The 57,671-nt window shown below is 49.1% G+C and carries 48 protein-coding genes and 1 pseudogene (2 of these 49 cut by a window edge); 24 read left to right on the top strand and 25 right to left on the bottom strand.

Features of this window, described 5'->3' with window-relative positions; genetic code table 11:
* Positions 1–219 carry the beginning of an FKBP-type peptidyl-prolyl cis-trans isomerase gene (locus tag B051_RS0110635; protein ID WP_018478186.1) on the bottom strand. The gene continues 381 nt to the left of window position 1, outside the view, so the window shows 219 of its 600 coding nt (coding positions 1–219); its start codon is at positions 217–219; its stop codon lies off the left edge, out of view.
* Between the two features lie 741 nt (positions 220–960).
* Here B051_RS0110635 and B051_RS0110625 point away from each other — a divergent pair.
* Together B051_RS0110625 and rnk are read left to right on the top strand one after the other, a co-directional pair.
* Complete coding sequence (locus B051_RS0110625; RefSeq protein WP_033316776.1) at positions 961–2,517, top strand: FMN-binding glutamate synthase family protein; 1,557 nt, start codon at positions 961–963, stop codon at positions 2,515–2,517.
* 1 nt (position 2,518) lies between these two features.
* Complete coding sequence (gene rnk / locus B051_RS0110620; protein ID WP_018478183.1) at positions 2,519–2,929, top strand: nucleoside diphosphate kinase regulator; 411 nt, start codon at positions 2,519–2,521, stop codon at positions 2,927–2,929.
* A 107-nt stretch (positions 2,930–3,036) separates the two neighbouring features.
* Here rnk and B051_RS22440 read toward each other — a convergent pair whose 3' ends face one another.
* Entirely contained in the window at positions 3,037–3,192 is a 156-nt protein-coding gene (locus tag B051_RS22440) for a hypothetical protein (RefSeq protein WP_018478182.1), read from the bottom strand.
* Positions 3,193–3,344: 152 nt separating this feature from the next.
* The gene (locus B051_RS0110610) at positions 3,345–6,731 is read right to left on the bottom strand and encodes a methylmalonyl-CoA mutase family protein (protein WP_018478181.1); all 3,387 of its coding nucleotides are present in this window, start codon (positions 6,729–6,731) and stop codon (positions 3,345–3,347) included.
* A 303-nt stretch (positions 6,732–7,034) separates the two neighbouring features.
* Between B051_RS0110610 and B051_RS0110605 the strand changes: the two genes are divergently transcribed.
* On the top strand, positions 7,035–7,745 hold the full coding sequence (locus tag B051_RS0110605; RefSeq protein WP_018478180.1) for a LuxR C-terminal-related transcriptional regulator: 711 nt from the start codon (positions 7,035–7,037) through the stop codon (positions 7,743–7,745).
* Positions 7,746–7,822: 77 nt separating this feature from the next.
* On the opposite strand, the gene B051_RS0110600 is transcribed toward B051_RS0110605, so the two are convergent.
* Positions 7,823–8,383, bottom strand: coding sequence for a DUF1003 domain-containing protein (locus B051_RS0110600; protein WP_018478179.1), 561 nt, complete (start codon positions 8,381–8,383; stop codon positions 7,823–7,825).
* Between the two features lie 173 nt (positions 8,384–8,556).
* On the opposite strand from B051_RS0110600, the gene lepA reads away from it, so the two are divergent.
* From lepA to B051_RS0110580, 4 genes are all read left to right on the top strand, one after another.
* Positions 8,557–10,341, top strand: a complete 1,785-nt coding sequence (lepA, locus tag B051_RS0110595) for a translation elongation factor 4 (RefSeq protein ID WP_018478178.1) — start codon at positions 8,557–8,559, stop codon at positions 10,339–10,341.
* A 126-nt stretch (positions 10,342–10,467) separates the two neighbouring features.
* On the top strand, positions 10,468–11,349 hold the full coding sequence (locus tag B051_RS0110590) for a bifunctional 5,10-methylenetetrahydrofolate dehydrogenase/5,10-methenyltetrahydrofolate cyclohydrolase (RefSeq protein ID WP_018478177.1): 882 nt from the start codon (positions 10,468–10,470) through the stop codon (positions 11,347–11,349).
* Positions 11,350–12,217: 868 nt separating this feature from the next.
* Positions 12,218–12,871, top strand: coding sequence for a 7-carboxy-7-deazaguanine synthase QueE (locus B051_RS0110585; protein WP_018478176.1), 654 nt, complete (start codon positions 12,218–12,220; stop codon positions 12,869–12,871).
* A 6-nt stretch (positions 12,872–12,877) separates the two neighbouring features.
* Positions 12,878–14,806: an OmpA family protein gene (locus B051_RS0110580; RefSeq protein WP_018478175.1), complete on the top strand. Its 1,929-nt coding sequence runs from the start codon at positions 12,878–12,880 to the stop codon at positions 14,804–14,806.
* 751 nt (positions 14,807–15,557) lie between these two features.
* Here the strand turns inward: B051_RS0110580 and B051_RS0110575 are convergent.
* On the bottom strand, positions 15,558–16,844 hold the full coding sequence (locus tag B051_RS0110575; RefSeq protein WP_018478174.1) for a citrate synthase: 1,287 nt from the start codon (positions 16,842–16,844) through the stop codon (positions 15,558–15,560).
* 216 nt (positions 16,845–17,060) lie between these two features.
* Entirely contained in the window at positions 17,061–17,387 is a 327-nt protein-coding gene (locus tag B051_RS0110570) for a hypothetical protein (protein ID WP_018478173.1), read from the bottom strand.
* A gap of 1,291 nt (positions 17,388–18,678) precedes the next feature.
* Here B051_RS0110570 and B051_RS0110560 point away from each other — a divergent pair.
* The 3 genes from B051_RS0110560 (at position 18,679) to B051_RS0110545 (ending at position 23,973) form a co-directional block, all read left to right on the top strand.
* Positions 18,679–20,607 (top strand): PrkA family serine protein kinase, encoded by a 1,929-nt coding sequence (locus B051_RS0110560; RefSeq protein ID WP_018478171.1) that lies wholly within the window; start codon positions 18,679–18,681, stop codon positions 20,605–20,607.
* A 175-nt stretch (positions 20,608–20,782) separates the two neighbouring features.
* Positions 20,783–22,048: a YeaH/YhbH family protein gene (locus tag B051_RS0110555; protein ID WP_018478170.1), complete on the top strand. Its 1,266-nt coding sequence runs from the start codon at positions 20,783–20,785 to the stop codon at positions 22,046–22,048.
* Positions 22,049–22,458: 410 nt separating this feature from the next.
* Entirely contained in the window at positions 22,459–23,973 is a 1,515-nt protein-coding gene (locus tag B051_RS0110545) for a SpoVR family protein (RefSeq protein WP_018478168.1), read from the top strand.
* Positions 23,974–24,274: 301 nt separating this feature from the next.
* Here B051_RS0110545 and B051_RS0110540 read toward each other — a convergent pair whose 3' ends face one another.
* Both B051_RS0110540 and B051_RS0110535 read right to left on the bottom strand, forming a co-directional pair.
* Positions 24,275–25,516, bottom strand: coding sequence for a cysteine desulfurase-like protein (locus tag B051_RS0110540; RefSeq protein WP_018478167.1), 1,242 nt, complete (start codon positions 25,514–25,516; stop codon positions 24,275–24,277).
* 370 nt (positions 25,517–25,886) lie between these two features.
* On the bottom strand, positions 25,887–26,354 hold the full coding sequence (locus B051_RS0110535) for a MaoC family dehydratase (RefSeq protein ID WP_018478166.1): 468 nt from the start codon (positions 26,352–26,354) through the stop codon (positions 25,887–25,889).
* A 109-nt stretch (positions 26,355–26,463) separates the two neighbouring features.
* Here B051_RS0110535 and B051_RS23000 point away from each other — a divergent pair.
* Positions 26,464–26,601 (top strand): annotated as a pseudogene (locus B051_RS23000) (aldo/keto reductase); the annotation flags it as partial.
* A gap of 28 nt (positions 26,602–26,629) precedes the next feature.
* Entirely contained in the window at positions 26,630–27,358 is a 729-nt protein-coding gene (locus tag B051_RS21825) for an aldo/keto reductase (RefSeq protein ID WP_281163466.1), read from the top strand.
* A 13-nt stretch (positions 27,359–27,371) separates the two neighbouring features.
* Here B051_RS21825 and B051_RS0110525 read toward each other — a convergent pair whose 3' ends face one another.
* The 4 genes from B051_RS0110525 to B051_RS0110510 all read right to left on the bottom strand — a co-directional run bounded on the left by B051_RS0110525 (position 27,372) and on the right by B051_RS0110510 (position 31,636).
* Entirely contained in the window at positions 27,372–28,091 is a 720-nt protein-coding gene (locus tag B051_RS0110525; protein WP_157578740.1) for a hypothetical protein, read from the bottom strand.
* Positions 28,092–28,094: 3 nt separating this feature from the next.
* Positions 28,095–29,933 (bottom strand): YncE family protein, encoded by a 1,839-nt coding sequence (locus B051_RS0110520; RefSeq protein WP_157578738.1) that lies wholly within the window; start codon positions 29,931–29,933, stop codon positions 28,095–28,097.
* Between the two features lie 589 nt (positions 29,934–30,522).
* Positions 30,523–31,245, bottom strand: coding sequence for an outer membrane beta-barrel protein (locus B051_RS0110515; protein ID WP_018478163.1), 723 nt, complete (start codon positions 31,243–31,245; stop codon positions 30,523–30,525).
* A 73-nt stretch (positions 31,246–31,318) separates the two neighbouring features.
* Positions 31,319–31,636, bottom strand: a complete 318-nt coding sequence (locus tag B051_RS0110510) for a hypothetical protein (RefSeq protein ID WP_018478162.1) — start codon at positions 31,634–31,636, stop codon at positions 31,319–31,321.
* A 184-nt stretch (positions 31,637–31,820) separates the two neighbouring features.
* On the opposite strand from B051_RS0110510, the gene ypfJ reads away from it, so the two are divergent.
* Positions 31,821–32,723, top strand: a complete 903-nt coding sequence (gene ypfJ / locus B051_RS0110505; protein WP_018478161.1) for a KPN_02809 family neutral zinc metallopeptidase — start codon at positions 31,821–31,823, stop codon at positions 32,721–32,723.
* A gap of 179 nt (positions 32,724–32,902) precedes the next feature.
* On the opposite strand, the gene B051_RS0110500 is transcribed toward ypfJ, so the two are convergent.
* Positions 32,903–33,799 (bottom strand): phosphorothioated DNA-binding restriction endonuclease, encoded by an 897-nt coding sequence (locus B051_RS0110500; protein ID WP_018478160.1) that lies wholly within the window; start codon positions 33,797–33,799, stop codon positions 32,903–32,905.
* A 797-nt stretch (positions 33,800–34,596) separates the two neighbouring features.
* Between B051_RS0110500 and B051_RS0110490 the strand changes: the two genes are divergently transcribed.
* The 7 genes from B051_RS0110490 to B051_RS0110450 all read left to right on the top strand — a co-directional run bounded on the left by B051_RS0110490 (position 34,597) and on the right by B051_RS0110450 (position 42,843).
* Positions 34,597–35,430, top strand: a complete 834-nt coding sequence (locus tag B051_RS0110490) for a hypothetical protein (protein WP_245539608.1) — start codon at positions 34,597–34,599, stop codon at positions 35,428–35,430.
* Positions 35,431–35,586: 156 nt separating this feature from the next.
* A complete protein-coding gene (locus B051_RS0110485) occupies positions 35,587–36,774 on the top strand; it encodes a serine hydrolase domain-containing protein (protein ID WP_018478157.1) in 1,188 nt (395 codons plus the stop codon).
* Between the two features lie 378 nt (positions 36,775–37,152).
* Positions 37,153–37,590 (top strand): QcrA and Rieske domain-containing protein, encoded by a 438-nt coding sequence (locus tag B051_RS0110480; protein ID WP_018478156.1) that lies wholly within the window; start codon positions 37,153–37,155, stop codon positions 37,588–37,590.
* A complete protein-coding gene (locus B051_RS0110475) occupies positions 37,587–38,480 on the top strand; it encodes a DUF5777 family beta-barrel protein (RefSeq protein WP_018478155.1) in 894 nt (297 codons plus the stop codon). The genes B051_RS0110480 and B051_RS0110475 overlap by 4 nt, the downstream gene beginning before the upstream one ends.
* Position 38,481: 1 nt before the next feature.
* Positions 38,482–39,039 (top strand): YceI family protein, encoded by a 558-nt coding sequence (locus tag B051_RS0110470; RefSeq protein ID WP_018478154.1) that lies wholly within the window; start codon positions 38,482–38,484, stop codon positions 39,037–39,039.
* 1,161 nt (positions 39,040–40,200) lie between these two features.
* The gene (gene dcm, locus B051_RS0110455) at positions 40,201–41,502 is read left to right on the top strand and encodes a DNA (cytosine-5-)-methyltransferase (RefSeq protein WP_018478153.1); all 1,302 of its coding nucleotides are present in this window, start codon (positions 40,201–40,203) and stop codon (positions 41,500–41,502) included.
* A complete protein-coding gene (locus B051_RS0110450) occupies positions 41,503–42,843 on the top strand; it encodes a Sau3AI family type II restriction endonuclease (protein WP_018478152.1) in 1,341 nt (446 codons plus the stop codon). It begins immediately after the preceding gene.
* Here the strand turns inward: B051_RS0110450 and B051_RS0110445 are convergent, their stop codons facing one another.
* From B051_RS0110445 to B051_RS0110430, 4 genes are all read right to left on the bottom strand, one after another.
* The gene (locus tag B051_RS0110445) at positions 42,844–43,440 is read right to left on the bottom strand and encodes a hypothetical protein (RefSeq protein WP_018478151.1); all 597 of its coding nucleotides are present in this window, start codon (positions 43,438–43,440) and stop codon (positions 42,844–42,846) included.
* A gap of 27 nt (positions 43,441–43,467) precedes the next feature.
* Entirely contained in the window at positions 43,468–44,592 is a 1,125-nt protein-coding gene (locus B051_RS0110440; protein WP_018478150.1) for an MBL fold metallo-hydrolase, read from the bottom strand.
* Positions 44,593–44,686: 94 nt separating this feature from the next.
* Positions 44,687–45,634 carry an isoaspartyl peptidase/L-asparaginase family protein gene (locus tag B051_RS0110435; RefSeq protein WP_018478149.1) on the bottom strand — a complete coding sequence of 316 codons (948 nt, stop codon included), beginning with the start codon at positions 45,632–45,634 and terminating at the stop codon, positions 44,687–44,689.
* A 175-nt stretch (positions 45,635–45,809) separates the two neighbouring features.
* Positions 45,810–46,919, bottom strand: a complete 1,110-nt coding sequence (locus B051_RS0110430; protein ID WP_018478148.1) for an acyltransferase family protein — start codon at positions 46,917–46,919, stop codon at positions 45,810–45,812.
* 1,211 nt (positions 46,920–48,130) lie between these two features.
* On the opposite strand from B051_RS0110430, the gene B051_RS0110425 reads away from it, so the two are divergent.
* A complete protein-coding gene (locus B051_RS0110425) occupies positions 48,131–50,017 on the top strand; it encodes an Ig-like domain-containing protein (protein WP_018478147.1) in 1,887 nt (628 codons plus the stop codon).
* A gap of 836 nt (positions 50,018–50,853) precedes the next feature.
* On the opposite strand, the gene B051_RS0110415 is transcribed toward B051_RS0110425, so the two are convergent.
* The 4 genes from B051_RS0110415 to B051_RS0110400 all read right to left on the bottom strand — a co-directional run bounded on the left by B051_RS0110415 (position 50,854) and on the right by B051_RS0110400 (position 52,922).
* On the bottom strand, positions 50,854–51,156 hold the full coding sequence (locus tag B051_RS0110415) for a hypothetical protein (protein WP_018478145.1): 303 nt from the start codon (positions 51,154–51,156) through the stop codon (positions 50,854–50,856).
* A 297-nt stretch (positions 51,157–51,453) separates the two neighbouring features.
* Positions 51,454–51,873 (bottom strand): DUF6884 domain-containing protein, encoded by a 420-nt coding sequence (locus tag B051_RS0110410; protein WP_018478144.1) that lies wholly within the window; start codon positions 51,871–51,873, stop codon positions 51,454–51,456.
* A 7-nt stretch (positions 51,874–51,880) separates the two neighbouring features.
* Positions 51,881–52,468, bottom strand: coding sequence for a GIY-YIG nuclease family protein (locus tag B051_RS0110405; protein WP_033316847.1), 588 nt, complete (start codon positions 52,466–52,468; stop codon positions 51,881–51,883).
* 13 nt (positions 52,469–52,481) lie between these two features.
* Positions 52,482–52,922, bottom strand: a complete 441-nt coding sequence (locus tag B051_RS0110400) for a GIY-YIG nuclease family protein (RefSeq protein ID WP_018478142.1) — start codon at positions 52,920–52,922, stop codon at positions 52,482–52,484.
* Positions 52,923–53,408: 486 nt separating this feature from the next.
* Between B051_RS0110400 and B051_RS0110395 the strand changes: the two genes are divergently transcribed.
* From B051_RS0110395 to B051_RS21985, 3 genes are read left to right on the top strand one after another with little or no spacing between them, the layout of a single operon-like run.
* A complete protein-coding gene (locus tag B051_RS0110395) occupies positions 53,409–53,957 on the top strand; it encodes a hypothetical protein (RefSeq protein ID WP_018478141.1) in 549 nt (182 codons plus the stop codon).
* On the top strand, positions 53,951–54,193 hold the full coding sequence (locus tag B051_RS0110390; RefSeq protein ID WP_018478140.1) for a hypothetical protein: 243 nt from the start codon (positions 53,951–53,953) through the stop codon (positions 54,191–54,193). Before B051_RS0110395 ends, B051_RS0110390 begins: the two co-directional genes overlap by 7 nt.
* Position 54,194: 1 nt before the next feature.
* Positions 54,195–54,650, top strand: a complete 456-nt coding sequence (locus tag B051_RS21985; protein ID WP_018478139.1) for a protein-export chaperone SecB — start codon at positions 54,195–54,197, stop codon at positions 54,648–54,650.
* Between the two features lie 53 nt (positions 54,651–54,703).
* Here the strand turns inward: B051_RS21985 and B051_RS21160 are convergent, their stop codons facing one another.
* The 4 genes from B051_RS21160 to B051_RS0110365 form a co-directional block, all read right to left on the bottom strand.
* Entirely contained in the window at positions 54,704–55,852 is a 1,149-nt protein-coding gene (locus tag B051_RS21160; RefSeq protein ID WP_018478138.1) for a DUF6371 domain-containing protein, read from the bottom strand.
* An 84-nt stretch (positions 55,853–55,936) separates the two neighbouring features.
* Positions 55,937–56,989: an AAA family ATPase gene (locus B051_RS0110375; RefSeq protein WP_018478137.1), complete on the bottom strand. Its 1,053-nt coding sequence runs from the start codon at positions 56,987–56,989 to the stop codon at positions 55,937–55,939.
* A 197-nt stretch (positions 56,990–57,186) separates the two neighbouring features.
* Complete coding sequence (locus B051_RS0110370; RefSeq protein ID WP_018478136.1) at positions 57,187–57,516, bottom strand: helix-turn-helix domain-containing protein; 330 nt, start codon at positions 57,514–57,516, stop codon at positions 57,187–57,189.
* Positions 57,517–57,604: 88 nt separating this feature from the next.
* Positions 57,605–57,671 carry the end of a hypothetical protein gene (locus B051_RS0110365; protein WP_018478135.1) on the bottom strand. Its footprint extends 1,109 nt past the window's final position, so only the last 67 of its 1,176 coding nucleotides appear in the window; its start codon lies beyond the right edge, outside the window; it ends in the stop codon at positions 57,605–57,607.

Genomic DNA, 57,671 nt, shown 5'->3' with positions numbered 1-57,671 from the left:
GTTCTCAGAGCCTTTAGCGCCTTGATTCTGCGTCATCTCCTGCTGAAGCTGCATCATGGCCTGCTGCACTTCCTGCTCCGATAGAGAGGAGGGCTGTCCTGCCAGCACTTCTTTCAAACCTTTCATGAATGGCTCGGCCTGGATTTCAATTCCCTGTTTTTTCAGGTTGGCTGCCATATCGCGGCCAATAATGTAGCTTATCTTTTCCTGTAATGTCATGTAGGTAGTTTAATGATGGATACAAAGTATAAAAGTACGGCTTCAGGCGGGATTAACCTAAACAGCCCCTCCTGTAAAACAGAAAAGCAGACCGGAGGCCTGCTTTTCCGCTATCAAAACAACGTTCACAAGTCTAGAGATATAGATGAATATCTTCTTCGTGGAGGTCAATGTCGAGCGCGCCTGGCGTCAGCCATCCTTTCATGAGGTAACCGAATGTGGTGCCAATAAGCAGCAGCGAGGATATAGTCGTAATGCGCATCATGGTGTTTTTGCCTGAAGAGTTAAACCTACTTCCTAAACGCTATATAGCAATGAAGGTTGTCATCGTTTTTAGGATAAATTTAAGACCTAGGCCCTTTGAAAGACTCTCTGCCAAAATTGGAAGAATGTAGGTATAGAGACCTGTATGGCCCGCATTTTGCGGAAGTAATTATTTCAATGCGGAAGGTGGTGTATTGTCAGTTTCTTTCCTATACCTTTGCAGTGTCAAAAAGATATGAGGCCTTTTAGAAGTATCAGCGCTCTGTTATGGGCAGCCCCCCTTTCTGGATTGGTGGCGGCTTCTCATCACGTGTCCTTACGTGATGAGCTGAACGGCTATTGCCTGCATTTTTTCACCTCCCCCAAAGCCTTCAACTAGTACTCCGGGGTTGCCTGCAGCGTTCATCACTTGACCAAGGCAGACAATTCCGGAAACGCCTGAAGAGTAAAAATCCTTAACATTTTCCTTATTGAATTATGGCAAGTCATGTCAGTGTGAGGCAAACCATGGGGTATGCCTTTCTAGCAGCTTATCTTATCACATTGTTTCTATCGGTGTTTGAGCGGCAGTACCTGTGGCTGCTGGTCGCTATTGTGCCGCTGCACCTGGTATACCTGCGCAATATACGGCAGGGCAAACACACCATTCTGCGCAACTATCCGCTAGTGGGTTACCTGCGCTACTTCTTCGAGAGCATCCGCCCGGAGCTGCGCCAGTATTTCTTTGAGTCTGATTTGGATGGCAAGCCATTCAGCCGCCGCCAGCGTTCTGTGGTTTACCAGCGCGCTAAGAACGTGCGCCAGACGGTGCCATTCGGTATGCAGGCCAATAGCCAGGAGGTGGGCTTTGAATGGATAGCCCATACCATGTTCCCAGCGCATGTGCGGGAGCAGGACCTGCGCGTGACAGTGGGGAGCAGCCGCTGCCGCCAGCCCTACAGCGCCAGCATCTACAACATTTCCGCTATGAGCTACGGCTCGCTGAGCAAAACCGCTGTGACCGCCCTGAGCGCCGGCGCCAAACTGGGCGGCTTCGCGCACAACACCGGCGAGGGTGGCGTGAGTCCTTTCCATATAGAAGGAGGCGGGGATTTGATATGGCAGGTAGGTACCGGCTACTTTGGCTGCCGCGACAAGGACGGCAACTTCTCGGAGCAGCTGTTCCGGGAGCAGGTGGCGCACCCCAACATCAAGATGGTGGAGATAAAGCTATCGCAGGGTGCCAAGCCGGGCCATGGAGGTATATTGCCAGCTGCCAAAAATACACCTGAAATCGCGGCTATCCGTAAAGTGGTACCGTATACTACTGTGGCTTCTCCGCCCGCGCACTCGGCTTTCCAGGACCAGTTCACGATGCTGCTTTATATTGAAAAATTGCGGGTGCTGTCTGAAGGAAAGCCTATCGGTATCAAGCTGTGTATTGGTAACAAGCAGGAGTTTGAACGCCTGTGCCAGGAGATGATGCACAACCAAATCTACCCGGACTTCATCACCATAGATGGAGCTGAGGGTGGCACCGGCGCTGCGCCATTGGAGTTCACAGACAGCCTAGGTATGCCGCTCTACGATGCCCTTGCCTTTGTGCAGAACATGCTGCAGAAGTACGGGTTGCGTGATGAGATAAAACTCATTGCGGCAGGCAAGATAATAACGGGTGTCGATATCATCAAGGCGGTTTCATTGGGAGCCGATATTTGCTACAGCGCCCGGGGGATGATGTTCGCGCTGGGTTGCATCCAGGCGCTGCAGTGCGACTCCGGTCGTTGCCCGGTAGGTATAGCCACGCAGGACAAGCACCTGTACAGCGGACTGGATGTGGCGGAGAAGCGGGTGCGGGTGGCCAATTTCCATGGCAACACCATCAAGTCGACCATTGAGGTGATGGAGGCCTGCGGCTTTGCCGGATTGGAACAGATTACGCCGGATAAAATTTTCAGACGTGTGGAGCAGGGCAGGAGCGTGAGCTTTCAGGAGCTTTACTTCCCGTCGAACGCTTTGCCCAGCCAAATCAGTCGGAACTATGTGCTCAATTAATATGGAAAATGTGATTTATTTAACGGAACTGGACTACAAGCGCCTGGTGGACCTGATACAACTGCAGCGGCAGGGAGCAGGAGCTCCTGCCAACATCGGTAAACTCGGCGAGGAGCTGAAGCGCGCCAAGCGTGTAGCCTCAGAAGAAATTCCGGCCGATGTGGTGACTATGAATTCCCGTGTGCTGCTGCGCGACCTGCAGAGTGGCAAAGAAATGGAGATTACATTGGTATACCCGAAAGAGGCGGATGTGAACGCCCGCAAGATATCTATTTTCGCCCCTGTGGGCACCGCCATACTTGGTTGCCGGGAAGGCGACGAGGTGGAGTGGCCGGTACCATCCGGAACCATTCACTACAAGATTGAGAAGGTAACATTCCAGCCGGAATCCGCAGGCAATTACAACCTATAGCAGTTCCATGTGCTGTGGCCAGGTATCGTCAAAACCTGGCTACCGCATGATGACGTAAAAAGAGCGGCCCGCTATACTATCAGGTGTAGCGGGCCGCTCTTTTTGTGTCAGGCATAGTCACTGACATCCTCATCCCATAGGTCGAAGTCTATGTCTTCCTCTTCGATGCGGGTACTCAGGTATAGGTAGGTGGCCGCTCCCAACAGCAGGAGGGTAGTTCCCAATAAAATGACAGGCAGTGTTGTGAGTTGGTCTTTTTCCATAGTCGTGGGGTTACATGGTTGAGTATACGGCTCGGTATAGTTTAGGTGTTAGAAGCCATTGGTTATCAAGAGGTATAAAGACAAAGGCCGAACTCTCGCCCGGCCTTTGTCACTTCTTAAATGTCTGGTTAATCGTGCTATTGTGGTAGCGGTTACATGTTTCGGCGGTATTGGCCGCCTACTTCAAACAAGGCATTCGTGATTTGCCCCAGTGAACAGAACTTCACCGTCTCCATCATCTCCTCGAAGATGTTGCCGTTGTTGATGGCCACCTGCTGTATCCGCTTCAGCATCTCAGTTGAAATATCTGCATTGCGCTGGTGCAGCGACTGCAGCATGGTTATCTGGTACTGCTTCTCTTCCTCCGTAGCGCGAATCACCTCCTGTGGAATGACAGTAGGGGAGCCGGTGGAGGAGAGGAAGGTGTTTACGCCGATTATCGGATACTCGCCGGTATGCTTCAGCGTCTCATAATATAGGCTTTCCTCCTGTATCTTGCCGCGCTGGTACATGGTTTCCATGGCACCCAGCACACCGCCACGCTCTGTGATGCGGTCAAACTCCAGCAATACGGCCTCTTCCACCAAATCCGTTAGCTCTTCGATGATGAAGGAGCCTTGCAGCGGGTTCTCGTTTTTGGCAAGACCTAACTCCCGGTTGATAATAAGCTGAATCGCCATGGCACGACGAACAGAAGCCTCCGTCGGAGTAGTAATCGCTTCATCGTAGGCGTTGGTATGCAGCGAGTTGCAGTTGTCGTAAATGGCATACAGTGCCTGCAGCGTGGTACGGATGTCGTTGAAATCAATCTCCTGCGCGTGCAGCGAACGGCCGGACGTCTGGATGTGGTATTTCAACATCTGCGAACGGGCATCGGCGCCATACTTGTGCTTCATCGCCTTTGCCCAAATCCTTCTGGCCACACGACCAATCACCGCATATTCGGGGTCGATGCCGTTGGAGAAGAAGAAGCTCAGGTTAGGGGCGAACTTGTTGATGTCCATGCCGCGGCTCACATAATACTCTACAAAGGTGAAGCCATTAGCCAGCGTGAAGGCCAGCTGAGAAATCGGGTTGGCGCCCGCCTCTGCAATGTGGTAACCGGAAATAGATACCGAGTAAAAGTTGCGCACGTTCTTGTCGATAAAGTACGCCTGCACGTCACCCATCAAACGCAGCGAGAACTCCGTGGAGAAGATGCAGGTGTTCTGCGCCTGGTCTTCTTTCAGGATGTCGGCCTGCACCGTACCGCGTACTGCTGCCAGTGTGCGGGTCTTGATAGGCTCGTATACCTCTGCCGGCAGTACCTGTTCGCCGGTCACGCCCAACAGCATCAGGCCCAGACCATCGTTGCCTTTGGGCAGTTCGCCCTGATAGCGTGGACGCTCCACGCCTTTCTTTTGGTAGATGTTCTCAATCTTCTGATTGATTTCCTCTTCCAGGCCGTTTTCTTTGATGTACAGCTCACACTGCTGGTCAATGGCGGCGTTCATGAAGAAGCCGGTCAGGATAGCAGCCGGGCCGTTGATGGTCATGGAAACCGAAGTCATCGGGTCGGCCAGGTTGAAGCCGGAATAAAGTTTTTTGGCATCATCGAGGCAGCAGATGCTCACGCCAGAATTACCGATTTTACCATAGATGTCTGGTCTGTAATCCGGGTCTTCGCCGTACAACGTCACGGAGTCAAAAGCGGTAGACAAGCGCTTGGCTGGCATTCCTAAACTCACGTAGTGGAAGCGACGGTTCGTTCGCTCCGGTCCGCCTTCGCCCGCGAACATACGGGTAGGGTCTTCGCCTTCGCGCTTGAATGGGAACACACCGGCTGTATAAGGGAACTCACCCGGCACGTTCTCCTGCAGGTTCCACTTCAGCAAGTCACCCCAGGCCTCGTAGCGTGGCGTAGATACTTTCGGTATTTGCAGGTGCGACAGCGACTCGGTGTGGGTCTTTATCTTCAGTTCTTTATCGCGTACCTTGAAGATATAGAACTCATTTTTGTAGGCCTGTACTTTCTCTTTCCAGTTCTCCAGGATTTTCTTATTCTGGCCGTCCAGGCTCAGCTCCACTTCGGCATACGCCTGCTCCAGCTGCTTTACCAAACGCTCTTTGTCCTCTAGGACTATACCTTGCACTGCTTCAATAGACTTGCGGATACCGTACAGTTTCTGGGCTACCTCGGCCTGGTCTTTCGTCCATTTATCGTAGTTGCGGATGGTCTCCGAAATCTCGGACAGGTAACGGGTACGGGCAGGAGGGATGATGAACACCTTCTCCGACATTTCCTTGGAAGTCTGTAAGTTGGAGGCAAATGCTATACCTGTCTTCTCCGAGATTTTCGCCATCACAGCACGGTATAGCTGGTTCATGCCCGGGTCGTTGAATTGAGAGGCGATGGTCCCGAATACCGGAATCTCGTCATCGTTTACTTCCCACAACTGGTGGTTGCGCTTGTACTGCTTCTTTACATCACGCAGGGCGTCGAGTGCACCGCGCTTGTCAAACTTGTTCAGGGCGATGACATCAGCAAAGTCCAGCATATCGATTTTCTCGAGTTGGGTGGCGGCCCCATACTCCGGCGTCATCACATACAGGCTCATATCCGAGTGCTCGATAATCTCCGTGTCGGACTGGCCTATACCGGATGTCTCGAGGATAATCAGGTCAAAGTCGGCTGCCTTCACGATGTCCACAGCATCTTGCACATATTTGCTCAGAGCCAGGTTGCTTTGGCGGGTAGCCAGCGAGCGCATGTACACCCGCTCGTTGGAAATGGAGTTCATACGGATTCTGTCACCCAGCAAGGCTCCACCTGTCTTGCGCTTAGAAGGGTCCACGGAGATGATGGCGATTTTCTTTTCCGGGAAGTCCATCAGGAAGCGGCGCACCAGTTCATCCACCAGCGACGACTTGCCGGCGCCGCCAGTACCGGTTATACCTAGCACCGGGGTTTTCACTTCTTTCGCCTGCTCCTTCACCTGGTTCAGGATGCTGCGGGCCTCCTCCGGGAAGTTCTCGGCAGCAGATATCAGGCGGGCAATGGACTTTGGGTCTTTGTCGCGCAGGTGGTTTACTTCTCCATTCAGGTCTTTGCCCGTTGGGAAGTCGCACTTCTGCAGCATGTCGTTAATCATACCTTGCAGGCCCATGGCGCGTCCGTCGTCAGGGGAGTAGATACGGGCGATGCCATACCCATGCAGTTCCTCAATTTCAGAAGGCAGAATCACACCGCCGCCGCCACCGAACAGGCGGATGTGGCCACAGCCGCGCTCGTGGAGCAGGTCGTGCATGTACTTGAAATACTCGATATGGCCACCCTGGTAAGAGGTGATGGCGATAGCCTGCGCATCTTCCTGTATGGCGCAGTCCACAATCTCCTGCACCGAACGGTTGTGACCGAGGTGTATCACCTCCGCGCCGGAGGCCTGAATGATGCGGCGCATGATGTTGATGGCCGCGTCGTGGCCGTCAAACAATGAGGCTGCTGTCACGATACGGATATGGTTGACAGGCTTGTATGGTTCTACTGTAGTAAGTTGCATAGGTTACTAACAAGGATTTTTCAAATTTGATGCGAATATAGTCAATTTTAAGACAGAATTGGAAGGATAGGAGGATGTAGCAGTTAGGTATAGCCTGACTGTTACTATGCGAAAAACTTACCCGCGTGGTTAACACTTTGCCTCTGCCCAAGGTGTCTCAGGTATGGGTTTGTTCATACAAGCAAGAAGAAGTATGGTTTTTTAGATAGCATTTGGTATATTTAGACATTCATACCTCATACGAAGCATTTACTAAGCTTACATGATTTTGCAGCCACGGTTGTGAATCTGTCTATACTTTCTATGCCTGACGAAAAATTATCTGTTACCAGCGGGGAGAGACTGCGCGAACTAGAGCAGCAACTCGCGGATTTAAGCGAGAAATGCGCATTTCTGGAAAGGGTGGTGCACGAAGTGCCAGCCAATATTTACATCTCTAACCTGAAGGAGGGTGTGATTTGGTGTAACAGGACGAACGAGGAATCATTGGGCTATACCTTGGAGGAGATTCGGAAGATGGGCGGTATGGAGTACCTGTATAACATTGTGCACCCTGAGGACCAGGCTATACCTGATGAAAGCATCGACCACTACCAGCAGTTTGACGGGGCAGAATTTGGAGGAGTCTTCCGGGCCAAGCACCGGGAGCAGCAGGAGTACAAATGGTTCATGGGCTGGGCCAAGGCTTTCGGGAAGAGCTCGGAGGGAAAAGTGGAGGAACTGCTATGCGTGGACGTGGACATGAGCCCGCGCATGAACACAGAGGAACAGCTCATACAGGCGCTCCGCGAAAACCTGAAGCTGAAGAACAGGCTCCTGATTAAGGGGCTCCGCAAGCGGGAACTGGAAGTGCTGAGCCTAGTATGCCAGGGTCTGAGCACCAAAGCCATTGCTGACAAACTTTACATCAGCACCAACACCGTAAGCACGCACCGCAAAAATATACAACAAAAGCTAGGCACGGCCAACGTAGCCGATTTGGTGTCATTGGCCAAAGAAGCCGGCTTGGGGTAGAGTAACTTCAGCCCAATCAATCTATAAAAACATTCGTGCCCCTGGCTGAGCCCTATGGCGACCAGGAGCACGATTGCTTAAGAGGGATTTTGGCGTATTATTTTTTCATGGTGCTTTTCCATGGAGTCCATGACCTTCTCCGGTGCCACGTTCTTCTCCAGTTCGTCTATTTCCGGGTCATCTGACTCCGAAATTTCCATTTTCTGGGCAATCGCCCGTACCATTTTAATCAGGTGTGTCACTTCATGCTCCGTCAGCAGGCTTATCTGCAGGTCCAGTTCCGCGCGCTTATCGGCCTGTGCCGACATCCGGTTCTGGCTGATTAGTACGAAGGTTGACAAGAAGATAGCCTCCACAGAGGCCTCCATGGCCAGGATGACCAGAGAAGGGTCAAAAGGCTTCAAGCCCAGAGCTCCGGTGTTCCAGAGAATCCAGACCCCGAAAAAGACAATGTGGATGTACACAAAGGTCATGGACCCCACAAAGCCGGTGATGGCGTCTGCTATCCGGTTCTCGGCGGTTCTTCGCCTGTCTTCCTGCTTTTTCCGCTCCAACAGGGCTTTTATATTGCGTTCCACCACCTGCGTCATGCTTCCTGCATGGTCAGGGGCAGTCTGTATGCTTGGTTTGTCTGCCATAAAATGTAAGCTATTGTGAAGTCTTATACGGGAAAAGGCACGTGGAGCAGCCAGGATGTAGACATTGAACAGGTATGGAAGAGCAGGAATAGGGCCCAATCTGATAAATCTTGAGTGCGGAAAGCAGCAACAAACCCACTTTCTTCTTAACTTTGTTTTTCGTATAGATATTTATGAAGAACATTCGCAATTTCTGCATCATCGCCCACATCGACCATGGTAAAAGTACCTTGGCAGACCGTCTGCTGGAGTTCACCTCCACGGTGGCGGAGCGCGAGATGCAAAACCAGCTGCTCGATAACATGGACCTGGAGCGGGAGCGCGGCATCACCATCAAGAGTCACGCCATCCAGATGAATTACCATTACAAGGGCGAGGATTACGTCCTGAACTTGATTGATACCCCGGGCCACGTCGACTTTTCCTATGAGGTTTCCCGTTCCATTGCCGCCTGCGAAGGCGCGTTGCTCATTGTGGATTCTTCTCAAGGTATAGAGGCGCAGACTATTTCCAACCTATACCTGGCCATCGGCTCCGACTTGGAGATTATACCGGTACTGAACAAGATTGACCTGCCGCACGCCATGCCGGAGGAGGTATCGGACCAGATTATCGACCTGATTGGCTGCGACAAAGAGGACATCATCCATGCTTCCGGTAAGGCGGGCATCGGTATAGAAGCCATTCTGAGCGCCATCTGCGAGCGCATACCTGCGCCCAAAGGCGACCCTGCCGCTCCGCTTCAGGCCCTTATCTTTGACTCAGTTTTCAACTCCTACCGCGGTATTGAGGTATATTTCCGCATTTACAACGGCACCTTGAGGAAAGGGGAGAAGGTGAAGTTTATCAACACCGGCAAAACCTATGAGGCAGACGAGATTGGGGTGCTGAAGCTCAACCAGGAGCCGCGCCAGGAGATGTCTGCCGGTAACGTGGGCTACCTCATATCCGGTATCAAGAATGCCAAAGAAGTAAAGGTAGGGGACACCATCACCCATGTGGACCGACCGGCACAAGGTATACAGGGCTTTGAGGATGTGAAGCCAATGGTGTTCGCCGGAATTTACCCGGTTGAAACCAGCGAGTACGAGGAACTGCGCAGCTCCATGGAGAAGTTGCAGCTCAACGACGCCTCACTGGTATGGGAGCCGGAGACATCTGCTGCCCTCGGTTTCGGTTTCCGTTGCGGCTTCCTGGGTATGCTGCACATGGAAATCGTGCAGGAGCGCCTGGAGCGCGAGTTTGATATGACCGTGATTACCACGGTGCCCTCGGTGCAGTTCCATGTGCACACCACCAAAGGCGCCTTGCTTAAGGTAAGTGCCCCTTCCGAGATGCCGGAGCCAAACTATATCGACCACATTGAGGAACCGTTCATCAAAGCGCAGATTATTTCCAAGTCTGAGTTCGTAGGGCCGATAATCACGTTGTGTATGGACAAGCGTGGTGTGCTCAAGAACCAGACATACCTGACCAGCGACAGGGTAGAGCTTTCGTTCGAGATGCCGCTGGCGGAAATTGTATTCGACTTTTTCGATAAGCTGAAGACCATTTCACGCGGTTACGCCTCCCTTGACTATGAACTGATTGGCTTCCGCCAGTCGAACATGGTGAAGCTGGACGTAATGTTGAACGGGGAACCTGTTGATGCCCTGTCGGCCATCGTGCACCGCGACAAGGCCTACGACTGGGGAAAACGCCTTTGTGAGAAGCTGCGCGAGTTGCTCCCACGCCAGATGTTCGAAATAGCCATTCAGGCGGCCATCGGTCAGAAAATCATCGCCCGCGAGACAGTGAAGGCCCTGCGCAAGAATGTGTTGGCCAAGTGCTACGGCGGTGACATCTCGCGTAAGCGCAAGCTCCTCGAGAAACAGAAGAAAGGCAAGAAACGCATGCGCCAGGTAGGCAACGTGGAGATTCCGCAGGAAGCCTTCTTAGCCGTGCTCAAACTCGACTAACAGTATCAAGCCCCGACGTGCCCCAGCACGCCGGGGCTTGTCGCTTTTACAAGCTGTTTTAGGAAGCTACTTTTCTACTACTTAACACAAGTCATAACTTTCAACTCATAATTCTTAACTATAAAAATGATTCTGCTCGACGGTAAAAGAACATCGGAAGCCATTCAACAAGAGATTGCTGCTGAGGTAGCTGATATAAAAGCCAACGGAGGCAAGGTGCCGCACCTGGCTGCTATTTTGGTGGGTAATGACGGAGGCTCCGTTACGTACGTGAACAACAAGGTGCTTGCCTGTGAGCGCGTTGGCTTCGGTTCTACCCTGGTGCGCTACGATGACGATGTGACCGAAGAAGAATTGCTATACAAGATTCACGAACTGAATGAGAGCGATGAGATAGACGGCTTTATCGTGCAGCTGCCCCTGCCCAGGCACATCAACACGCAGAAGGTGCTGGAAGCGGTAGACCCTAAAAAAGACGTGGATGGTTTCCATCCAGCAAACGTAGGCCGTATGGTTGCGGGTTTATCTTCTTTTTTGCCTGCTACCCCATATGGCATCCTGCAACTGCTGGAGCGGTACAACATCGAGACAAACGGCAAGCACTGTGTAGTGATAGGCCGCAGCAACATTGTGGGTTCACCTATGAGCATCCTCATGGCGAAGGCTGCCTATCCTGGCAACGCCACTGTCACGCTCTGCCACCGCAACACCGCTGACCTGAGCTACCATACCCGCCAAGCTGACATTATCATCGCCGCAGTTGGCTTGCCTGGTTTGGTGACTGCCGATATGGTGAAAGAAGGCGCCGTGGTCATAGACGTGGGCACCACCCGCGTCCCGGATGCCTCCCGAAAATCAGGGTACAGGCTGCGTGGCGATGTGGACTTTGACAACGTGGCACCGAAGTGCAGCTACATTACGCCAGTGCCAGGCGGCGTTGGTCCGCTTACCATCGCGATGCTTTTGAAAAATACCCTGCGAGCCGCCCGCAAAGAAGTCTACGCTTAACATTCACTCAGAAGAATTTTTTACTATGCCCTCTCCTGTGACAAGGTGAGGGCATTTCTTTGGTGTGAAGTGAGCCTCTTAAGCAGAGGATGATTAGCGGCCTTCTCCCGCTGGTGGAAATGGAAAATGGAGTTTCTGCCATTTCCTTTCTTCTTTTGTCATTCCGACGAAAGGAGGAATCTGTTGCTATACCTCCCGCCGGTTCGAGCGCAGCGGGAACCGGCAGTGGAAAATGCGGAACAGTTACAGAAGTACTCATAAAAGCCGCATCTGCGCTAGCGCTGGATTCACGGCAAGAAGGGCGTGAGATTCCTCCTTTCGTCGGAATGACAGACTAGGCATGATTAGTGCGTGAGCAGGTATAGCAGGCGAAGTTTAGGTGTAGTCTTAATACACCTCTGACTCCCCTCAGGGGGAGAGTTTCCTCAGCAGCCACAGAGCAATGGCTTGGGTCAGGTGCATCGAATGAAATTCCACTGTTCGAGCGGTCAGCGAGTGGGGATAGGGGCACCGAGGAAGGAGCGTTTTGTTTCTTTTGCTTGCATTGGGGTAGGGGTCATCGATTCTCATCAAGGAGGAAAGTAAGGCCCGCCCGACCAGGGCTGGCGATGAAACAACTAACCGTGCACGCTGACAAAGCAACGACAAATAACCAAGTCCCACCAAATCCTTTAAAGGCTTGGACGAAACCCACTCATCCTGATAATGCAGTCGCAGTCTCGAAACGGAACGGAACAGCTTGCTTGGCTTGTTGCTTTTTTAACTAACTTTGCAGGTTCGCAGAGGGCTATACCTGCACAGGTATACCTACACGATTTTTTTTGATAGCCCTATACCTCAAAACAGGTATGGGGGAAGGAATACAGATTTGGAAACAGCAAAAGCATACAAGACCGCCTCAATCCATACGGTGCCCAAGGACGGCAGCGAGCTCCCTCTGATGGAGGCTTTTTATACGATACAAGGAGAGGGAGCCAACACTGGTACGGCTGCCTATTTCATTCGGCTGGGAGGCTGCGATGTGGGCTGCCACTGGTGCGATGTCAAAGAATCCTGGGACGCTGAGCTGCATCCGCTCACTTCTGTAGAGGAAATTGTCCATATGGCGGAGGCCTTTCCAGGCAAGGCGGTGGTCGTGACGGGAGGGGAGCCCCTGCTCTACAACCTCGGCCCGCTGACATCACAGCTACAGGAGCGCGGAATCCGTACCTATATTGAAACATCGGGTGCCTATCCCATCAGTGGGCACTGGGATTGGGTATGCCTTTCACCCAAAAAATTCAAAGCGCCGGATGCATCGGTCTATCCTTTTGCAGATGAGCTAAAAGTTATTATATTTAACAAATCGGATTTTGCGTGGGCTGAGGAACATGCTGCCAGGGTAGGAGCCAACACCAAGCTATACCTGCAGCCGGAGTGGAGCAAGGCCGGGCAGTTGATGCCACTGATAGTTGAGTACGTTAAAAACAATCCCCAATGGCGTGTGTCGCTGCAGACACATAAGTACATGGATATCCCGTAACAGTTTATGTTCAAACAGCTGCTTTTCACACTTGTCCTCATCTTGAGCACAGTGACTTTCGCCTTGGCTCAGTCCGGAAGGTCAGGCACCAACAACAGGAAAGCAGAGAGTCTGTTCTACAAGGCCGATGAAGCCGCCCGAGCCCGGGACTTCGACAAGGCGCTCAGCATGCTGAGTGAGGCTGTCAAGCGTGACCCGCGTTACGGCGATGCCTACGTCAAGGCGGCGCACCTGCACAAGCTCATGGGCAACAAGCCCGCCGTGTTCGAAAACCTCCAGAAAGGGCTTGAATTGCTGCCCTTTAGCCCAGCTCAATCAAACAATTACTTTGACCTGGCTGAGCTGTACTTCGACCGGGGCGACTACGAACATTCGCGCAAATACTATGAGACCTTCCTGAAGGCGAAGCCCCGAAACGCCAAAATGGTTGATTTTGCCCGTCAGCAGATTCAGTCCGCCGAGTTTGCCGCAGAGGCCATGCAGAAACCAGTGAATTTCAATCCCGTTCGGATGCCGGGCGACATAAATAAATTCGAGCTCCAGTACTTCCCTTCCACCACAGCCGACCAGCGGCAACTCATCTTCACGGCGCGGGCAGGAAGCCGGCCAGACCAGGACGAGAACATTTATGTGAGCCAGCAGCAGAACGGCACGTGGAGCCCGCCTGCCTCCATTTCGGGAGCCATCAACTCTCCTGCGAATGAAGGAGCTGCGACGATTTCCGGCGACGGCAAAACCTTGGTCTTCACCTCCTGCAACCGTCCCGATAGCCAAGGCGATTGCGACCTATACATTTCCTTCCGCAAAGGAGATGAATGGAGCAAACCCAAGAACATGGGCAATGTGGTAAACTCTAGAGCTTGGGACTCGCAGCCAAGCCTCTCCGCCGACGGACGCTCGCTCTACTTTACCTCAACCCGCGGCGGCGGTATCGGGAAAGAAGACATTTGGGTAACCTACCTGAACGAGGACGGCTCGTGGCTGAAACCGGAAAATATGGGCGAACCTGTGAACTCAAAAGGCCGCGATATGGCACCGTTTGTCCATGTGAGTGGCAGCACCTTGTACTTTGTGAGCGACGGCCACCTAGGTATGGGCGGACTGGATGTATTTATGACCAGCCAAGGCCCTGGCAGCAAATGGTCGCTGCCAGAGAACATGGGTTATCCGCTGAATACCCATGCTGACGAAGGCTCCCTCTTCATTACGGCAGACAACCAGAAAGGCTACTACTCCCGCCAGGAAATGACAGAGGCCGGTGCTTTCACCATACAGCTTTATGAGTTGGACGTACCGATGGGCTGGCGTAGCAAAGTGAGCAGTACCTACGCACAGGGCCGGGTATACCATGCCGATACAAAAAAACCTTTGGGTGCCGTCGTGCAGCTGTATGATGTGGCCAACGATTCACTGGTGCAGCAGGTAAATTCAGATGAGGTGTCAGGGGAGTATACCGTGGTGCTTTCCGAAGGCAGGCAGTATGCTCTCTATGTTTCGGCATCTGGTTTCCTGATGAACAGCCTGAGCTTTGACTATACCTCGCCCAAATCTTTGAGCCCGCTGGCGCTGGATGTATACCTGAAGCCCATCAAGTCGGGGGCTGCCATTGTCCTTAACAACCTCTTCTTCGACACGAACCAATACAAACTAGAGCGCAACTCCAAAACAGAGTTAGACAAGCTGATTACGTTCATGCGCCAGAATCCATCTGTTAGAATCGAGATATCCGGACATACCGATGATGTAGGCTCAGACCAGGCAAACAAGATGCTATCCGAACGAAGGGCAAAGTCGGTGGTGGATTACCTGAGCAGCAACAGTGTGCGCAAAGACCGCATCACCCACATCGGACACGGAGAAAGCAAACCCGTGAAACCCAATACTTCTGAAGAAAACCGCAGCCAAAACCGCCGCATTGAAATGCGGGTGTTGTAGGCCATGGCTCTGTTCTAGTAGTATGCTTTGAACTGAAGGGGCAACATCTATCTAAATATATTTTATTACTTCAGGCTTCATACCATGACCTTGTTGTATAACTTACCATGGCCGGGCCTTACTTTTTGTCTTGACACAAAGCGAGGACCCCTATCCCCAAAGCAAGCAAAAAGTCAAGATGCTCCCTTTTCGAGGAACCTACCCCACTCGCTGACCGCTCGAATAGTGGAGTGTCATTAGGTGCACCTGGTTGATGTTGCTGCTCTGTGGCTAGGTTGTAAGTATGCCTTGCTATACCTATACCTGAACCTATACAAAGTTTTCGTCTGCTATACCTGCTCACAATCCGCCTATTCTGTCATTCCGACGAAAGGAGGAATCTGTTACGCTGCCCGCCTCTGGTTCGAGCGCAGCGGGAACCGGCGGTGAGCCATGCGAGCCAATCCGCATCTTGCGTTCTCCACATTTTCCTTCCTCGCCGTCCTCAGAAAAGCCGCATCTGGGCTAGCGCTGGATGTACGGCCAAAAGGGTAACAGATTCCTCCTTTCGTCGGAATGACAGAAAGAAAATTCCGCTTATGGGAGGGGCAGGGGTGCGTCAAGTACTATGGTATGGCAACGAGTCTCCTGCCACTCTCATGTAACATAGTATAACTAATGTATTGGATAGCAGCTGCCGGATGGTATGCCTAAAAAGAACGGGCCAGCTTCTATAAAGAAGCTGGCCCGTCTGGTAAGATACCGGTGCAGACTAACGCTGCTCCATTGGAACGTAATTACGCTCTGTCGCGCCAGTATAGATTTGGCGTGGACGGCCAATAGGCTCTTTCTGCTCACGCATCTCTTTCCACTGGGCAATCCAACCTGGAAGGCGACCTAACGCGAACATCACCGTGAACATGTCGGTAGGTATACCCAATGCACGGTAGATGATACCGGAGTAGAAGTCAACGTTCGGGTATAGCTTGCGCTCCACAAAGTACGAATCGTTCAGAGCAGCTTCCTCCAGTTCCTGCGCAATAGTCAAAATCTGGTCGTTTATACCAAGTGCTGTTAATACTTCGTCAGCTGCCTTCTTTATAATCTTAGCTCGAGGGTCGAAGTTCTTGTAGACGCGGTGACCGAAACCCATCAGACGGAAAGGGTCGTCCTTGTCTTTCGCTTTCGCAATGAATTTTTTAGAGTCGCCACCGTCTGCTTTGATAGCCTCCAGCATCTCAATCACCGCCTGGTTGGCGCCACCGTGCAACGGACCCCACAGGGCACTGATGCCGGCAGACACAGAAGAGTAAAGGCTGGCATTGGCAGAGCCTACCAGACGCACAGTAGATGTAGAGCAGTTCTGCTCATGGTCTGCGTGCAGAATCAGTAGCTTGTTCAGTGCATCCACTACCACCGGATTCATTTCGTAATCTTCCGTCGGGAAGGCGAACATCATGTGCAGGAAGTTAGAGCAATAGTCCAGCTTGTTTTTAGGGTAGTTCACCGGATGACCCACTGAGTTCTTATAAGACCATGCCGCTATGGTAGGGAGTTTAGCCATCAAACGAATGATAGACAAATCTACCTCTTCCTTCGACTGGTTCGGGTTAAGCGACTCCGGGTAGAAGGCCGTGAGTGAGCTGATGAGCGCCGACAGGATGCCCATTGGATGCGCAGTAGACGGGAAGCCATCCAGAATCTTGCGCATGTCCTCGTTTACGAGCGTGTGCATCTTGATTTTACCGCTGAAGTCATCCAACTCCTGCTGGGTTGGCAATGTGCCATAAATCAACAGGTAGGCTACTTCAATGAAGTTGGATTTTTCGGCAAGCTGGTCAATAGGGTAGCCCCTGTAGCTCAGTATACCTTGCTCACCATCCAAAAAAGTGATAGCGCTAGTGGTAGCACCAGTATTTTTATAGCCTGAGTCTAGCGTGATGTAGCCTGACTCAGCCCGCAAAGAAGAAATATCGATTGCTTTTTCATCCTCGGAACCTACAACAACTGGAAGCTTGTAGGATTTTCCTTCTAAAATTATTTCAGCGTGGTCTGACATGCGTATGATTTTTTATGTCCTTGATAGTGTCTCTTGTTGGAGCGAAATTATGTATAAAATGTAATAAAATGAAACGCGGAAGAGCTTATATATGGTAAATAAACAATGTTTTAGCCGCGATGACATCCCAACCTCTGTATAAACGTTGATGTCAAAAAAAGTTTTCGCTTTTGCCCGCCTATTGCACTTCAATCAGCGCCTAGACAAAACGGGCCATCACCAGGTGCTGAAGCCTTCGTCTTCGTCGGGGGAGCTACTGCCAAACCCGGTCCTTGGGCTGAAAGGTTTGCCTCTGCCTTCGAGGTGGTTCTGCATGTCTATGTGAAGCTTGATGCGGTCCAACTCCAGAAACTCCACCCAAAGACCCTGGTCCTGTTCCGTCATACGTTCCACCAGGTCCTGCAACTGCAGCCCGGGTGCCTGTTGAATGAGGTCCTTGATGTAAGGGTCTGAGTCCACCATACCTTGAATACGAATTCTGAAATACGTGTTCAGTTCTACATACCTTTCCTCATCCCACTTCTCCATGTCTGGTTTAGCCATGCGCTTCAGATTGTCTGTTTACTGTAACGAAAGTATACTACCTAAATGTTTTCGGGGAGAGCTTAGGCTTTGGTTTTTTGAGCAATCCTGCTCCTGTCATGAATTGTGTGTCAGGCGGGTAAAGTGCCTACAGCGAAGCGATGTCCTTCCTTAGTTTGATGCCATCGTCCTGACTCAGGAACAGCGCCTGTAACGACCTAAGGCATCACGTACTTATTGATGTGCTCAAAAGCTCATGTTACTCCGAGTTCAGTAGTATCCAATTATGATGTAGATAGCTCCGGTGATTTAATTTAAAGGCTAGCTCGACCTATTCAGAGGTATAGAGAAACGTCGACTGATTGGTAAAGCCACACCTCAGTTGTGGAAGGAAAGCACCAAGCGAAGCAAGCAAAAGCTGCGACTGAGAAATCAAGCCGCTAGCTTTTGCTGTTGTTGCGCGTCTAATCCGTTTCGGACTGTCCCACTACTATGTGCCTTGGAAAAGTAGCCTAATCGTAGCTGTTCTTTTTCTTCTCCTGCTTGGCAGCCTGCTTTTCTTTTGTGGTTTTAGCTGGCTTTTTCTTTGCTTCTTTTTTTGCGTCTTGTGACTTTGCCATGGGTATAGGTTTATGGTTTAGCTAAAGGTACGTTATTTTTAGAATTTTATTTGGACTGTTCGAGTGTAACCAAAGCCTGATTTAAGGTATAACACCGCACTTGCAGTTGCTCTCAACCCCGATTAGTACGTAATTATATTCTTATTAAAAGATGCAGCTGTAAGATTTTAGTATAAAATATTGTTGATTTTGAATTTTAAAATTGAAAGCAATGTTTCCAATGTAGCCGCTTTCCATCCTGTGCCGAAATGCAAAACGATTGTGGCTAAGGTATAGCGGCCAATAAAGTTTTACGTATACATATAGAATAACATAGGGTACAAGCCAGGCAATCTCGAGAAACCGAATTCTGTCTGTGCCCTACTTCAGGCGATAGGAAGGAAGTACTGTTGCAGCAGGTACCACTACTCTTTCCAAAGCCTCTTTCCAAGCCGTTGCGCACCATCCACAACGGTAAATTTTACCATGCCGGCACCCGATATGGAAAATCAATGACAGACAATTTGAAACGCGCATAGACAAGAACGGCACGTTTTTCCGTTTTTTGATGAAATGACAGAACCGATACAAGCCAGTTTTTCGATGACCAGCATAGTTGCTTAGCAGTAGCCCTTACGCGCCCACCAGTTGAGATACTGCTTATGGCTCTATACTTATAAAATGATTCTGACTATGTTATAAAGACACACCCTATGAACATTTTAGAAAAGATAAAGACCAATTACAGTGCTTCAATGAACGAGATGACAGTAGCTGCCTATCTCGAGGAGTGTAAGAAAGACCCGAAGCTGTATGCCAAACCCGCCGAAAGGATTCTGGATGCCATCGGGGAGCCGGAGATAGTGGATACCCGCCAGGATCCGGTGCTGAGCAGAATCTTCTCCAACAAGAAAATCAAGATTTACCCTGCCTTCAAGGATTTCTATGGTATGGAGAGCACCATCGAGCAGATTGTGTCCTACTTCCGGCATTCGGCGCAGGGACTGGAGGAGAAAAAGCAGATCCTATACCTGATGGGACCGGTTGGCGGTGGAAAAAGCTCGCTGGCCGAAAAGCTGAAGCACCTCATGCAGCAGTTCCCCATCTATGTGCTCAAGGCCGATGACCAGATAAGCCCTGTGTTCGAGAGCCCACTCGGTTTGTTCGCTGACTATACCGATGAACTGGAGCAGGAGTACAACATACCAGCCCGCTACGTGCCGGGTTGCATGAGTCCATGGGCCTCCAAACGCCTGCGCGAGTACGATGGCGACATCAACCGCTTCAAGGTCATCCGGCTATACCCCTCCATACAGGAGCAGATTGCCATATCCAAGACGGAGCCGGGCGACGAGAACAACCAGGATATCTCGACGTTGGTAGGCAAGGTGGACATCCGCAAACTGGCCGAGTACCAGCAGAGCGACCCGGACGCTTATTCCTATACCGGCGGATTGTGCCTCGCTAACCAAGGCTTGCTGGAGTTCGTGGAGATGTTCAAAGCGCCCATCAAGGTGCTCAACCCACTGCTCACTGCTACCCAGGAGAAGAACTACAAAGGCACCGAACCTATCGGCGCTATACCTTTCGACGGCATTATTCTCGCTCACTCTAACGAGTCGGAGTGGTCACGCTTCCTCAACGACAAGAAGAATGAGGCCTTCCTGGACCGTATCTACAAGGTGCAGGTGCCGTACTGTCTGCGCGTAAGCGAAGAAATCAAAATCTACGAAAAGCTTATCCGCGACAGCTCGCTGCGCGACGCGCCTTGCGCGCCCAAAACGATTGAGCTGTTGGCCGAATTCTCTGTCATGTCACGCCTGAAGGAGCCGGAGAACTCCAGCATCTACTCTAAGATGCGGGTGTACAACGGCGAGACGCTGCGCGAGACAGACCCGAACGCCAAGTCCATTCAGGAGTACCGCGACGATGCCGGCATCAACGAAGGTATGCAAGGGATTTCTACCCGTTTCGCTTTCAAGATTCTATCCAAGGTGTTCAACTTCGACAGCGAGGAGATAGCCGCCAACCCCGTGCACCTGCTGTATGTGCTGGAGCAGGAGGTGATTAAGATGATGCTACCACCGGAGACGGAGTCGAAGTATTTGCACCTCATCAAGTCGGTGCTGGCCAGCAAATACGCCGCCTTCATTTCTGACGAGATTCAGAAGGCTTATATTGAATCCTACAGTTCCTATGGGCAGAACATCTTTGAGAAGTATGTCATCTACGCCGACCACTGGATGCAGAACAACGACTATCGCGACCCGGATTCAGGTGAGATTTTCGACAGGAGCATCCTCAACGAAGAGCTGGAGAAAATAGAGAAACCGGCAGGTATAGCCAACCCGAAAGACTTCCGCTCCGAGGTGACCAACTTTACGTTGCGCTACAAGGCGAACCATGGCGGGCAGAGCCCACGATGGGATTCTTACGAGAAAATCAAGAACGTCATCGAGAAGAAAATCTTCACTAACACCGAGGACCTCTTGCCAGTGGTTTCCTTCAATGCCAAATCAAACGAGGAGGATGAGAAGAAGCACAGGGACTTTACCAAAAGGATGAAGGAACGCGGCTATACCGACAAGCAGATTCGAATCCTGGTAGACTGGTTCATGCGTGTCAGAAAGACAATGGCTTAAAAAAGTCTCGAGTTCTGAGTCTCGAGGTATGAGTTGTAACTAGGGTAGATTGATGGTTTATAAGCTATGTGTAATCATTTTATGCAGGCTGATTCCATGGCTTCTCTTACTTCCTACTTGACTCAATACTCAGAACTCTGGACTCAGAACTTCAACTCTTAACTCCAAAACTCAAATGTCCCACATCATCGATAGGAGAAAGAACGACAAGGGGAAGTCTACCGGAAACCGGCAGAAGTTCCTGAAGCGGGTGGAGAGCCAGATTAAGAAGGCCATACCGGATATCATCAGTCAGGAGAGCATCAAGGACAGCAACACGGGCGGCAGTGTGAAGGTACCCGTGCGCCGTCTGGATGAGCCGAGCTTCCGGCACGATGCCAAGACCGGCAAAAAGCAGGTGGTGAAGCCCGGCAACGATCGCTTCAGCGAAGGCGACCGCATCCCCAAACCCAAAGGCGGTGGCGGGGGCAGTGGGAACGGCAAGGGTTCCAACAGTCCGGAGGTAACAGAGGATGAGTTTACGGTGGTCTTGTCGCGGGAAGAGTTCCTGAAGTATTTCTTTGATGACCTGGAACTGCCCAACCTGGTGAAGAAGATGATGGAGAGCACCGAGAGCTTTGAGATGAAACGGGCCGGCTATACCCGCGACAGTGTCCCTTCCCGGCTCAACATCAAGACCAGCTTTCAGCAGTCGCTGGGGCGGCAACTGGCTCTGAAGGGGGCTTTTGAAATAAAACTCAGGAAGCTGTTGGAGCAGTTAGACAACACCAGCGATGAGCTGAAAAGAGCAGCTCTGGAAGTGGAAATTGAGAAGGTAAGGCGGCAGGCCGCTACTATTCCGTTTTTTGAAGACATTGACCTGCGCTATAACAACTTTGAGCGGGTGCCTATACCTGTCACCTCAGCCGTGATGTTCTGCATCATGGATGTGTCGGCCTCTATGGGACAACACGAGAAGGACATTGCCAAGCGCTTCTTCACGCTGCTTTACATCTTCCTGACGCGCCAGTACAAGAATGTGGAGCTGGTGTTTATCAGGCACCATACCGAGGCCAAAGAGGTGAACGAAGAGGAGTTCTTCAACTCCCGCGAGAGCGGCGGCACTGTGGTCGCGCCTTCTCTAAAACTGATGGACAAAATCATGCGCGAGCGCTATGACCAGAGTTGGAACGTGTACTGTTGCCAGGCATCAGACGGCGATGTCTGGTCGAAGCAGGATGCCATGCAATGCAAGAACCTGGTGCAGGAGACAATACTCCCATCCATCCAGTATATGGCCTACATCGAAATCAACAGCAGGGACAGGGAGAGTGACCTGTGGCAGGCGTACAATCGCATCAGCAACGACGATAATTTCGCCATCAGGCACATTTATGAAGTGTATGAGATTTGGCCGGTCTTTCAAGGGCTGTTTCGGAAACGGAGTGAGGTAGAGGCGTGAGCGCAAGCAGGAGGTGTGATTTAGCTATGCTATACCTTAGTTCGTAGCAACTGCTTTTGCTGTCAGCGTCCGGTTGTTGTTCCATCGCTTCGCCTGTGCGGCGGGCACCTACTTTTTTCCTTGATGAAAAAAGTAGGCAAAAAAATCAAGACGCTCCAAACTCGCTGAACGCTCGAACAGTGGAGCGTCCACTAGGTGCACCTGGCAGTTGTCTTTGCTCCGTAGCTGCTGGTGTAAGTATGCCTTGCTATACCTGCCAGTGTTCATGTGCTATAACGCTTCTATGTGACGAACAGTAGCGGCAGAAACTCCCCCTTCGAAGGGGGCAGGGGGACGTCAATCGTGCAATAGGAGGGTAGCTGAACCCAAAGACGCTACACTTTTTCATCGAACATGCATTTTCAAACGCCATGACAGACAAAGAGAAATACAAGGCCATGTTCTGCAACCCCAACTGGGATTACCAGACGCTGGAGGCGGCGGACGAAGTGATTGGCCGCATCGGAAAAGAATACCTCAAGCTGAAGACTTACCCAAACCAGATTGAGATTGTGACCTCGGAGCAGATGCTCGATGCCTACGCCCTGACCGGTCTGCCGACTTCCTACCCGCATTGGAAATTCGGGAAGGACTTCGTGCTCAACCAGAATAACTATACCAAGGGTCGAATGGGGCTCTCATACGAGCTGGTCATTAATTCCAACCCCTGCATCAGCTACAACATGGAGAACAACTCCACCTGCATGATGCTGCTCGTGATTGCCCATGCCTGCCAGGGCCATAATGCCTTCTTCGCCAACAACTACATGTTTCTGGACTGGACGTCCGCCGATTCTATTGTCGATTATATGGTGTTTGCCCGCGATTTTATCCTGAAGTGCGAGGAGGAGTACGGCGAAGAGGAGGTGGAGATGGTTTTGGATGCGGCGCACGCCCTCATGCACCATGGCGTAGACAAGTACAAGAAACCCTCCAAGCTATCGGCCAAAGAGGAAAACGAACGGCTGAAAATGCTGACGTCCGTCAAGCGCGAAAACTACAACGAAATCTGGAAAACGCTCCCCAAAGCGCCCGCTATACCTGTTGCAGGGCTGGGGGAGGAGCACAAGTTTCCGAAGGAGCCGGAGGAGAATATCCTGTACTTTATTGAGAAGTACGCACCGGCGCTGCCGCAATGGAAGCGCGAAATCATCCGGATAGTGCGCAAGGTCTCCCAATACTTCTATCCACAGGGTGCCACCAAGGTGATGAACGAGGGCTTTGCTACTTTCGTCCATTACCACATCATCAACAAAATGTTTGAGGAGGGCTACGTGAACGATGGCTTCATGCTGGAGTTCATCAAGAGCCACAGCGGTGTGATTTACCAGCCCGAGTACAACAGCAAGTACTACTCCGGTCTCAACCCCTATACCTTGGGTTTCAATATTTTTATGGATATCAAGCGCATCTGTCAGCAGCCTACCGCCGAGGACAGGCTATGGTTCCCGGACCTAATTGGGAAGGACTGGCTGGAGCAGGTGCACTATGTGATGGAGAACTTCCGCGACGACAGTTTCATCCTGCAGTACCTTTCCCCGAAGGTCATCCGCGACATGAAGCTTTTTACGCTCATCGACAACGAGAACGACGAAAAGTTTGAGATTGGCGCCATCCATAACGAGCGCGGTTACCGCAAGGTACGGGAGCAACTGAGCCACCAGTACGACCGTTCCTCCTATGTGCCCAACATACAGGTGACCAAAGTAGACCTGCACCAAACCAGTAAGCTATACCTGACCCACTACATCCAAAAGGACCGTCGGCTGGATTCGCAAAGTGCCAAAGCGACGCTGGAGTACATTCGCTATCTCTGGGGCTTCCCAGTAGAGTTGCAATCCAAAAATAAACTGGGCATCAACGAGAGCTCCTTTGAGGTGAAGTAGGAGAGTAGTCATTCCTTGCCGCTTCTGTCATTTGGACGAAAGGAGAAATCTTATACCCTAGCCACTGCGGTACGAGCGCAGCGGGAACCGGCGGTAAATTCTGCCGGACGCCCTGCACCTGGCATTTTAACTCTATTCCCTTCCTTACCGCCTTCAGAAAAGCCGCATCTGCGCTGGCGCTGGATGTGCGGCAGCAAGCGTATGAGATTTCCTCAATCGTCGAAATGACAACAAAGGTGGTAGGAATGCACAGGGGAAGTATGCAATGAAAATGTGGAGCAGAATGAAAGGAGGGACTCTTTTACCCTTTCACCCGCTGTTCCAGGAACTCCCGCAGGCCCTGCTCAAACAACTGAACTTCCTGCATAGTGTTATAAGGAGCTAATCCAATTCGGACCCAGCCGCCCATGGGGTTTACGCCCAGCTTCTCTGCCAGGGTGGAGGCGTAGAAGTGGCCATCAGCGATGCACATGCGGTAGCGCTCAGCAAACCAACCGGTTACCTCACGGGCTTTCACGCCATTCACAGTAAAGGCGAAGGTAGGCGTTTTGTGGAAACCTTGCGGGGCACGGTACAACTTGATATGCGGTAGCTGCGTCAGGAAATTTTCCAGCCGATTGGTCAGTTCCTGCTCGTGCGCCTCTATGCGCTGCATACCTGACTGCAGCCGCTCTCTTCGGGTAGCGCCTTGCCCCAGATTTTCGATGAAGTTAATGGCCCCAATCAGACCGGCGATGGCCTCATGGTTTTGCGTGCCTGTCTCCAGTTTATCCGGAATTTGCTGTGGTGCAGGTGCGAGTTTGTATACGGCCAGCTTCTCAAACAACGAGGCCGCAATGACGGCTATACCTATGTGCGGGCCAAAGAATTTGTAAGCGGAGCAGAGGAGTACATCGCAACCTATCGTCTGGAAATCGATGGAGAGGTGCGGCACCGCGTGCACGGCATCCACCACCACCAGCGCGTTCACCTCCTTCGCCCGGGCGATAATGCGCTCTATATCCGATACCGTACCGGTCACATTAGACGACATCCCCACGGCCACCAGCTTTGTTTTATCCGTGATGATTTCCTCCAGGTTCTCCAGGTTCAAGGTATAGGTTTCCGGATTCACCTCTATGAACTTTACTCTAGAGTTTTTGTCTTTGGCCAGCGTCACCCAGGGGTCCACGTTGGCGCGGTGGTCCAGCTCGGTCACGACAACTTCATCCTCTGAGGTTAAAAATGCTCCCAGACCCCGGGCGATGGAGAAGGCGAGAGACGTCATGTTCTGACCGAAGGCCACTTCTTCAGGAGCGCAGTGCAGCAGGTCGGCCACCGCCTTACGGCCTTCCAGCAGCAGGTTGTCGGTTTCCACGCTGGTTGGGAAGGCGCCGTGCAGGTTGGCCATACCGCCAGTGATATAAGCTGTCATACCTTCCAGCGCCTGCTGGGCCATCTGGGTGCCACCCGGTCCGTCAAAAAAGATGAAAGGCTTTTTGTCTGCTGTTTCGTTCAGTGCCGGAAACTGGGCACGCAGCTGCTCTACTGAAAAATGACTCATATTGCTTCTGATTGAAAGTCTTGAATGAATAACTAGAATAATGCCTGAAGCAAAATATTCGGGTACAAGAGTATTGGGAGTTGTGACCTCTCTCTTCACAAACTGTCATTCCGACGATAGGGAGGATTTCATATTCTTCCGGCCACAAGTTCAGCGAAGCGTTAACGCGGCTTTCTGTAGGCCCCTTCTATATCCGACTCTTCATAGTTTCACCGCCGATTGCCGCTGCACTCGAACCGGCGGTGGCTATGGTAACAGATTCCTCCTTTCGTCGGAATGACATGAGCAGGGCGGAATGACAGAAATTCTAGCCTCTGAATCCACCTCCCTCATATACGCTTCGGAAGGTGTAAAACTGACGTACGAATCTTTAATCGTTGAAATGGTACAGGAACGTGATGATGCCAGTGTAGGCAGGTTTCTTACTGCCCTCGATTTCCAGCGTCACTTCCAGACGGGCTTTGGCGATGCCGCGCAGGTTCTTCACCGATAGGAGCATAGCCCGCAGGCGCACGCGGCTGTTCACGGTCACGGCCTGGTTAAAACGGAGACTCTCAATCTCATAATTGACCTGCATCTTCAGGTTCTCGATGGATGTGATTTGAGACCACAGGTAGGGCAGCAGCGAAACAGTCAGGTAGCCGTGCGCGATGGTGGCTCCGAATGGCGATTCCGTTTTAGCGCGCTCCCCATCCAGGTGTATCCACTGGTAATCCAGGGTGGCCTCCGCGAATTTGGTAATCTGTTCCTGCGTGATGGTATGGTATTCCGATACCCCCATTTCCTTGCCCTCGTACTGTTCCAGCTCCTGCAGGCTCCTGATGGTTAATTGGCTCATTGTTATGTTTGTTGTTTGTGTCGGTGAATCACTATTCCAGAACCATTGGCTGTTTCCAGAGTAGCTTATAGTGTAGATAATTGTTACAAAGCCGAATATAGAGAAAACTATGAAGTATAACCAACTCGGAAAATCAGACCTGCGGGTGAGTGAAATCAGCTTTGGCTGCATGTCGCTGGGCAACAGCGACTCCGACAATGCCAAACTGCTGCGCCAGGCATTGGACAAAGGCATCAATTACTTTGATACGGCTGACCTGTACGACAAAGGGCAGAATGAGGAGACCGTGGGAAAGGCATTCCGAGGTATGCGCGAAGGTCATCATCGCCACCAAAGTGGGCAACCAGTGGCGGCCCGATGGCAGCGGCTGGGACTGGAACCCGAGCAAAGCCTACATTCTGCAGGCGGCGGAGGCAAGCCTGCATCGCCTGCAAACCGACTACATCGACCTCTACCAATTGCACGGCGGCACCATAGACGACCCCATGGACGAAACGATTGAAGCGTTCGAGCTACTGAAGGAGCAAGGCAAAATCAGGTACTACGGCATCTCCTCCATCCGGCCCAACGTCATACGCAAATATATAAAACGCTCCGACATCACCAGTGTCATGCTGCAATACAGCCTGCTGGACCGCAGGCCTGAGGAGACGGTGCTGGACCAGTTGCAGCAGCACCAGATTGGGGTACTGGCACGCGGCAGCTTGGCGCAGGGGCTTCTGGCCGGGAAGCCTGCCAAAGATTACCTGGGCTATACCTCCGAGCAGGTGCGACAGGCAGCCGAGGCTGTGCAGGGTGTGGCGGGCACAAAACGCAAGCTCGCTGAGGTGGCGGTGCGGTACGTGCTGCACCATCCGGTGGTGAGTTCGGCCGTGCTCGGCATCCGGACCAAGGAGCAACTGGAAGATGCGTTGGCAGCGGCATCGTCGGTTGCGTTGAGCCAGCAGGAAATGCAAACCCTACGAGAGTTGCTACCGCCTAACAGGTATACCGAGCACCGGTGAGGCGGCATCACCCTTACCTGCTGATGGGTATAGAAACACTCAAATTCAGCCGCACACCGCTCCAGTTAGGAGTGAGTTTGTCGTTGTTGTGATTCCGCACCAGGTAGTGGTCGGGGTTGCCCGGCACATGGAACGGTCCGTTCATACTGGCCAGGTAGCCCAGGGTGAGCTGCACCGGAAAGTTGCGCACCGGGTACTGCAGACCCAGGTAGGGCTTCAGGCCGAGCCCAAAGGAGTTGAATTTTTCCTCGCTTGAATCGGAGCTTTCGTAAATGCGGGTATAGCCTGCCACTTTCAGCCGGCTCATGAAAAAGTTGGTCTCGGCACCGGCCACCCAATGGAGCGGACCAGCACCAAACGGCTTCTGTATATAATACAGGAGGCCCAGCGCATTATAGCTCACAAAGGAGTCATACCGTATCTCGCCAGAATAGTCTTCGTAGATGACGCGGCCACCCGTAGAACCCCGTTCCAAGAAAAGACCGGCCCGGCTGTGCTCGCTCAGGTAGCCCACCACGTTCAGGCCAAATTGGAAATAAGCCCCAAACTCATCTGTGGCTTCGGCATCCACCAGAATTCCATCCATAAGCGTCTGCTGGAACTCCTGCATGTGCTTCATGCTGAAGGAGCCGTAGCCCAACCGCGGCTCCAGGTATAGGGTGGGTTGTGCCACTGCCTTGCCAACCATTAAGAGTAACAGGACAACCAGGATAGAAAAAGAAAAGTGTCGCATAGCTTAGAGGGGAATGTAGCGTTCGGGTGAGAAAATCCTGTCTTTGTACACAAAGGCCGTCACATCAGGAGCCAGTTTCAGCTTGCGCACCAGCTGACCTGTCTCAATGTTGTAGATGTGCAGGTGCCGCTGGGCTGGGAAGGTTTCCGTGTTCTCATACAAGTATCCGGAGGCGGGGTCTATCTCATGGCGCCCATATGTCGTTTCGGTGGTCAGGGTCTTCATCTTGGCACCTGTCTGGATGGAGTAGAAGCTGACCATGCGTTCTTCTTTCACTGTGTACCAGGGTTTGGTCGGGTGGAACCTGAAATCGCTGGTGTAATTCGAGGTGCGAGTGTGCGGCTGCCAGGTGCCGTCTGGCTGCTCTGCGTAGAGGTAGGGGTACACGCGCATGGCTTTTCCGTCAGGGCTGAGGGCGGCGTAGCGGGCTCCGTTATCAGTTGCTATTTTAGTGAGGAGCTTCCGGGTATTCATGTCCACTACGTATACCGTGTCACGTCCTGAGTCCCAACCTATGGGCGACGCAATGAGCAGGCGGTTGTCGTTGCTCACGCTGATGCCTTTGGTGTAGTAGCTGACGTATGGCAGCAAATCGCGCAGCTTATAGATGCGCGTGGTCCGAAGGGTGGCCGGGTCCAACTGGTGGATGTCGTTGTTCAGAATCAGGTAGGCTTGGCGGCCGTTCACTGAGAAAGCACCCTGTGGAAAATTGGCTTCTCTAGTCGTGGCGCCTACATCCCTTTTGTGCAGGACCTCCATGGTGGTGGCATCTACCAGGTGCAGCGTACCTTGGTTCCAGACGTAGAAGCGGTCTGTTCCCACGCTACGCTGTATCAGGGCATCGTGGTATGGTCCCCAGGCTTTGCCCCGCCCGGGTATGTGGAACCAGGAAGTGGGCCTTTCATGCAGATGGTGGTAATTGATGTTTTTGGGCTTGGTCGCCAGGCTGCTGTAGAAGTCTTTTCCGAAGCCGGGGTCAGGGAAGGTCTTCACCGTATCCTTCACCTCATAACTCTGGAAGGTGAAATGGCCATCCTGGGTGCTCAGGTGGTAGTATTCGAAGTTCTTGTAAAAAGGCGTGGAGCTGAAGGTGAGGGTCGCTTCGTTCGCCGCGTTGTAGGTCGTGCTCAGCAGTGCTGGCAAAGGATGGTGGAAGGAGGTGGCGGGGCCGGCTGTGCCGTCGGTATACTGTTTCTCTTCCAGGTGCACCACTATGTTATAGGATGCCAGGCCGCCAATGTAGGAGTTGTCGAGCCAGGTGGTGTCGTTGGGGTTGCTGAAAGTGGCCAGTGTCCGGTACTCCGAGTCGTTTGTCTGGCGGCGCAGCTCCATGGATTTGAACCAGCGGCCTTTGAAGGGTTTCCAGGAGATGCGTAGCTGCCCATCTTCGGGTTTGATGCTCGTGATGACAGGCACGGCCGGCGAGGCATTGTCCACGAGCACGACCCAGGTGCGGGACACTACCACCATTTCGGCCCTATACCTGTCGGCGAGGCTGCCAGTGCCGGAGTTGGCGTAGGCAGAATATTTGAGCACGTGGTAACCATCCGTGAATTTCTCTGACTCGAAATAATAGCCACCGGAGCCAGTGGACTCCGAGAGCAGCTTGCCGTCCAGCTCCAGCTTGTGGCCGTAGAACTCGCGTCCGGGCAGGAACAGCTTGAAGAAGAGGTTCAGGTTTCCCCGCGCCACCACCGTATCCTCCTGCTCGTGCAGGGTGATATCAGCAATGACTTCCGGGTCGGGGTTGATGTCTTTGAAGTTGCTGCCTGAGGGACCGTAGTCGCAGCCCAGCAGCAGGCATGGCAATGAGAGAAAGAGCAGGCGTAAAAGTCGTTTCATAGGCGGCCAATGGTAGGAGGAACACAGGATGTAAGAACCGCAAATATACAGATAGGCAGATAACTATATAGTGTTTCTTCTGAAAAATCGTCCTATTCCCGGCGCATGCAAAACAGGTATAGCCGGTGTTAAATGGCTATACCTGTTTACAAGGCAGCCGCCGCTATCCCCTTAGGTGTTGGAACCGTTATGGTGGCCGGCAATTCAGGTATACCTGTGCACGATTGATACAACCCTAGCTTCTCTCAAGAGGAAGACTTGGAACGATAGCTTGCTGACTTCAAAGGAGGGACTTTCTCCTCTGTCATTCCGACGAAAGGAGGAATCTGTTACCACAGCCACCGCCCGTGCGAGCGTAGCGGGAACGGGCGGTGAGACATGCGAGCCAATCTGCACCTGGCGTTGTCCTCGGTATCCTTCACTTGTTGCTCACAGAAAAGCCGCACCTACGCTGGCGCTGGATTCGCGACCGGAAGAGTATAAGATTTCTCCTTTCGTCGAAATGACAGAACCTATATGGAAACCGACAGGAATGGAAACGAACAACAGAAATAAACTGCAGGAGACTACCAAAGGATAGGATAACCCGTCACATTTTGTACAGCCGGTAGCCTACGCCTAGACTCAGGGTGAAGGTGCTGAGTTTGGTGCTGCTGAGGTCAACTGACTTAGATTGGGTGCTGTTCTCGGTGATGGTGGCTGTATAGTTATAGCTGCCCAAGTCGGTTTTGCCCACAAACATATACTGCGCCTGGAGGTCGGCATAGAAGCGCTTGTTGGCCGGAAAGCTGAAACCGCCTTCCAGGGCAAATCCCACCTTGGCGCCATTTTCTTCGGCCTGCTCCGCTCCACCATACTCCAGCTTGGAACTAGCCACATGAACGGCCGGACCAACGCCCAGCCTGAAAAGCCGAGAGGGTAGGGGCAGGTAGCCCAAGGCAGCCGCCGTCAGCACTGATGTGTTGAGCAAGAGGGGTTCAAAAAAGATGGCCGTGCCCTCCACCTCGGTATCCCGGTACAGGAGCAGACCTTTGGCGCGGAAGTTCTGCCGGATTGGGAACAGCACACCCAACTGTACCGACCCTTCGCTTCTTACCGGGTTTTCCTCCGGCCCAAAAAAAGCACTGGAAGTCCCTTCTTCTCCGAATCCGCTGTCCTGGAACTGCCGGACGATGGAGCGGCCCGAGCCGCCGTGGTAGATTCCGAAATGCAAGGTCAAATCCGGTCCGCCTGCCGGAGGAGTTTCCTGCTGCGCAAATAGCGGCTGCGCACATACCGCCACAAAGGCGAAGAAGAGTAGAAACTGTTTCATGTAAAGGAATAAGGCTATACCTGATACCCCTTATACGGATAATAGTTTATAAGATAAATGCTATACCTGAAATTCAGGAATAATGCACCTCCAACTCATCGGTCTGTAGCCCGAAGGTAATGCCCCGCAGCAGGATGTCGGCATTGGGGTGGGAGGTGTCGGCCAGGTCCTTCTCAATGTCGCTGATGGTGGTAGCCAGGGTGTCACCCTCGAAAAAGCGGAACCACAGGCGCTTACCGGTTTCTTCTTCCTCCTCGTCATCGGCATCCGACATTACCTGCAGTTCCATATCCCGGAGCCGAGTTATAAGGACGTCCAAATCAATCTGCTTGTCGAGGTACTGGCTGAATATCTCGCGGGCAAAGCCGGTGTATTGCGCTTGTTTTGTCATAGGTGGTATAAGCTGTAAAGCCATGTACTATACGGTGAAAGCATCGGTATAGGCGTTCTGTTCAACTTATGCGTATCTAAGTGAAGCTGCCCACCGTTAAACCGCGAATATCGGTATATACTTTCAACAGCAAGGTAGAAAACAAATAAACCAACCATCATCCACTTCCTTAAAAAAGATTACTATGAAATGGCAAGGCAGACGAAAAAGCACCAATATAGAAGACCGTAGAGGTCAATCAGCAGGCGGTTTTGGAGGGGGCGGCAGGGGCATCAGTCCTATGCTGCTCATCCCTTTGTTCCGGCTCCTCTTCTCGAAAACGGGATTGATAATAGTAGCAGTGCTGGCGCTCATCTTATTTCTGACAGGTACCAATCCCCTAACGCTCCTGCAACAGTTTGTGGGTGGTGAACCGCAGTACGCACAATCAACAGACTACCAACCAAGCCCGGAGGAACAGGCGCTGGCCGAGCAGACGGCTGTAGTACTGGCAGATACCGAAGATGTCTGGAACAAGATTGTGCAAGGCTACAGAGAGCCTACCCTGGTGCTGTTTTCGGACCAGGTAAACTCAGCCTGTGGACTCGCCTCTTCGGCCACAGGACCATTTTACTGCCCAGGCGATGAGAAACTGTACATCGACCTGAGCTTTTTTGGCGAGATGGAACGCAAACTGGGTGCTGAAGGAGACTTTGCGCAGGCCTATGTGGTGGGCCATGAGGTGGGCCACCATGTGCAGAAACTCACGGGTACCATGGACCAGGTAAATGCCATGCGCGGGCAGTTATCCCAAACAGAATTCAACCAACTCATGGTACGGGTAGAACTGCAGGCTGATTTTTATGCTGGTGTGTGGGCACATCATACCCAGAAAGCAAAAGGAGTGCTGGAGCCCGGAGACCTGGAAGAAGCCCTGAATGCAGCCAGTGCCATTGGCGATGACCGCCTGCAAAAGCAGGCCACCGGAAGGGTGGTACCAGACTCCTTCACGCACGGCACCTCCGCTCAGCGGGTGCGCTGGTTTAGAAAAGGCTATGAGACTGGTGATGTAAATCAAGGCGATACCTTCAACGCTACCGAGTTGTAGATTGAGAGCTATAGAGTAGTAGCAATAAAAGCCTCTCCATTTATGGAGAGGCTTTTTGCATCCTAAGCTAGTGTGAGTTTACAGTTCGTACATCTTATTCAAGCAGGTCCATCTGCATGGATGAGTTGGAGCACGAGCTGCAAGCTTGAGCAAGTAACTAGCCGTGGTTATGGCTAGACTTATACCTCCCTATAGCTGCCTTTGAACACTTCGTTCACATGCCAGATGGTGAATTCCGGGTCGGGGTAAAATGATTTCTTTTGGGGAGGGTTGATGGATTTGCCGTGGTGCTGAAGGAGCCATTCATTTGCCCCAAAGCCGTTCACTTCATCGGAAACAAGCATCCGCAAGTCAGCATTGATGGTGAAAGCTCCTAAATCAAAAAGCTTATGGTGTGTGGCACAAAGTGCCAGGCCATTGACTTCTTCATCTGGTCCCCCTGCCTGATGCCACATGATATGGGCCGCTTCAAGTGCCAATATTTTGTGCTTCAACCGCACTCCAAACCCACAAACGGCGCACTGGTATTCGTAGGCTTTCAGTATGCTTTCCCTGAAATGTGGGTCCCGCTTCCTTGCTGTCTTCAAACTCTGATTGGTTGCAGCAACCGCAGCAATATTCAGCCCGACTGCATCTAATACGTCTTGATGAAGCGTGTCCGGAAAATTCTGCTCCAATATCAGTTCGGCTATACTTCTGAGTAGCTCAGGGTCTTGTTTCAGTTGCAACGTTACCTCATCCGGGAATTTTCCCTGCAGGTCATGTTCGCGTAAGAATTTAGAAGTGTAGTCCTGCTTCGTGTCCAGTAATTCGGGTTTGTTAAACTGCCAGAGGTTGTCATTGGCAAGTTTGGTAAAGGGGAAATTAGGGTATAGTGTCTTCCGTTGAGGTCCAAAATCGAGCAGCAGGTCTTTTAGTTTCGGTTCAATAGTGGTATAAGGTATAAAACCCATGTTTCCTCTCTGGATTTCACCTAATGCCAGCAACATCAGCAGCGGCTTGTGCGGGGCACGTGTACCCTTGCTTTTCCAGGTGTTGATGTTTTGGAATTGGGAGATGAGGTCTGAGTTTTTCATCAGCAGATAAATCTTTCACTATTATGATATTCTAGAAATTCTCTTGCAGGCAGAAACTTCGATGGAATTATTCTTTCTTTATGCTATCAATGCTGGTAGCATCTTCCACTAGAGTTCGTAGTCATACGCTTACATCGAGCGCCAGCCTTCGTAGTGCCTGAACATTGTACACTACTTGAAGAATTAGTGCTTGCTGAGGATTGGTACGTTGGACTTGTTTCACTTCTGTACTCTAAAGTATTAGAAGACGAAGTGGAAGTACCTGTTGACGGTCTACAAACACTACAGGCAGTAAGTCCTTCAGCCCGTGCCTCTGCAACAGTTGTCTTAAAAGAGCTTTTCAGGTATCTGCAGGTCTGTACATGATATTTGGCACCGGTTCTGGTCTTGTATACCGTTTGAGCTTGACAGACTATAGCAAAAAGCAGGAACAGGGCGAAAAGTACGTGTCTTTTCATAAGCTTCCAAAGCTATCAGATGATATTAAATATAGTAAATACAATATAAACTTTTATTCTTTAATTTTTTCGGAAACGATTCAGAATAAAAAAGTGAGTTAGTTGATATGTTGAAGCTATAGTATGTTTCTGAAAATCGCCAATACTTATATTTCGGTAAACATTTAAGGCTGTCTCTGCGGACAGCCTCTGCTACAAATCGGAACACCTCCCGTCCACTACTGGACACCAACCGTCACTACTCCCTTCTTAATAATCCATTCAATATCAAATATTCAACTTTACTATATTCTGGCACAGGAGTTGCTAAGGAAGAATTTATATGCTACAAATAAAACTATGAAAAAGTCTACTAGTAAACCGAAGCTGCTATTGTTGTTGGCTGGGATGGGATTATCCGTCTTAACTTTCACCTCCTGCGACAAGGAGGAAGTATGGCCCACTGTACCAGGCAAACCAACCACCGGTACTCCTTCCACCACACCGCCGCCACCTACGACACCACCTCCTACCAACCAAACACCGCCACCTGTTACCATAAACAGCAAGCTGAAGCAGCTCGGAACGAAGGTATTCCGGTACGACGGCCAGAACCGGCTGGTGGAGTTGAGTTATACCGACCAGGCGCATCTGGGGTATACGGTGGTGTATGAGGGAGACAAACTAGTGCGACTGAACTTTAAAGCGGGCAACAACTTCATGCTGTATACCTATGCGGGTGACAAAGTGGTGGAGGCTGTTCGCTACTACGGCGAGAACCTGGTCAACTACCGCTACAACTTTGAGTACAGGGGCGATAAGCTGGTAAAGGTGACCTCTATGAGCTATACCCGTTCTGATGATGGCAGGCTGGGGATAGAAGAATACAAGTACGATGCGGCGGGTAACCTGACGGAGCTTACGCAGGCCTGGTCGACGAGTAGCAAACCCGAGGACCTGGGCCGGCCGATGACCATTCGTTGGGGTGGCTACGATGACAAGCCCAACCCGATGCCGTATGCGGACAGTGGCTACTACCTGCCCGGGGTGAAGCTGTTCGAGAACAACCCGGGCTTCCGCGATGAGGAGATTTACAGCTATACCTACCATGCATCCGGTATGCCGGCGCAACGAAACACAAAGCTACAGGCCTACCCGCACGTGCCGCCTTTCGTAGAGCGCTATACCTATTAAGAGTTGCCGTGCCTCCTGCATAGCGGAGAAACGTTTCTTTCTGAAAGCAGCCACTGTTCCCTAGAGGAGCGGTGGCTGCTTTCGGTTTATAGCTTCAGGTGCCTACAAGCCACTGCCACACGCCTATAGAGGAAATACTATACCTTCCGACAGGCTATGAAAAACCTCTTCCGCCTTCTTTTGCTTTTCTTCCTTGTCTCAGGCAACCCGCAGGCACAGACCATCACCCGTCTGGATGGCAGCAAAATCACCGCTAAGGCACTTGACCAGAAGATACAGCAGCTGATGCAGGCGGCGGAAGTGCAGGGGCTGGCGGTAACGGTGTTCAACAAAAATGCGCCGGTTTACAAGAAGACCTTCGGCTACAAGAACTTCCAGACGAAGGAGCCTATAAAGACCAGCACCAACTTCTATGGGGCTTCGCTGAGCAAGGCGGTGTTCGCGGTGCTGGTGATGCAGCTGGTGGAGGAGGGGGCGCTGGATTTGGATAAGCCGCTGCAGGACTACCTGCCGCAACCCATCTATACCTATACCCCCCAAACCAAGTGGCATGACGATTACCGCGACCTGCAGCAGGACTCGCTCTACCAGCACATCACGGCTCGTATGTGCCTGGCGCATACGTCCGGTTTCCCCAACTGGCGCTGGTTTGAGTCGGACCAGATGCTGCGGGTGAAGTTCAAGCCCGGCGCCAGGTATAGCTACTCGGGGGAGGGGCTGGTATACCTGCAGGTGGTGCTCGAAAAGATGACAGGCAAGCCACTGGAGCAGTTGATGCAGGAAAGGATTTTCGCTCCCTTGGGTATGACGCGTTCTTCCTATACCTGGCAACCGGCCTTTGAGCAGGATTATGTACTGGGCCATAAAGCCGATGGCACGCTCTACGAGAAAGACAAAGACAACGAAGCCCTTTCGGCCAGCACCCTCGAAACCACCCTCGACGACTATACCCTGTTCACACAGGCGGTACTGCAGAATAAACTGCTCAAACCAGCTTCTACCAAGGAAATGTTCTCGCCCCAAATCAGGCTGCGCTCTGTGCAGCAGTTCGGTCCTCTGAGCCAACGCGACACCACTGCCAACGACGCCATCCGGCTAAGCTACGGGCTGGGGTGGGGGCTGCTGCAATCGCCACACGGCACGGGCGCTTTCAAGGAAGGGCACGGCGATGGCTTTCGACATTACTCCATCATCTTCCCAGAACAAGGAACAGGCATCATCCTGATGAGCAACAGCGACAACGCCGGGAGCATGTTCAGGGAGCTACTCGAGACTGCCATTGGCGACACCTTCACGCCCTGGTACTGGCAGAATTATATTCCCTACAGTCAAGTTAAAAAATAACATGGTATAGTAATAAATTTATACCTGTCTCAAAATACATCTGAACAGCTGCTTCGTATAAATACTTATATCTCCTACACGCTCTTACAACACACTTAGTGCCCCCTTTAAACTCTTCGCTCATCCGTTTTCTACTTTGTAACCTTTCTCTCTTATCTGCATCTAAGTATGGAAGCAAATGGTATTCTCCCTGCTTTTGGTGGGTGCGCGGGCTGCTGCCTGCGGCGGAATGAAATTGTTAAAGCACGCTGCCTATAACAGCAAGCACACGGATTGGAGCCTAGCGCAAAATGCAGCAGGCCCTTGCCACAAGGCCTTGCGCATGCATTTGGTTTTAGAAGATAACTAGAAATTACTCATACTTAAACCGATACCACAATGGACAGAAAACAGTTTATTAGGACGATAGGCTTGGGCACCGGGGCTATCGTTTTTGTGACATGCGTGGGAGGCTGCTCAGGCTCCGACTCCGAAGATGACCCCGCTCCCACAACTCCGGGTACCACCAAGCTGGACTTCACCTTCGACGTCACCAGTGACGCCAATTTGGTGAACAATGGCTGGACAATCCGGAACAGAGTCATCATTGCCAGGTCCGGAAACAATTACCTGGCCTACCAATCCAACTGCACCCACCAGGGCAACCCCCTTACCTACAACGCTGGCGATAACAACTTCCCTTGTTCACAGCAGGGGCCTGACCACGGCTCTGTTTTCGACGCCAATGGGGTGCGGATTGCGGGACCGGCCAGCTCAAACCTGAAGAAATACAGCACCCAAATCAACGGAAACAACCTCAGAGTATTTGAACCATGATACAGCGGTTCCTGCTCTGCCTCATCCTGTGCGCCTGGTGGCAAAGCAGCGCCGCACAAGATGACCTGATGTCGCTGGCCACAGACAGTGCCAGCCCCGGCGAATACGCCTTGCCGGCTTTCAAGGGCCTGCGCGTCATCAATGGGCAATCGGTGCAGATGGCCGGGCGTAAAAACCTGCAATTTGCTGTTTCCCACCGTTTCGACCGGCTCAATCGTGGTGCCTACGACCTCTTCGGGCTGGATGGGGCACTCATCCGCCTCGGGCTGGACTACGGGCTGACGGATGGCATCACCATCGGAGTGGGGCGCAGCAGCTACTTCAAAACATACGACGCCTATGCCAAGTACCGCTTCCTCAGGCAAACGACTGACAACCGGATGCCGCTCACAGCGGCGGCCTTCGCCAGCATCAATGTCCGCACCCAAAAGCTGCTCCCTCCCGACGAGTTGTCCGGTACCGACAGGCTGACCTATACCGCGCAGCTATTGCTGGCCCGCAGGTTTATCGATGCCTTCTCGCTACAGCTGAGTCCCGCGTACGTATACCGGGTGCGACCGGAGCCTTCACTGGATGACCAGGGGGTTCTCGCTTTGGGCATAGGAGGGAGGTATAGCCTCACCAGACGCATCTCGTTAAACGGGGAGTATTTCTATGTACCCTTTGACCAGATTAATGGAGCGTATACCAATGCCTTGTCCATCGGGTTCGACATCGAAACAGGAGGGCACGTGTTCCAGCTGCACTTCACCAACTCCTATGGCATGACCGAGCGCTACTTCATCACCGAGACCGTGGACAGCTGGACGGACGGTGATATTCATTTTGGCTTCAACATCACCCGTACCTTCTCTTTCGAGAAGAAGCAGGCCTCAGGAAAAAAATGGTGATATGCGTAGGATTCTCCTCTTTGGTATTGTGATTTGGCTGTTGCCGGTGTGCTGTCTGGCGCAGCAAGGCATATACCAAACTGCTAAGGGCACGGTCGTGTTTTTCTCGAAGGCTCCCCTAGAGGATATCACCGCAGAGAACAAAGCGGCGATATCGCTCATCAACACGGTCAACAATGAGATTGTGGTGCGGGTCACTATCAGCCGGTTTGATTTTCCAAACAAGCTGATGCAGGAGCATTTCAACGAAAACTACCTAGAGTCGGACAAGCACCCGACGGCCACTTTCAAAGGCAAAATCAACGAGGCCATACCTTGGGATACCCCCGGTAGCTACCCTGCCTCGGCCAGCGGCGTGCTCCACATCCACGGGAAGAGCGTAAACCGGACAATAAAAGGCACTATCACGGTGGGGAATCAGGAAATTGGGTTGGACTCTAAATTTCAGGTGCCGCTGGCAGACCACGACATCCAGATACCTACCATCGTCTTCAACAAAATAGCGGAAGTGTTGGATGTCAGGTGTCAGTTTCAGTATAGGCCTTACAAGAAGAAGTGAGTTGCCATGGAGCTGCAGTCTTTGCTGTTTGCTTGCTGATTTGTTTCATCGCTTCGCCTGTGCGGCGGGCATCTACTTTTTTTCTTGGCAAAAAAAGTAGGCAAAAAAGCAAAGACGCTTTTGAACTCGCTGACCGCACGAACAAAAAATCGTCATTAGGTGCACCTGGCTGTTGTCTTAGCTCCGTGGCTACAGTGGAGGCTCTCCAACTTGAGGGTAGTCAGAGGGGTGTTGAAGCTATACGTGCCAGTGTTCATGTGCTACAGCGCTTTAATGTGACGAGCAGTAGCGGCAGAAAGTCCCCCTTTGAAGGGGGCAGGGGGGATGTGAATCGTTCCAGATTCCCCCTCGGAGAGGCAGGGGCAGTTGGACACGGCTCCTATAATTATCCTATACCTTCCTCACCAGGCTTGTAATCATTCCTGTAATTTCCGTGCACTGTCTGTCATTCCGACGAAAGGAGGAATCTGTTACGCTACCCGCCGTCGGTATGAGCGTAGCGGGAACCGGCGGTGAGACATGAGATGGCTACTGAAGTAATCAAAAGAGCCGCATCTGCGCTGCCGCTGGATGTGCGGCTCGATGGGTATATGATTTCTCCTATCGTCGAAATGACAGAGATTGGAACAACAAAAATGAAAAGGGATGACACTTAGTGCAGCAGAACCCCTCCTGTCGTCGGACTGACGGCATGTATATTTATACCTATAAAGATTCGTGCAGGGGTATTCCTTCTTAGGCGGGGCAGGGGCAGTCCAAGCAATAGCCGGTGCTAATCCGTAATCGGCTGTTACACTACTGGCAGCCAATACAATAGAAAGAATCTCCTACATCAGTCAAGAGTACTTAATTTTCTATGCTGCGTATGAATTTAATGTAGTAGTTGTACCTATAACTTTCTGATGTCTTGCCTGTTATCTGTTTAACCAAATCTTGAAATCCTATGAAACCAAAAACCATACTTTCGCTGCTGCTGGTAGGTGCAGTGGCCTATGCCTGTGCCGAACTGATGACGCAGCATTCCTAATCCGGTATTTCCCCCTACACTACCTGTCCGGATAAGTGGAACCACAACCTTTGCGGCTGTACTGGAAGAGCATGTCCCAACGCATGAAAAAAAGCGTTAGATTTGGGTTTGCGAAGGTATAAGGATTCCATTTTATGAGTGATAAGGTAGTGCGCGTAGCGGAGTTGTTTGCAGGAGTGGGTGGGTTTAGGCTGGGGCTGGAAGGCTCTCCTGAATCGCCAGACAATACCAAGTATAAGGTAGTATTTAGCAATCAATGGGAGCCTTCTACCAAGGCGCAGCATGCCTCGCAGGTGTACGAGGCGCGCTGGGGCAGCGAGGGCCATACCAACATGGACATTGCCGAAGTACCGACAGCCGCTATACCTGACCATGACCTGCTTGTAGGCGGATTTCCCTGCCAGGACTACTCTGTAGCCACTACGCTCAAAAACTCCAAAGGCCTCATCGGCAAGAAGGGCGTGCTCTGGTGGCAGATTCACCGCATCCTGACAGAAAAGGAGGTGAAACCAGATTTCCTGTTGTTCGAGAACGTAGACCGTTTGCTTAACTCGCCTGCCAAACAACGCGGCCGCGACTTCGCCCTCATCCTCAAAAGTCTCAACGACCTGGGCTATGCTGTGGAGTGGCGCATCCTGAACGCAGCCGACTACGGCATGCCACAGCGCAGGAGGCGTGTCTTCTTTATGGGGTATAGACAAGGCACCCAACTTTACGAAGCGCTGCAGCAGTGCGACAAAAGCGACTGGCTGGAGGAGCAGGGGGTACTGGCGACAGCCTTCCCATGCCGCATCAAATCAACAAGCGCCACCTCCTGGAAAGCCAGCCTCAGCCTTTTCCCAGAGAAGCCAGCCCTGAAGTCTTTTTCCATAGCGGAAGACTTGGTGACGATATCCGAAACGTTCAACACCGGGGGCGGTGCAACCCCATTTGAAAATGCTGGCGTGATGGTGGAAGGGGAGGTATACACAGCCAAAACCCAGCCGCTCTACGACGGGCCGGCCGTGCTCCTGCGCGATGTGCTGCAAAACGGGGAGGTGACCGAGGAGTACTTTATACCCGAAGAGGACCTGGGCAAGTGGGAGTACCTGAAGGGCGGCAAGAACGAGGTGCGTAAAAGCAAAGAAGGCTTCGAGTACAGGTATAGCGAAGGGGGTATGGTGTTTCCGGATAACCTGGAGGCGCCGTCCCGCACCATCATTACCGGGGAAGGAGGCAAGGCGCCGTCCCGTTTCAAGCACGTGGTCCGCACCGACAGAGGCTTGCGCCGCCTCACGCCCGTGGAGTTGGAGCGCCTCAACATGTTCCCCGACAACCATACCCACCTGGAAGGCATGTCCGACGTGCGCCGCGCCTTTTTCATGGGCAACGCCTTGGTGGTAGGTGTGGTGGAGCGACTGGGAGCTGCTTTATATGAACGCATCAATCAGCAGTAGGTGGAAGTGCTGTATAACAAGAAAGACAAGCACGCTATCGTTGCCTTTGCTAAAAGGCTGGAGGGTAAAACACTGTGGCAGGCCTGCGGAACCGTGGGAATGCACCAGATTGGGGGCAAAGGAAATTTCGGGAGCCTGCTCGAAAAGCATTACTTCGGTTACGAACCCAACTCTGACGCTCAGCCTGATTTCCCGGAAGCGGGTCTGGAACTGAAAACCACACCGCTGAAGAAGCACGCAAAGGCAGGGCTGGTGTCAAAGGAGCGGCTGGTACTCAACCTGATTAACTATGTGCAGCTGACGAAGGAGACATTTGCTGACAGCTCTTTCTGGAAGAAGAACAGCCAACTGTTGCTCGTCTTTTACCTACACGACAAAGAGAAAACACTCCTGGACTATGACATCAAGGTGGTGGGAAGCTGGGAGTTTCCGGAGGAGGACCTGGCGGTGATAAAGGCCGACTGGGAGACCATTGTGACGAAGGTAAGGCAGGGGAAGGCGCATGAGCTGTCAGAAGGCGACACCTTCTATCTGGGCGCCTGCACCAAAGGAGCCAAAGGAGGCAACCGACGGCAACAGCCTTTCAGTCATATTCAGGCAAAACAAAGAGCCTTCTCGCTAAAGCAGGGTTATGTAAACCACATTTTGCACCGCCTGACCCAAGGCGGGCGCGAGCGCTATGGCACCATTCTGAAAACGCAGGAGCGAACCGCCTCTGTTCCACTGGAGGAGGTGGTGATGGAGCGTTTCAGGCCTTTCTACGGAATGGAAGTGGAGGCCATAGTGCGGCAAATAGGCTGCGACCTGAACTCCCGCGCAAAAGGTTTTTATGCCAGCCTAACCAAAGTCGTCTTAGGAATACAGCCGGACGAGCAGATAGACGAGTTCGAGAAAGGGGATGTTGTCATTCGCACGGTTCGCTTGAAGCCCAATGGCAATGCCGCCGAGGATATCTCCTTTCCGGCCTTCCGATACAAGGAGCTGGTAGAGCAGTCTTGGGATACTTCTGATTTGAAGGAAGACCTGGAGAAGAAGTTTTTCTTCGTCTTTTATAAGTATGACAGCAGCGGCGGGCTATACCTACAAAAGGCAGCCTTCTGGAACATGCCCTATACCGACCTGGAGGAGGCCCGCAAGGTATGGCTGGAGACAGTGCGCCGCATCAGGAGGGGGCAGGCGCATACGCTCCCGAAGAAATCAGAGAACCGGGTCTGCCACGTGCGCCCCCACGCCCGCAACAGCCACGATACCAACGAAACGCCCGACGGTCAGCTTGTAGTGAAAAAATCCTTTTGGCTCAACAATAGCTACATCAAAGAAATCTATACCTCTCTGAGCTAGTTAGAGCACCCGCCAGCTGATGGACTTGAGGAAGGTCCGCCGGACGATTAGATTGACCGGGGCCTCAGCTAACTGCGTCGAAATCTGGAAATTGAAGTTGGGGCTCACGACTATCTTCCGTTGTTCGGGATTCTGCCGAAGCATGTAACTTTGCTGTTGGCAGAATTCGCGGGTGAGGCCATGCTGCTGGGTCGTGTCAATGAGATGCTGCCTGTTCAGGAACAATACTTCACACGAAGCGATGTCGGTGGGTTGGGTCAGCTTGCTGAGCCCGGGACAAAGCTGGATGTCAAATACCAATGCGTAAGCCTCTGTGGTTTTAGAGGGGTCAAACAACCAGCCTTCCTTCAATTTTCCATTCTTCAGGTAGTCTAATTCGAAGGCAAAGGTTGGAAGGCTTTTGTTGAGGTAGTGTAGTTGCGCTTTCTCATCAACCTTGAGCAGATTATCGCCTTCCAGCAGCACCACATCTACGCCTCTTTGTTGAAACTCCGGCTCATGCAGCCTGCAGAAGTGTATGTCTGCCTGTGTATATTTCAGGTCGAGGAAACGCTGCAAGATGCTTTCCTGGCTGAGGTCTTGTTTGAATAGGGACATGCTGTGTTACTTGTTTAGGTGACGTGATTACTCTTTCCACCAGTTTTGTCGGGGCACGTACTGGCGCAGCACTACCGGCTCCCCGATATGCGGGGTCGTGATGGGTACCTTCCGGTTTTCCGCCTCCTTCGTGACCCGCTCAATAGGGTCGGTCCAGCTGTGCATGGCCAGTGAGAAGGCTCCCCAATGTATGGGCATGAGGAGCTTGCCCTGAAGGTCGAGGTGCGCCTGCACGGTCTGCTCCGGCATCATGTGTATGCTGGACCATAGCTCATTGTATTGCCCGCACTCCATCAGCGTGATATCGAAAGGACCATACTTGTCGCCAATCTCTTTGAAACCATCAAAATAGCCGGTGTCGCCGCTGAAGAAAATCCTGTCCTGTTGCCCTACAATGGCCCAGGAGGTCCAGAGTGTTTTCATCCGGTCGTTCAGCCCGCGGCCAGAGAAGTGCCGGGCGGGTGTAGCGGCAAAGGTGAGGTCCTTGAAATTTGCTTCCTGCCACCAGTCCATCTCCGTGATTTTATTTGCCGGTATACCCCAACGCTCCAGGTGCGCGCCCACACCCAAGGCTACGAAAAAGTGGTCCGCTTTCTCGGCCAGCTTTTGGATGGAGCCATAGTCGAGGTGGTCGTAGTGGTCGTGCGAAATGAGTACCGCATCTATGTGGGGCAGCTCCTCTACGGTAATAGGCAAGGCGGCGAAGCGCTTCGGGCCAATGAAACTGACAGGGGAGGCTACGTCGCCCAGCATCGGGTCGAGCAGCAGTCGCTTGCCCTCAACTTCCACCAGAAAGGCAGAATGCCCCAGCCAGGTAACAACTGTGGCCGTATCCTGCACAGCGTCCGGCTTGTCGGGGTTCAGTTTGACCACAGGCAGCTCCCAGTCCGGGGTCTGGTTACTGGTATCCCCGAAAAACCGCTCGTAGAACAACTTCACCATGTCCGTAAACGCCATGTCCATGTTGGTCTCCACCGGGTTCTGAAATACGCCATCGGCAAAATTCGGCGATTGCTGCATGGCCTTTAGACGGGCTCCGTCAGCCTCAGCTCCAAACTGTGGCGACAGCCGCAGGAAGGAGCAGCCGGCCACGGTAACCAACAGGATAAGGAAACAGATGAAGTAAAGCGTGATTCTGAGTGTTCTGTTCATCAGGGTGTAAAGCGTGCCCTTGCAGGGCTAAGGTGGTGGGTATAGGTATAGCGCGTGAATATACGGCATCTATACCTAAACACCCGCCTGTTCCTTACTTCTTGTCGTATATCTCGATTCCCTGCTGTCTGGAGTTCGTCTTCCAGCCTCTGTGCATGCGGTCGCTGTTGAACACCATGGCGATGTGGCCTGCTGCGTCTACACCTATCACACCCACATCGCCTTCTTGCTTGTGAGTGCGTTCCAGCACCACCGTCTCACAAGCCTTTTGGAGAGTTAGGCCCTTGTATTCCATCAAGGCGGAGATATCGTAGGCGATGATGTTCTTCATCAGCAACTCACCATCGCCCGTGCCGGATATGGCGCAGGTTTTGTTGTTGGCATAGCAGCCAACGCCAATGATGCAGCTGTCGCCAATACGCCCCATCTTTTTGTTTTCCGTTCCGCCCGTGGAGGTGGCCGCCGCCACCATACCTTCCTGGTCCAAGGCAACCGCTCCGACAGTGCCGTGCATGCGGGCATTCAGTTGGTCCATGCCAATTCTATCGCTGCTGGTAAATTCTTCTTCACGCTTTTTAGAGAATGCATCGTACTGATGCTCCGTGATGAAATAGGAGGAAGGTTCCAGCCGGATGTCCAATTGTTTGGCGTATTCCAGGGCTCCCATATCCCCTAAGAAACGGTATTTGGTGTTCATCATCACGGCTTTCGCTAACGAGATGGGGTTACGGATGTTCCGAATCAAGGCCACGGCCCCTGAAGATTGGTCAGAGCCGCGCATAATGGCTGCATCCATTTCTACTTCTCCATTTGCATTTAGCGCGGAGCCGCGGCCGGCATTGAACAGCGGGTTGTCCTCTAGCTTCTTCACGGCCGCTTCCACGGCGTCTACTGCCGAACCGCCCTCTTCAAGTATCTTATAGCCGGTGTCTACAGCTTCTCTCAGGCCTTCCTCATAGCCTTTCTTGTTTTTATGGATATGTTCGGAGTCTGGTCCTGCGCCGCCATGCACCACAATAGCAATTGGTTTTTTCTTAGCCATACACTTTGTTTCGACTTTTGAGTTTACGTATTGATGCAGGTGGTTTCCGAGTAGTACGAGGATTGGCCTTTCGCGTTAATCCTGGAATTGAAGTGGCTGCTGTATCCTAAATATTTTCTATTCTAGAAGAGGTAAATCTTGTAGAGTGTAAATTTAGAAATCCAGAGTGGACGTTTTACCCTTTACTAAAGGAGGGAGTTAAAGGTTTCTTTTGATACCTGAAGTACTTCTTGAATTTCAGAAAGGGCATCTCTATGATTTTCCATGATAGAAAAGCGATTGTGACCACAAATGTGAAATTTTCCACTTGAAGGATGTAAAACTTGTATTCATAGAAGTAAGGTGGCAGGTATTCATTCATCTGGATGAAATAGCTGGAAAAAAAGTAGGGTAGTATATGGTGAAACAGATAAATTCCATAGCTCAGCTTGCCTATAAAAATTAGAAAGCTGTTACCGAGGATGTAATCAAAAAATAAAGATTTTTTATCGGCATGTCTTAGAATTCCTATAATCACCCAAGCAGTGAAAACAGCTGTTAAAGTCCTTCTGGAAAGATTGGAAGATATATACTCTCCGCCAATAGGAGTTGATACCCTTAAAAGTTGAATGCCAAGAGCTAGAATAGCTAATATACTCCAAAACTTGTAGGAGCTGTTTAAGAGTGCGGGTTTATAAACAACTATCCAAGCTATTAAAGCTCCAATACCAAGTGCGTCAAAACAGGTGATTGTTAATATTATTCCATCTTCCAAATATAACTGTCCTAGTATACCTACAAAAATGGAAGTCAGGATAACAAATAATAGATACCTCCTCTCTAGAAAAAGCATTAACCAAGGCCAGACTAAATAGAATTGTTCTTCTACAGATAATGACCAAAGATGGGACAGTATGCCATCCCATTCCTGACGGTTGTAAAAATAATGGTTAGATGTGTAGGTCAGAAAATAGGCGAAATTTTCTCTGATAGCAGTACCAGTTGCTGGACCTAAGACATACAAAATAACAATAGTGATGTAGTATATGGGGAAAATACGAAGCGACCTTCGTATGAAGAAGCTTTTTAATATTGATAGCTTATCTGTCCGTAACCGTTCTGCATCATTCCTATTTTCAAGTAATATTTTAGTAATAAGGAAACCGCTCAATACAAAGAAGGCATCAACTCCATTAAAAACGCTGGAGTACAAAAGGAGTCTAGAATTGTACGGGAACCAGTGCGAGATTATTACAAGTATTACTGCAATTGCCCTTATGCTATCCAACTGCTTAATGTAATACATATGTTCTATGTTATTGGCGAAATGTTATAATCCAAACTTCATTATATACAAACTAGGGATTATATGCTATTACATTTTTCCATTGTATTATGTTACTGGTTTATATTGTTTTATCACATTTTATATTGTTTTATCACATAATAAGCAAATCAGACGAAAAAATTTACCATACCCAAATCTAGAGGAGCATGACTAGGTTGAAAGGAAGATATGCAACATGCTTTGAAAAGAGCACAACACTTCTGTGGTTACTAAACTGAATCTGTATTGTAATAAAGAGTTGTAGCTTTGATGATTTCATTTCTTATTTCACAAGTACAATGACAAAAAGAATAATGCAAACAAGCATGAACTCGGAAGCATCAAATAGGTATACTTAGTATTAAAGGTATCAAAGCCGAACTTCAAGGATGTCCTATTAAAGCTTTTCCAGTTGTCAATTCTAACTGCGCGGATTAAGATACCTTTGCTGTTCTTAATTTATATTTACCAATTGTAAATTGTTTACTAAGTCTGCTTGACCAGAAGCTTGCTCCTATTAATAACTACTATTTCCCGATGCAGAATGTAATTAATATAAGCAATTAGCTATGAATCAACGTTTTGCAACTTGTTGTCAATCTGTAGGGGACAAATAGGGGACAGAATGATTAAAACACTGTGGTTTTGAGCTATTTTGCTTGAGATACAAGAATACCATTGAAAGTATCTATTGGCTATTACTCATTCTAATGGTGTATTTATTGAATGCGCTAATACATTTTAACTGTTAAAAAGGGTTCCTTAACTAACTTTTCTCATCTAAGACTTATTTATACTAATAGTTAAAGAACTAATTATAGTTAGAATAGTAATAATATTATAAGGTACCCACTGACTCAAAATGATTAGAAACTATCTATGCACTGAAGCTAAGTACATAGTTACTAAAACTTAACTTCTGCCTTTTAGAATTGTTCTAACGCGGTTAAGTCCCCATTATATTGGTTATGATATTGTATAAAATTTATATCTATCTAACCGATTTCTCCATTAGTGATAGAAACAACAGTAAATCAATTTGATACATTCTGAAGCGTTTTGCTATGCAGTATTAATTTGTTTAATATATACTAGCCAAAGTCTTGCCATCTTTGGTTAGTATATATTATGTTGTACAATTGCATGATTTCAGAATGTAGCGGTAGATTCTAATTATTTATGCCTGCATAATGAAATTTTATTATAAACTAGCAGTCAACCTCCTGCTGACAATAATATTCTTTGCAGTTTCTTGTGACACAAAGAAAGAAGAACCAACTCCACAGGTAATTCCAAATCATGCACTCACTGTGCATGATAATGTTCTAGTTGTAGATTCCTCCCGATATAGTCTTATTCTTGATTCTGCACTTTTATCAGCAGGAACCTATCGGTTTATCTCTTCTGGCACGGCCTTGAATGCTCCTGTGGGTACAGTTATAGTTGGAGCGCAAGGCCGAGGTTTTCTACGTCGTGTAACCGCTATCAATACTCAAAATAATGAGACAACACTACAAACAGAACAAGCGAGCTTAGATGAGCTCTTCAAGAGCGGTATGCTTAATCTCAGCACGGCATCTGATAGCTTAGTTGAAGGAAGAAAAACAAGTAGTGAAGGCTTTAGCTACTCATTTGAAGATGTAACGGTCTACAACGAGGGGGCTTTAAGCCTGTTGTTAAAAAAAGGCTCTGTGAGCATGAATCCAGATTGGGTGTTTAAACTGAATTTTAACCCTAATTATATTTATGATGCTGAAATAGCGACCTATAATGCCCCACTTGAAGGAAATTTTGAGTTCAATGTAACAGCTGATCAAGCTGTTACATTAATAGAACGTAGCAGTACATTAAAAAAATACCACAAAGACTTTACTAGATGGGTGCCAGTACTAATCCTTGGGATACCAGTAGCAATACCGGTTACAGTTCGAATGTTAATTAATTTGGACCTACAATACAGCGCAGCTATAAATGGGAAAATGAATCAAAACGCCACTTTTAGCAACAAAAGTCATTTTGATATAGGTGTATTACGTAAAAATGGACAATGGCAAGGTATCTATGACTTATCACCCAATAATACATTTGAAACTGGGGCTGTTAGTGGCAGTGCGAGTGCCAATGTAAAGATGGCCCTTGTACCTAAAATTAGTTTCCAGCTTTATGGAGTTGTAGGTCCTTACGCTTCAATAGGTTTACAGGAAGAGTTGAATGCTTCAGTAACATCCCCAGACCTCAATTGGGATTTTCGAGCCGATGTATGGCTACAGTCAAAAGCCGGTATCGAAGGGAAAATATTTAGTAAAGAGTTGCCTGACTTCTCAATAAGTTGGGATACTGAGAAGCTTTCATACAAGACTCCAGAGCGACTGGAGCGTATATCAGGAGATAACCAAACTGGTCAGGAGGGAAAACCACTTCCACTACCGGTTAAAGTAAGGGTGCTTGATTCAAAAGGTAATCCACAGAGAAATGTACCTGTCTACTTTGTGCCTGCTAATGGCAGTGTAACTCCTACCAGTGTACTTTCAGATGCAAATGGATTTGCCGAAGCTACCTGGACACTTGGCGTTGCGGCTTCTTCCCTTCAACATTTGAATGTGTCTGCAAAAACAGCTAATGGTCAAAGTATCAATAACGCCCCTCTTGATTTTGCAGCTACTGCAACTCCTTCAGATTCTTCTACTATTTCGTGCATCCCAGATGAACAACTTAATTTACTGATTGGAAGTGGTCAAAAAGAATGGCGCTTAATGACTTTGACAATGTTATCTGACAGTACTTGGACATATTATACACTACCAAATGATAGAATAATCTTTACATTTGTTAGGGGCAACATATATTCCTTCTCAGGTTTTGCTCTCTCAGATAATCCTGCCATTATAAAACTTGAACCAAATACATTGATATGGGTTATTCCATTTTGCGATAAGAGTGGAGGGGTGTCTTTTAATTGGAATCCTGCAAGAATTAAAGCATTAACACACTCACAGCTAATTATTGAATATAGCGCTGAAAATGTTTATGATAGCAATAAGATTTATACATACATATATACATTTCATGCACAGTGATTACCTAATTTTACTGTAATAAATTGATAGTGTCTTTATAAAAAAATTTTTGATATTTGAAGCCCCGTACCAATAGAGCATCATAGAAAACTAGGGTGCCGTCTATGTGCAAAACAGGAGGAAAATCGGATTAATTACCTTCTATTTTCTACTTCATTCTACTTTAAATATGAAGATGTAGCTAATCCCTCGCGCGCGTACTGGTCAAATCTTACCTCTTTATATGCAAGTTATGTGAACTCTTTATAGTGTTGAATTTTGTTGATTTGTCTCACTTCTACTGTCTAATAACTGAGCTTTTTTAGGTGTCCGATGTGTAAGGTTTTGATAAGCCCTTATGTAAAGAGCCGCTAACCTTTTTTAGTGTGTTCAGTTTGTCAGATTCCTAACTAACGCGCGCGCGTAAGGTCCCCTTTTATGGTTTCCGAAAATGTCAAGTTGTGACAAGTTTAATCCTCACCTGTGGCACATCTTACAGGGCTGCCTTTTATAACTTTCTTTTGCTTCTTTCTTTGAGATTGCCGTTATAGTTTTAGTGCAGTATTGCAGGCCCTTGCAATTGTTCTTTTTGTGGTAGGCATAAGCTAAGCTACCCTCGCAAATATAAACGGTCGGCTTTTTGAGTGTCTGGTGGGTAACAAAATCTTTGGGTACTTTGACTAGTGCCCCGCCCAAAGTAATAAAGCTAAGTAGTAAAAGGTATTTCATGAGATGGCTAACGATGGCATTTCTATCAGTGCCACTAACACCCCTCTTTTCTTAAAAGTTTATGATAGCTCAGCTTATTGTTACTCCCTTTATGTGTAGCAGGGAATACTAACTTTTACTAACCGCAACTAATACAGGCCTGCTATTATAATATAATTTGCTGGGTATCCATTGAGCTTATAAAGAGCCTGTAAAGCGGTTATGAGTGATTTCAGGCCCGATTCCTTAAGATTTTTCTTATCCGCTCTCAGATAGTTCTTATAGGCATAGTCCCCATACCTTTCTACATAGTGCTTTGCCTCAATCTCCTTTACCTCTTTGAACTCCTTAGCCATCACCACCCGTCTGAGTTTATCCCTAGCCGCCCTCATGCTCCAGTAATCAGGGAAAGCATACAGCCTATAGGTATTATTTAAATCAATATGATTCATTTTGTAGCCTTTTTTGGCTGTTTTTGACCACGATAATAACAAAAATAGGCCCTTTTTAGGGGGCCTAACTAGTCACTTTTTCTTTCTCAGTTGCATACAAACCCGCTTTAGGGGCTAACGGTCGTTGTTTTGGGACCGCCCTGAGATTCAATATACCCCCCTTACCTCAATAATGACAGCGGTTTTTTTTGATGGGCTTACGGTCGGGAATATGCTGATACTGGTAAGGTTTTACTAGGCCCTACCCCCTGCATTTGGGTTGACAGTGTGTATTCTTTGGAGCTAACGACCTTGGCTTTATTTCATATTTCTACTTAGCCAGCTGAGTTGCTTCCCAATTCCCATATTAGCCAAAGGTGTTTCCACATTATACCCTAACTCGTTAAGTCTTCTCACTAAGAACTCTCTGTAACGCTTCCCAGCCAAAAAAACGATATTATCTGCTGAAGTTGTATTACTTAAAATTTTATAGAGTACTTCTTCTGCCCATATTAATCGCTCTTTCTTAGGCATAGAGTTTAAGGTCTTATCATAGGGTTCTATCAATGCCTTAGGGTCTAAAAGTCCATATTTAGCAGACAGTATAAACCACGAATCAGCATGGTCTTCAGTGTATGCTCTTGCTTTCTTAAACCAACTGGAGGAGTAGAAATCTGCTGCAGCTGCTTTTTTATCAAGCTTTACGCTGACACAGGATACCAAATAAACATTAGCCATGATGATATTATATTATAGGTAAAGATTTGGCTTCTGCTTTTGCCTGCCGTCTTATCTCTTTTAGCCCTCTGTAGAAGGGGTGATGCTGATTCTGGTCCAAATTCAACGGAAGATATAAACTTTTGATTAGTTCCTCCTCAGGTTCCCATGGTGTCGGATATTCACTCCAAGTAATAAACGCATTTTGATTCATCCAATCCGACAGAGCCTCCTCACCACGGCCAAAGGTGAGTCGCTTACCACTACCTACTCGTCGAAGCTGAATGTTAAGATTATCGCTCAACAGGCAGCCAAGCGTAAGTCGAAGTGTAGATCCCTCTGCGTTGCCATTATAGTGGTAGCGCAGCCGACTCCTTATGGTCTGACTGCTGGGCTTACCTCCATTCACAGGAGGGGCTTTCGGTGAAATACCTATATAAAGCAGTGTGTACTCGTTATAGCAATGGCAGCCTTCGGTGGGAACTCCAGGTGGAACTTCTTTAAAGTACCAAGCATATATGCCTGGAGCCTTCGGGATAGGGCAGGGGGATTGTAAAACTTCCTGTCGGGATTTTAGAATAGGCCGGTTTAATAACTGCTGTTTTATGATGTCCATGTTTGTTTTCTTATTAATCTCGATGGGCTTCAAAATTCATATTTGGTGCTAAAGCGTTTTCATCAATGAAATTCCAGGAAGGCTGTAGCTCATTAATCAATGAACCTTTAATGCCTGCTGTTAGGCTTATATTGTAACCCGCATAATTTAAAAGTCTATTATCAGGGTAACTTAAAATGCTAACAGGAATATTCTGCTCAAGCGATTCAACAATTAAGCTTCTAATTTCAACATTGATTATCTGTGTTAAATCAGGTCTTTTGTATTTATACATTTGGCTGCCTAGAGTCGTGGGGGATAACCCGATATATTTGATTTCATTATCAATTATAAAGCTATAAAGAGCGTTTTTTTCTCGCCAGCTTTCGTTGAGGAAGCTAAATTGAAGGTAATGTTCATTTATTAAGAACCATTTACCTATTGGGTTGAACCCTAATTGTGTTAATCTTTCCATTTTTATTTTAGAATAGGTTTCTATACACATTACAACTTGAAATGCATTCCTGTGTATTATACATAACATACTCTTACTAATATATAGTAAAAAATTTTTACTATTCAAACATTTGTATGGTTTTTTTCGAACATTCTAGTTTAAGATTACATATTTTTTAATGCTTTTAAAGAAGCAGGACTGTTGAAAAGTAATATGTACTTTCTCAAACATGAAATCTAAGCCTATCTAAATTCCCCCCTTACCTTTAAGTTGGATGTGTGTCTAAATAGTTATCATGCGGTCGGGGCTTTTGAATAACTGTAGAGATTTAATAGCCCCACCCCCTTAAGACTTTTAATTAGCAGCATGAAAAGAATATGATTATGCGGTTGGTGTAATATCTTTTAAAGATAGCCTAGTTGAAGAATTGCTGTAAATGATAGAAAAGTGTAAATGTTTGTATATATATTGCACCCTTAATATATAGTAGTTACCTTAGGCTAGATGATTGAAAGATTAGATTATGATGGCAAGCCTTGTATTATAGGGTATCATACTCAAGAGTTTCGATATACAGGCACATTGGATAATCCAATAGTATGTAAAACTAAAGATGCGTGGCTAGGTATTGGATTTTATTTTTGGGTTGATTTAGAATTTGCTCATTACTGGGGGGAAGACTTTAAAAAAGATACCACTGGTTATTATGATATCTACATAGGATTTATAGAAGAAGACAAGCTTTGGAATACTGTTTTCAGTGAAGATGGCTATAACTTCTTCTATAAAATTGTTAACGAAACTATTGAGCAAATACACAGCCTAAATCGTAAATTGACATTACAAGAGGTACATAGGCTTTTAAAAGAAAAATTCTGGGAGCCAATGGGTATTTCAGGCATAATCTATGATGATACACCTAATAACCCTAAAGGTAAAAACAGAGTACTATCAGAGATACATCCTCTGTATTATAAGAAAAGAATTCAAATAGTTGTATTTGAACGAACAAAGATTCATAACTTTGACATCCATTTAGAAGAGCAATGTTAGATTATAAAAAACTGTACGAGGAATTCCAGTCTCGTTTATCTAAACTGACAGTTGAAGAATTAGATAATTGGGTTAAAAAGGATAGAGTTCGAATATTTCAAGAACAGATTCAAGAAGAAGGAAAGCTTTCTGGCAGCTTATTGTCTGAATATTTAACTTCTCCTTATGTAGAAATTCCTGAAGATTTAAGTAGCGATTTCCTAGCAGGGGAGATTAATTACGCTATGGCTGCCTAACATGAATAACCCAAATAAAGAGCCATTAACTCCTGGTTCAATTCGTCTTGAAACTCTTCAAGTCACAAAAGTTGGTTTCACTGGTAAAGAGTTTCCTACTATTGATGCAACTCCTCAGTCAATAAAATTCGAACTTGAGTATCGTCCTATCCCGCTTCAATCAGTTACTGATAAGGACAAGCATCATTTCGGAGTTCAATTTACTTCTAGTATAGTAGATGTTAATGGTGCTATAAATCTAGAGATAGAAGCTACAGCTATATTTGAATCTGATAAAGAAGTAAATGACGACTTTTTAGGCTCTGGTTTTGCGAAGGTAAATGCACCTGCAATAGCTTTCCCTTACTTAAGGTCATTTATATCAACGCTCACACTAAATGCTGGTTATACTCCAGTTATTTTGCCTTCTGTTAATTTTACTAAATCAGTAGAAAAAGTCGCCCAAAACAAGCAGTAGTTGGTAGATGAAATAGAAATCAATAATGACAACTAGTTTATCTAGAAAGCTATTTAAGCTGTTAAGGGTAAAGGTTGGGACTGTTCCTGAAAGCTTTGCAATAGCTTGCAATTATGTACTACAAAGGTTTTACAGTTCTTGTACTGTCTTGAAAGTGATTGATAGTAACTTACCTTTTCTATTGCCTTATCGTAGCCTAAAGCCGCTGTAAGTTCGTCAAAAGAGCAGTGGTAAAACTCTCTTGCTAGTGCAGGCTTTTTGGGACATGGCGGCTTTAAAAATTGGTTATAGTTGAACTGTGTCAGGTAGTCTGCTAAATCCAATCCTTTGGCCCTGTCGCTTTCGCTTGCTTTTCGTTCCAGCAAATCCGAAACTGCAAAGGTTGCTATTCCTGATAGCTTCTTTGCTTTCTCGCTCCAATCGTCATAGGCTTTTAGGTCAGGATAAAGCATAACTTTTCGGCCCCGTAATACTTGGCATTTATCAGAATTTAACCCGCCTTTGCTACCCGCTGCGAGCCAAATATAATCAGGTAGAAATATACTGGCTATGATAGCGGTCTTCTCACTTTCCACTATGGCAACGGGCTTTAATGGTTCTGCTTTTAAAAGGTGTTCGCCAAAGAAGCATTGCTGTAAATTATAATCTGGTATCTGTAAGGCAGTGTGAACCCATGTTATACAATTGTGTGGCTCTTTAATCCTTCTACCTGTATTAGGATTATAAAGTATGATTTTACCCGCTCTTATCCTGCCTTTGCTGTCAATCTGGTAGAAGACCGTTGCACCTTGCCAATGCTTTGATGTTCCGATAAAGTAGCGGCCTATAAGCTGGCTTGTCATATCAGGACCGAATAGCCCTTGCAGGTAGTTGGTAAAGTGGTTTGAACCGTATCCCTGCAAACTTGCTTTCAGTGTTTCGCCTGTCAGGTAGCTGATAGGCTTTGGCTGGGGTAAGGGTTGCGACCTGTGGTCTTTCTCGTAAAGCTCTAGTTTATCGGGATTGCTCTCAAAGTATTGCTTTGGAGTATAGTGATAACCGCAATTGTCTTCGCGATTGCAGCGGCCTGCGTATGGGCTTAAATGCTGCCTTGTATCAGTGTCAATGTAACGGGCAAAGGTTCGGGGCTTGTTACAGTTCGGACAAGCGTAGCGGCTTGCCTTGCCTTTATAAGGCTCCAGTATAAAAGGGTGTGATTGCATGGCTAAAGGTTGATAGAAATGAATAGATAGGCGTTCAAGGTGTTCACACTGTTCACATTATGAACAGCGTGAACAGTGTGAACATCAGCTTTTAAGGTACTTGTTTACAGCTCCTAGAGAAATACTAAGCTCTGTTGCAATCTGCCTTTGGCTTTTCCCTTGTTGGCTTAACTCTTTAGCTTTTTCTATAATAGTATCTCTGTCCTTTTCGGTGTGTTCCCGTAGGTGTTCCCGTTCCGCTGCCATACCCATAAATTCAAACTGTAGGAAGTTTAAATCTTTGGTTACCTGGCATAAGGCTACGTTATCAGCGTCATAGACTATTTCGGTATTCCTGGCTTTAATCTGCTTGATATACCGTATGTTCTTGTCGCTGTGGCTTTCACCTATTGCAAAGGCACTGTCGCAGAAGTTCATCAGCATTTTACTGCCTGATAGGTCATTGCGGGTAAGGGGCTTTGATAAATCCCGTTTAGGGGTATGAGCCAAAACCAAAACCGATAGGCCGTATTTGCTCTTTAATGCCTTTAGGTGTTTCATCAGGGGTAAAGCGTCCTTTGCCTTTTCAGTTTCATTCTTTAGATAAGTCAGGTTATCTATTATCAGAACCTTTGCACCTGTTTCAACTATTGATTTATCTAAAGAGTAATTCAGATAGTTTTCAAAGGTGGGAAAGGCGTCAGGATAGGCCGCGTCTGGGTTTATTTCGGCCCTGTAGAAATTACTATCAAAGTTATAGTGCTGAGCAAAATCTAAAGAATACCTTACCTCAAATTGCTTGTCTGATAGTTCAAAATCAAAGTAAAGAATCTTTTGCTTTGGGGCTTCCAGTCTGAACCCTAGGATATGTTCACCTGTGCTTATGCTGTTGCCTATTTGTACTGCGAGTATTGATTTGCCTAAGTTGGTATCGGCAAACAGTATGCAGATTTCTCCCTCGTGAAAGAACACATCAAATAGCTTTCGGGGGATAGGTCTTTTCTTGGCTTGTTCTATCCATCTATTAGCAGTCCTGATAGAAAACAACCCGTTGTTCTCACTGACTTCTGTTGCGTAGTTTGCAAGCTGTTCCGCATCTGCTTTGATTTCGTCTAAACCTATTGCCGTAAAGTTAAAGGTAGGGTTAAGCTTATCCATTGTGGTGGCCTCCTTTCCTTTGGCGTTCTACTGCCTGCGTTAGCTTTTCGGGGTTGATGCTAAAGCGTTTAGCTATTGATGTTAACGCTGTAGGGGATAGGGTGAGGTAGGGTGCAGCTTGCAGGAAATGGCGCAATTTCGTATATTTACCCTGTCCTTTTTGATAGGGGGATAGGCTATGTTTCGTCCGCATATCCTTACCCCCTTTTTCTTTTAGCTCCTACATAAGCGGCGGCTTGTTCCGCTATTTCTGCGGCTGTCTTCTTTCGCCCTGCCTTTACATAGTCAATCAGTTCCGTTTTAGAAAAATACAAGCGGCCCCCTCGCTTACTAACTGGCAGTTCCCTACGTTGCACCATTGCATAAATAGTGGTGGGGGAAAGGGAAAGAAATTGGGCCGCTTGTTGAACTGATAGTAATTCATCAGTTGCGGGGGTTAGGTTTGAGGCTGTTTTGCCAATTGCTTTGAGAACTGCTCTTTGTATCAAAGCGCTGAGCTGTTCGCTGTCTAGTTGAATAATTACCATATCCTTTGAAGGTTTGATTATGCTTCAAAGGTGTTGCAATTAACCAGTGGGCTTTATAGAGTAAATATCAAGTCAATAGTAGCTGCTATTACTCTTTAGCCTCATAATGTTTTTCCTGAGTGATTTTTTGCATATCCTGAAAAATTTTCAAATTT

It is taken from the genome of Pontibacter roseus DSM 17521 (assembly GCF_000373265.1).
GTDB classification, from domain to species: Bacteria; Bacteroidota; Bacteroidia; order Cytophagales; family Hymenobacteraceae; genus Pontibacter; species Pontibacter roseus.
This window is presented reverse-complemented; position numbering and strand designations above follow the sequence as displayed.

Excerpts from the sequence above, each read along its gene's own strand:
- B051_RS0110405 (WP_033316847.1), bottom strand. The coding sequence starts at position 52,468 with ATGGACATCATAAAACAGCAGTTATTAAACCGGCCTATTCTAAAATCC.
- B051_RS0110580 (WP_018478175.1), top strand. The coding sequence starts at position 12,878 with ATGTTCAAACAGCTGCTTTTCACACTTGTCCTCATCTTGAGCACAGTG.
- B051_RS0110440 (WP_018478150.1), bottom strand. The coding sequence starts at position 44,592 with ATGAACAGAACACTCAGAATCACGCTTTACTTCATCTGTTTCCTTATC.
- rnk (WP_018478183.1), top strand. The coding sequence starts at position 2,519 with ATGGAAAATGTGATTTATTTAACGGAACTGGACTACAAGCGCCTGGTG.
- B051_RS0110395 (WP_018478141.1), top strand. The coding sequence starts at position 53,409 with ATGATTGAAAGATTAGATTATGATGGCAAGCCTTGTATTATAGGGTAT.
- B051_RS0110535 (WP_018478166.1), bottom strand. The coding sequence starts at position 26,354 with ATGAGCCAATTAACCATCAGGAGCCTGCAGGAGCTGGAACAGTACGAG.
- B051_RS21985 (WP_018478139.1), top strand. The coding sequence starts at position 54,195 with ATGAATAACCCAAATAAAGAGCCATTAACTCCTGGTTCAATTCGTCTT.
- B051_RS0110575 (WP_018478174.1), bottom strand. The coding sequence starts at position 16,844 with ATGTCAGACCACGCTGAAATAATTTTAGAAGGAAAATCCTACAAGCTT.
- B051_RS0110445 (WP_018478151.1), bottom strand. The coding sequence starts at position 43,440 with ATGTCCCTATTCAAACAAGACCTCAGCCAGGAAAGCATCTTGCAGCGT.
- B051_RS0110540 (WP_018478167.1), bottom strand. The coding sequence starts at position 25,516 with ATGAGTCATTTTTCAGTAGAGCAGCTGCGTGCCCAGTTTCCGGCACTG.
- B051_RS0110435 (WP_018478149.1), bottom strand. The coding sequence starts at position 45,634 with ATGGCTAAGAAAAAACCAATTGCTATTGTGGTGCATGGCGGCGCAGGA.
- B051_RS0110525 (WP_157578740.1), bottom strand. The coding sequence starts at position 28,091 with ATGCGACACTTTTCTTTTTCTATCCTGGTTGTCCTGTTACTCTTAATG.
- B051_RS0110475 (WP_018478155.1), top strand. The coding sequence starts at position 37,587 with ATGATACAGCGGTTCCTGCTCTGCCTCATCCTGTGCGCCTGGTGGCAA.
- B051_RS0110560 (WP_018478171.1), top strand. The coding sequence starts at position 18,679 with ATGAACATTTTAGAAAAGATAAAGACCAATTACAGTGCTTCAATGAAC.
- B051_RS0110370 (WP_018478136.1), bottom strand. The coding sequence starts at position 57,516 with ATGGTAATTATTCAACTAGACAGCGAACAGCTCAGCGCTTTGATACAA.
- B051_RS0110605 (WP_018478180.1), top strand. The coding sequence starts at position 7,035 with ATGCCTGACGAAAAATTATCTGTTACCAGCGGGGAGAGACTGCGCGAA.
- B051_RS0110415 (WP_018478145.1), bottom strand. The coding sequence starts at position 51,156 with ATGAATCATATTGATTTAAATAATACCTATAGGCTGTATGCTTTCCCT.
- B051_RS0110625 (WP_033316776.1), top strand. The coding sequence starts at position 961 with ATGGCAAGTCATGTCAGTGTGAGGCAAACCATGGGGTATGCCTTTCTA.
- B051_RS21825 (WP_281163466.1), top strand. The coding sequence starts at position 26,630 with ATGAGGAGACCGTGGGAAAGGCATTCCGAGGTATGCGCGAAGGTCATC.
- B051_RS21160 (WP_018478138.1), bottom strand. The coding sequence starts at position 55,852 with ATGCAATCACACCCTTTTATACTGGAGCCTTATAAAGGCAAGGCAAGC.
- B051_RS0110610 (WP_018478181.1), bottom strand. The coding sequence starts at position 6,731 with ATGCAACTTACTACAGTAGAACCATACAAGCCTGTCAACCATATCCGT.
- B051_RS0110425 (WP_018478147.1), top strand. The coding sequence starts at position 48,131 with ATGAAATTTTATTATAAACTAGCAGTCAACCTCCTGCTGACAATAATA.
- B051_RS0110510 (WP_018478162.1), bottom strand. The coding sequence starts at position 31,636 with ATGACAAAACAAGCGCAATACACCGGCTTTGCCCGCGAGATATTCAGC.
- B051_RS22440 (WP_018478182.1), bottom strand. The coding sequence starts at position 3,192 with ATGGAAAAAGACCAACTCACAACACTGCCTGTCATTTTATTGGGAACT.
- B051_RS0110390 (WP_018478140.1), top strand. The coding sequence starts at position 53,951 with ATGTTAGATTATAAAAAACTGTACGAGGAATTCCAGTCTCGTTTATCT.
- B051_RS0110430 (WP_018478148.1), bottom strand. The coding sequence starts at position 46,919 with ATGTATTACATTAAGCAGTTGGATAGCATAAGGGCAATTGCAGTAATA.
- B051_RS0110410 (WP_018478144.1), bottom strand. The coding sequence starts at position 51,873 with ATGGCTAATGTTTATTTGGTATCCTGTGTCAGCGTAAAGCTTGATAAA.
- ypfJ (WP_018478161.1), top strand. The coding sequence starts at position 31,821 with ATGAAATGGCAAGGCAGACGAAAAAGCACCAATATAGAAGACCGTAGA.
- dcm (WP_018478153.1), top strand. The coding sequence starts at position 40,201 with ATGAGTGATAAGGTAGTGCGCGTAGCGGAGTTGTTTGCAGGAGTGGGT.
- lepA (WP_018478178.1), top strand. The coding sequence starts at position 8,557 with ATGAAGAACATTCGCAATTTCTGCATCATCGCCCACATCGACCATGGT.
- B051_RS0110375 (WP_018478137.1), bottom strand. The coding sequence starts at position 56,989 with ATGGATAAGCTTAACCCTACCTTTAACTTTACGGCAATAGGTTTAGAC.
- B051_RS0110600 (WP_018478179.1), bottom strand. The coding sequence starts at position 8,383 with ATGGCAGACAAACCAAGCATACAGACTGCCCCTGACCATGCAGGAAGC.
- B051_RS0110490 (WP_245539608.1), top strand. The coding sequence starts at position 34,597 with ATGAAAAAGTCTACTAGTAAACCGAAGCTGCTATTGTTGTTGGCTGGG.
- B051_RS0110515 (WP_018478163.1), bottom strand. The coding sequence starts at position 31,245 with ATGAAACAGTTTCTACTCTTCTTCGCCTTTGTGGCGGTATGTGCGCAG.
- B051_RS0110545 (WP_018478168.1), top strand. The coding sequence starts at position 22,459 with ATGACAGACAAAGAGAAATACAAGGCCATGTTCTGCAACCCCAACTGG.
- B051_RS0110590 (WP_018478177.1), top strand. The coding sequence starts at position 10,468 with ATGATTCTGCTCGACGGTAAAAGAACATCGGAAGCCATTCAACAAGAG.
- B051_RS0110570 (WP_018478173.1), bottom strand. The coding sequence starts at position 17,387 with ATGGCTAAACCAGACATGGAGAAGTGGGATGAGGAAAGGTATGTAGAA.
- B051_RS0110470 (WP_018478154.1), top strand. The coding sequence starts at position 38,482 with ATGCGTAGGATTCTCCTCTTTGGTATTGTGATTTGGCTGTTGCCGGTG.
- B051_RS0110400 (WP_018478142.1), bottom strand. The coding sequence starts at position 52,922 with ATGGAAAGATTAACACAATTAGGGTTCAACCCAATAGGTAAATGGTTC.
- B051_RS0110520 (WP_157578738.1), bottom strand. The coding sequence starts at position 29,933 with ATGAAACGACTTTTACGCCTGCTCTTTCTCTCATTGCCATGCCTGCTG.
- B051_RS0110485 (WP_018478157.1), top strand. The coding sequence starts at position 35,587 with ATGAAAAACCTCTTCCGCCTTCTTTTGCTTTTCTTCCTTGTCTCAGGC.
- B051_RS0110555 (WP_018478170.1), top strand. The coding sequence starts at position 20,783 with ATGTCCCACATCATCGATAGGAGAAAGAACGACAAGGGGAAGTCTACC.
- B051_RS0110480 (WP_018478156.1), top strand. The coding sequence starts at position 37,153 with ATGGACAGAAAACAGTTTATTAGGACGATAGGCTTGGGCACCGGGGCT.
- B051_RS0110500 (WP_018478160.1), bottom strand. The coding sequence starts at position 33,799 with ATGAAAAACTCAGACCTCATCTCCCAATTCCAAAACATCAACACCTGG.